The sequence below is a fragment of the Kitasatospora sp. NPDC052868 genome, assembly GCF_044547105.1.
In the GTDB taxonomy this organism is placed as follows: Bacteria; Actinomycetota; Actinomycetes; order Streptomycetales; family Streptomycetaceae; genus Kitasatospora.
The window spans coordinates 1-55,404 of the sequence record NZ_JBITZW010000015.1; the positions used below are offsets into that span (position 1 = coordinate 1).

The 55,404-nt window shown below is 72.1% G+C and carries 55 protein-coding genes and 1 tRNA gene (1 of these 56 only partly in view); 19 read left to right on the forward strand and 37 right to left on the reverse strand.

Going from position 1 to position 55,404, the window contains the following annotated elements:
• The first annotated feature begins 482 nt into the window (after positions 1–482).
• Entirely contained in the window at positions 483–1,766 is a 1,284-nt protein-coding gene (locus tag ACIGZJ_RS24195; protein WP_396459179.1) for a hypothetical protein, read from the forward strand.
• A 60-nt stretch (positions 1,767–1,826) separates the two neighbouring features.
• Here ACIGZJ_RS24195 and ACIGZJ_RS24200 read toward each other — a convergent pair whose 3' ends face one another.
• The 6 genes from ACIGZJ_RS24200 to ACIGZJ_RS24225 all read right to left on the reverse strand — a co-directional run bounded on the left by ACIGZJ_RS24200 (position 1,827) and on the right by ACIGZJ_RS24225 (position 7,911).
• The gene (locus ACIGZJ_RS24200) at positions 1,827–2,735 is read right to left on the reverse strand and encodes an alpha/beta hydrolase (protein ID WP_396459180.1); all 909 of its coding nucleotides are present in this window, start codon (positions 2,733–2,735) and stop codon (positions 1,827–1,829) included.
• Positions 2,732–3,865, reverse strand: a complete 1,134-nt coding sequence (locus tag ACIGZJ_RS24205; RefSeq protein WP_396459292.1) for a branched-chain amino acid ABC transporter permease — start codon at positions 3,863–3,865, stop codon at positions 2,732–2,734. Before ACIGZJ_RS24205 ends, ACIGZJ_RS24200 begins: the two co-directional genes overlap by 4 nt.
• Positions 3,866–3,990: 125 nt before the next feature.
• A complete protein-coding gene (locus ACIGZJ_RS24210; RefSeq protein WP_396459181.1) occupies positions 3,991–4,857 on the reverse strand; it encodes a branched-chain amino acid ABC transporter permease in 867 nt (288 codons plus the stop codon).
• The gene (locus ACIGZJ_RS24215) at positions 4,857–5,600 is read right to left on the reverse strand and encodes an ABC transporter ATP-binding protein (protein WP_396459182.1); all 744 of its coding nucleotides are present in this window, start codon (positions 5,598–5,600) and stop codon (positions 4,857–4,859) included. Before ACIGZJ_RS24215 ends, ACIGZJ_RS24210 begins: the two co-directional genes overlap by 1 nt.
• A gap of 101 nt (positions 5,601–5,701) precedes the next feature.
• Entirely contained in the window at positions 5,702–6,499 is a 798-nt protein-coding gene (locus tag ACIGZJ_RS24220; protein WP_396459183.1) for an ABC transporter ATP-binding protein, read from the reverse strand.
• A 71-nt stretch (positions 6,500–6,570) separates the two neighbouring features.
• Positions 6,571–7,911 carry a substrate-binding domain-containing protein gene (locus ACIGZJ_RS24225; protein ID WP_396459184.1) on the reverse strand — a complete coding sequence of 447 codons (1,341 nt, stop codon included), beginning with the start codon at positions 7,909–7,911 and terminating at the stop codon, positions 6,571–6,573.
• A 398-nt stretch (positions 7,912–8,309) separates the two neighbouring features.
• On the opposite strand from ACIGZJ_RS24225, the gene ACIGZJ_RS24230 reads away from it, so the two are divergent.
• The 4 genes from ACIGZJ_RS24230 (at position 8,310) to ACIGZJ_RS24245 (ending at position 14,411) form a co-directional block, all read left to right on the forward strand.
• The gene (locus tag ACIGZJ_RS24230) at positions 8,310–9,071 is read left to right on the forward strand and encodes a CoA transferase subunit A (RefSeq protein ID WP_396459185.1); all 762 of its coding nucleotides are present in this window, start codon (positions 8,310–8,312) and stop codon (positions 9,069–9,071) included.
• 4 nt (positions 9,072–9,075) lie between these two features.
• The gene (locus ACIGZJ_RS24235) at positions 9,076–9,786 is read left to right on the forward strand and encodes a 3-oxoacid CoA-transferase subunit B (protein ID WP_396459186.1); all 711 of its coding nucleotides are present in this window, start codon (positions 9,076–9,078) and stop codon (positions 9,784–9,786) included.
• A gap of 526 nt (positions 9,787–10,312) precedes the next feature.
• Complete coding sequence (locus ACIGZJ_RS24240; protein WP_396459187.1) at positions 10,313–12,451, forward strand: glycosyltransferase family 2 protein; 2,139 nt, start codon at positions 10,313–10,315, stop codon at positions 12,449–12,451.
• A gap of 28 nt (positions 12,452–12,479) precedes the next feature.
• A complete protein-coding gene (locus tag ACIGZJ_RS24245; RefSeq protein ID WP_396459188.1) occupies positions 12,480–14,411 on the forward strand; it encodes a galactose oxidase-like domain-containing protein in 1,932 nt (643 codons plus the stop codon).
• A gap of 63 nt (positions 14,412–14,474) precedes the next feature.
• Here the strand turns inward: ACIGZJ_RS24245 and ACIGZJ_RS24250 are convergent, their stop codons facing one another.
• The 4 genes from ACIGZJ_RS24250 to ACIGZJ_RS24265 all read right to left on the reverse strand — a co-directional run bounded on the left by ACIGZJ_RS24250 (position 14,475) and on the right by ACIGZJ_RS24265 (position 18,797).
• Positions 14,475–15,428, reverse strand: coding sequence for a glycoside hydrolase family 6 protein (locus ACIGZJ_RS24250; RefSeq protein ID WP_396459189.1), 954 nt, complete (start codon positions 15,426–15,428; stop codon positions 14,475–14,477).
• A 352-nt stretch (positions 15,429–15,780) separates the two neighbouring features.
• A complete protein-coding gene (locus ACIGZJ_RS24255) occupies positions 15,781–16,458 on the reverse strand; it encodes a uracil-DNA glycosylase (RefSeq protein ID WP_396459293.1) in 678 nt (225 codons plus the stop codon).
• A 170-nt stretch (positions 16,459–16,628) separates the two neighbouring features.
• On the reverse strand, positions 16,629–17,891 hold the full coding sequence (locus ACIGZJ_RS24260) for a low temperature requirement protein A (protein ID WP_396459190.1): 1,263 nt from the start codon (positions 17,889–17,891) through the stop codon (positions 16,629–16,631).
• A gap of 126 nt (positions 17,892–18,017) precedes the next feature.
• Positions 18,018–18,797, reverse strand: coding sequence for an HAD-IIA family hydrolase (locus tag ACIGZJ_RS24265; RefSeq protein ID WP_387946425.1), 780 nt, complete (start codon positions 18,795–18,797; stop codon positions 18,018–18,020).
• Between the two features lie 304 nt (positions 18,798–19,101).
• Between ACIGZJ_RS24265 and ACIGZJ_RS24270 the strand changes: the two genes are divergently transcribed.
• On the forward strand, positions 19,102–20,220 hold the full coding sequence (locus ACIGZJ_RS24270; protein ID WP_396459191.1) for a Gfo/Idh/MocA family oxidoreductase: 1,119 nt from the start codon (positions 19,102–19,104) through the stop codon (positions 20,218–20,220).
• A gap of 109 nt (positions 20,221–20,329) precedes the next feature.
• Here ACIGZJ_RS24270 and ACIGZJ_RS24275 read toward each other — a convergent pair whose 3' ends face one another.
• A complete protein-coding gene (locus ACIGZJ_RS24275; protein ID WP_396459192.1) occupies positions 20,330–20,770 on the reverse strand; it encodes a nuclear transport factor 2 family protein in 441 nt (146 codons plus the stop codon).
• A 121-nt stretch (positions 20,771–20,891) separates the two neighbouring features.
• On the opposite strand from ACIGZJ_RS24275, the gene ACIGZJ_RS24280 reads away from it, so the two are divergent.
• Positions 20,892–21,464, forward strand: coding sequence for a TetR/AcrR family transcriptional regulator (locus ACIGZJ_RS24280; RefSeq protein WP_396459193.1), 573 nt, complete (start codon positions 20,892–20,894; stop codon positions 21,462–21,464).
• 57 nt (positions 21,465–21,521) lie between these two features.
• Here the strand turns inward: ACIGZJ_RS24280 and ACIGZJ_RS24285 are convergent, their stop codons facing one another.
• On the reverse strand, positions 21,522–21,944 hold the full coding sequence (locus tag ACIGZJ_RS24285; protein ID WP_392938904.1) for a type II toxin-antitoxin system VapC family toxin: 423 nt from the start codon (positions 21,942–21,944) through the stop codon (positions 21,522–21,524).
• Positions 21,937–22,221 carry a type II toxin-antitoxin system Phd/YefM family antitoxin gene (locus tag ACIGZJ_RS24290; RefSeq protein ID WP_396459194.1) on the reverse strand — a complete coding sequence of 95 codons (285 nt, stop codon included), beginning with the start codon at positions 22,219–22,221 and terminating at the stop codon, positions 21,937–21,939. The genes ACIGZJ_RS24285 and ACIGZJ_RS24290 overlap by 8 nt, the downstream gene beginning before the upstream one ends.
• A gap of 275 nt (positions 22,222–22,496) precedes the next feature.
• Here ACIGZJ_RS24290 and ACIGZJ_RS24295 point away from each other — a divergent pair, with 275 nt between their 5' ends.
• On the forward strand, positions 22,497–22,790 hold the full coding sequence (locus ACIGZJ_RS24295; protein ID WP_392938897.1) for a DUF6412 domain-containing protein: 294 nt from the start codon (positions 22,497–22,499) through the stop codon (positions 22,788–22,790).
• Between the two features lie 77 nt (positions 22,791–22,867).
• Positions 22,868–23,593: a YidC/Oxa1 family membrane protein insertase gene (locus ACIGZJ_RS24300; protein ID WP_396459195.1), complete on the forward strand. Its 726-nt coding sequence runs from the start codon at positions 22,868–22,870 to the stop codon at positions 23,591–23,593.
• 113 nt (positions 23,594–23,706) lie between these two features.
• Here ACIGZJ_RS24300 and ACIGZJ_RS24305 read toward each other — a convergent pair whose 3' ends face one another.
• From ACIGZJ_RS24305 to ACIGZJ_RS24320, 4 genes are read right to left on the reverse strand one after another with little or no spacing between them, the layout of a single operon-like run.
• Complete coding sequence (locus ACIGZJ_RS24305) at positions 23,707–23,832, reverse strand: hypothetical protein (RefSeq protein ID WP_396459196.1); 126 nt, start codon at positions 23,830–23,832, stop codon at positions 23,707–23,709.
• Entirely contained in the window at positions 23,817–24,086 is a 270-nt protein-coding gene (locus ACIGZJ_RS24310; RefSeq protein ID WP_396459197.1) for a hypothetical protein, read from the reverse strand. Before ACIGZJ_RS24310 ends, ACIGZJ_RS24305 begins: the two co-directional genes overlap by 16 nt.
• Entirely contained in the window at positions 24,083–24,331 is a 249-nt protein-coding gene (locus ACIGZJ_RS24315) for a hypothetical protein (protein ID WP_396459198.1), read from the reverse strand. The genes ACIGZJ_RS24310 and ACIGZJ_RS24315 overlap by 4 nt, the downstream gene beginning before the upstream one ends.
• Positions 24,328–24,690, reverse strand: a complete 363-nt coding sequence (locus ACIGZJ_RS24320) for an ATP-binding protein (RefSeq protein ID WP_396459199.1) — start codon at positions 24,688–24,690, stop codon at positions 24,328–24,330. Before ACIGZJ_RS24320 ends, ACIGZJ_RS24315 begins: the two co-directional genes overlap by 4 nt.
• A gap of 307 nt (positions 24,691–24,997) precedes the next feature.
• Here ACIGZJ_RS24320 and ACIGZJ_RS24325 point away from each other — a divergent pair, with 307 nt between their 5' ends.
• Together ACIGZJ_RS24325 and ACIGZJ_RS24330 are read left to right on the forward strand one after the other, a co-directional pair.
• Complete coding sequence (locus ACIGZJ_RS24325; RefSeq protein WP_396459200.1) at positions 24,998–25,810, forward strand: helix-turn-helix domain-containing protein; 813 nt, start codon at positions 24,998–25,000, stop codon at positions 25,808–25,810.
• Between the two features lie 8 nt (positions 25,811–25,818).
• Positions 25,819–26,004: a DUF397 domain-containing protein gene (locus tag ACIGZJ_RS24330; RefSeq protein WP_396459201.1), complete on the forward strand. Its 186-nt coding sequence runs from the start codon at positions 25,819–25,821 to the stop codon at positions 26,002–26,004.
• A gap of 63 nt (positions 26,005–26,067) precedes the next feature.
• Here ACIGZJ_RS24330 and ACIGZJ_RS24335 read toward each other — a convergent pair whose 3' ends face one another.
• The 8 genes from ACIGZJ_RS24335 to ACIGZJ_RS24370 form a co-directional block, all read right to left on the reverse strand.
• A complete protein-coding gene (locus ACIGZJ_RS24335) occupies positions 26,068–26,844 on the reverse strand; it encodes an ABC transporter permease (protein WP_392938883.1) in 777 nt (258 codons plus the stop codon).
• On the reverse strand, positions 26,841–27,791 hold the full coding sequence (locus tag ACIGZJ_RS24340; protein WP_396459202.1) for an ATP-binding cassette domain-containing protein: 951 nt from the start codon (positions 27,789–27,791) through the stop codon (positions 26,841–26,843). The genes ACIGZJ_RS24335 and ACIGZJ_RS24340 overlap by 4 nt, the downstream gene beginning before the upstream one ends.
• 38 nt (positions 27,792–27,829) lie before the next feature.
• Positions 27,830–28,666, reverse strand: a complete 837-nt coding sequence (locus tag ACIGZJ_RS24345; protein WP_396459203.1) for a DUF4097 family beta strand repeat-containing protein — start codon at positions 28,664–28,666, stop codon at positions 27,830–27,832.
• 101 nt (positions 28,667–28,767) lie between these two features.
• A complete protein-coding gene (locus ACIGZJ_RS24350; RefSeq protein WP_396459204.1) occupies positions 28,768–29,301 on the reverse strand; it encodes a hypothetical protein in 534 nt (177 codons plus the stop codon).
• A gap of 251 nt (positions 29,302–29,552) precedes the next feature.
• Entirely contained in the window at positions 29,553–30,599 is a 1,047-nt protein-coding gene (locus ACIGZJ_RS24355; RefSeq protein WP_396459294.1) for an adenosine deaminase, read from the reverse strand.
• 89 nt (positions 30,600–30,688) lie between these two features.
• Positions 30,689–31,984: a DUF445 domain-containing protein gene (locus ACIGZJ_RS24360; protein ID WP_396459205.1), complete on the reverse strand. Its 1,296-nt coding sequence runs from the start codon at positions 31,982–31,984 to the stop codon at positions 30,689–30,691.
• Between the two features lie 170 nt (positions 31,985–32,154).
• Entirely contained in the window at positions 32,155–33,450 is a 1,296-nt protein-coding gene (locus ACIGZJ_RS24365; RefSeq protein ID WP_396459295.1) for a nucleotide sugar dehydrogenase, read from the reverse strand.
• A 14-nt stretch (positions 33,451–33,464) separates the two neighbouring features.
• On the reverse strand, positions 33,465–34,685 hold the full coding sequence (locus tag ACIGZJ_RS24370) for a glycosyltransferase family 2 protein (protein WP_396459206.1): 1,221 nt from the start codon (positions 34,683–34,685) through the stop codon (positions 33,465–33,467).
• Positions 34,686–34,938: 253 nt separating this feature from the next.
• Here ACIGZJ_RS24370 and ACIGZJ_RS24375 point away from each other — a divergent pair, with 253 nt between their 5' ends.
• Positions 34,939–36,396, forward strand: a complete 1,458-nt coding sequence (locus tag ACIGZJ_RS24375) for an FAD-dependent monooxygenase (protein WP_396459207.1) — start codon at positions 34,939–34,941, stop codon at positions 36,394–36,396.
• Between the two features lie 96 nt (positions 36,397–36,492).
• On the opposite strand, the gene ACIGZJ_RS24380 is transcribed toward ACIGZJ_RS24375, so the two are convergent.
• From ACIGZJ_RS24380 to ACIGZJ_RS24390, 3 genes are read right to left on the reverse strand one after another with little or no spacing between them, the layout of a single operon-like run.
• Positions 36,493–37,452, reverse strand: coding sequence for an ATP-binding cassette domain-containing protein (locus ACIGZJ_RS24380; protein WP_396459208.1), 960 nt, complete (start codon positions 37,450–37,452; stop codon positions 36,493–36,495).
• A gap of 9 nt (positions 37,453–37,461) precedes the next feature.
• The gene (locus ACIGZJ_RS24385; protein ID WP_396459209.1) at positions 37,462–38,289 is read right to left on the reverse strand and encodes an ABC transporter permease; all 828 of its coding nucleotides are present in this window, start codon (positions 38,287–38,289) and stop codon (positions 37,462–37,464) included.
• Positions 38,282–39,142: an ABC transporter permease gene (locus ACIGZJ_RS24390; protein WP_396459210.1), complete on the reverse strand. Its 861-nt coding sequence runs from the start codon at positions 39,140–39,142 to the stop codon at positions 38,282–38,284. Before ACIGZJ_RS24390 ends, ACIGZJ_RS24385 begins: the two co-directional genes overlap by 8 nt.
• A 300-nt stretch (positions 39,143–39,442) precedes the next feature.
• Between ACIGZJ_RS24390 and ACIGZJ_RS24395 the strand changes: the two genes are divergently transcribed.
• Complete coding sequence (locus tag ACIGZJ_RS24395) at positions 39,443–41,815, forward strand: transglycosylase domain-containing protein (protein WP_396459211.1); 2,373 nt, start codon at positions 39,443–39,445, stop codon at positions 41,813–41,815.
• A gap of 53 nt (positions 41,816–41,868) precedes the next feature.
• On the opposite strand, the gene ACIGZJ_RS24400 is transcribed toward ACIGZJ_RS24395, so the two are convergent.
• From ACIGZJ_RS24400 to ACIGZJ_RS24410, 3 genes are all read right to left on the reverse strand, one after another.
• Positions 41,869–43,044, reverse strand: a complete 1,176-nt coding sequence (locus tag ACIGZJ_RS24400; protein WP_396459212.1) for a winged helix DNA-binding domain-containing protein — start codon at positions 43,042–43,044, stop codon at positions 41,869–41,871.
• Between the two features lie 113 nt (positions 43,045–43,157).
• Entirely contained in the window at positions 43,158–43,460 is a 303-nt protein-coding gene (locus tag ACIGZJ_RS24405) for a GroES family chaperonin (RefSeq protein WP_380264418.1), read from the reverse strand.
• 279 nt (positions 43,461–43,739) lie between these two features.
• A complete protein-coding gene (locus ACIGZJ_RS24410; RefSeq protein WP_392938864.1) occupies positions 43,740–44,081 on the reverse strand; it encodes a DUF3618 domain-containing protein in 342 nt (113 codons plus the stop codon).
• Between the two features lie 144 nt (positions 44,082–44,225).
• Between ACIGZJ_RS24410 and bcp the strand changes: the two genes are divergently transcribed.
• Positions 44,226–44,702, forward strand: a complete 477-nt coding sequence (gene bcp, locus ACIGZJ_RS24415) for a thioredoxin-dependent thiol peroxidase (protein ID WP_396459213.1) — start codon at positions 44,226–44,228, stop codon at positions 44,700–44,702.
• 109 nt (positions 44,703–44,811) lie between these two features.
• On the opposite strand, the gene ACIGZJ_RS24420 is transcribed toward bcp, so the two are convergent.
• Positions 44,812–47,187: a chitinase C-terminal domain-containing protein gene (locus ACIGZJ_RS24420; protein ID WP_396459296.1), complete on the reverse strand. Its 2,376-nt coding sequence runs from the start codon at positions 47,185–47,187 to the stop codon at positions 44,812–44,814.
• A gap of 268 nt (positions 47,188–47,455) precedes the next feature.
• On the reverse strand, positions 47,456–48,052 hold the full coding sequence (locus tag ACIGZJ_RS24425) for a CGNR zinc finger domain-containing protein (protein ID WP_396459214.1): 597 nt from the start codon (positions 48,050–48,052) through the stop codon (positions 47,456–47,458).
• A 95-nt stretch (positions 48,053–48,147) separates the two neighbouring features.
• Here ACIGZJ_RS24425 and ACIGZJ_RS24430 point away from each other — a divergent pair, with 95 nt between their 5' ends.
• From ACIGZJ_RS24430 to ACIGZJ_RS24440, 3 genes are all read left to right on the forward strand, one after another.
• The gene (locus ACIGZJ_RS24430; protein WP_396459215.1) at positions 48,148–48,627 is read left to right on the forward strand and encodes an HPP family protein; all 480 of its coding nucleotides are present in this window, start codon (positions 48,148–48,150) and stop codon (positions 48,625–48,627) included.
• Positions 48,628–48,704: 77 nt separating this feature from the next.
• Complete coding sequence (locus ACIGZJ_RS24435) at positions 48,705–49,259, forward strand: HNH endonuclease signature motif containing protein (RefSeq protein ID WP_396459216.1); 555 nt, start codon at positions 48,705–48,707, stop codon at positions 49,257–49,259.
• 7 nt (positions 49,260–49,266) lie between these two features.
• Positions 49,267–49,353: transfer RNA gene (locus ACIGZJ_RS24440), tRNA-Leu, on the forward strand.
• A 66-nt stretch (positions 49,354–49,419) separates the two neighbouring features.
• Here the strand turns inward: ACIGZJ_RS24440 and rdgB are convergent.
• The 4 genes from rdgB to ACIGZJ_RS24460 all read right to left on the reverse strand — a co-directional run bounded on the left by rdgB (position 49,420) and on the right by ACIGZJ_RS24460 (position 51,808).
• A complete protein-coding gene (rdgB, locus tag ACIGZJ_RS24445) occupies positions 49,420–50,025 on the reverse strand; it encodes an RdgB/HAM1 family non-canonical purine NTP pyrophosphatase (protein WP_396459217.1) in 606 nt (201 codons plus the stop codon).
• Between the two features lie 20 nt (positions 50,026–50,045).
• A complete protein-coding gene (locus ACIGZJ_RS24450) occupies positions 50,046–50,435 on the reverse strand; it encodes a hypothetical protein (protein WP_392938856.1) in 390 nt (129 codons plus the stop codon).
• A gap of 170 nt (positions 50,436–50,605) precedes the next feature.
• Entirely contained in the window at positions 50,606–51,331 is a 726-nt protein-coding gene (rph, locus tag ACIGZJ_RS24455) for a ribonuclease PH (protein ID WP_387946347.1), read from the reverse strand.
• Between the two features lie 120 nt (positions 51,332–51,451).
• Positions 51,452–51,808 (reverse strand): glucose PTS transporter subunit EIIB, encoded by a 357-nt coding sequence (locus tag ACIGZJ_RS24460; protein WP_396459297.1) that lies wholly within the window; start codon positions 51,806–51,808, stop codon positions 51,452–51,454.
• Between the two features lie 279 nt (positions 51,809–52,087).
• Between ACIGZJ_RS24460 and ACIGZJ_RS24465 the strand changes: the two genes are divergently transcribed.
• Both ACIGZJ_RS24465 and ACIGZJ_RS24470 read left to right on the forward strand, forming a co-directional pair.
• Positions 52,088–53,377 (forward strand): PTS transporter subunit EIIC, encoded by a 1,290-nt coding sequence (locus tag ACIGZJ_RS24465; protein WP_396459218.1) that lies wholly within the window; start codon positions 52,088–52,090, stop codon positions 53,375–53,377.
• Between the two features lie 956 nt (positions 53,378–54,333).
• On the forward strand, positions 54,334–55,404 hold the 5' portion of the coding sequence (locus ACIGZJ_RS24470) for a PTS transporter subunit EIIC (RefSeq protein WP_392938851.1). The gene runs 207 nt beyond the window's last position; only the first 1,071 of its 1,278 coding nucleotides appear in the window; the start codon lies at positions 54,334–54,336; its stop codon lies off the right edge, out of view.

The window sequence follows — 55,404 nt, forward strand, 5'->3', positions numbered from 1 at the left end:
GCCACCCGCTACGAGAAGACCGCCACCGTCTTCCGGGCCGGACTCCACATCGCCGGCATCTTCATCTGGTCCGCCCGCTGATCCAAAAGAAAGACTCTAGGTGCCGCCCGGCCCTCACGGGTCGCCGCACACCCCACGCCGCCTCGGGCCCCACCGGCTCGGGGCGTCCCTGTTGCCGGGTCCGGCACGGCCCACGGCCCGGCACGGCCCACGGGCAACCGCGGCCACCCGGGCGGGGCGCGAAGTGCCGGCGGCGCAATGCCAGGCAGGAGCCCAGATCGTCACAGGACGGCAACAGATGGCCGCCCATCGCAGCCCAGGCCGGGCGCAGTGGCGTGATGACCATCAGTGGACCTTCGGCACCTTGGCGCCCCTGTGTCCGCGTGGAAGGCTAACGCCGGAGTATTCATCAATTTGCCCGATTTGACCGGTACGGCCCAATGGCCCCAAGGAGTACCCGGCCAGCGGCACCAGGGGAGACCATGACCAGCATCTCGCGCAGGACCATGCTCAGCGCCACCGCCGCCACCGCGGCTCTCGGTGCGGTCGCGGCCTGTTCCGGCGGCGGATCGAGTTCAGGGTCGAGTTCGTCCCCGACACCCGGCGGCAGCACCAGCGCCGGCGGTGCCGGGCAGACGGGGACGCCCGACCCGACGAAGAGCGGGGTCAAGGGGACGCCCATCGGGGACGGCTCCACCTCCGACACCGGACCGCAGCCGAACCAGCCGAAGGCGGAGAAGCTCAAGCCCGGCGAGCGGCCGCCGCAGTTCGTGGTGTTCTCCTGGGACGGCGCCGGCGGCACGGACGACGGCCAGTTCCCCCGCTTCCTGAAGCTGGCCCAGGAGCACAAGGCCTCGATGACCTTCTTCCTCTCGGGGATATACACCCTCCCCAAGGGCAAGTCCGACCTGTACCACCCGCCGAAGCACTCGGTCGGCGCCTCCGACATCCCGTACCTCTCGGACGGCGCGGTCAAGAGCACGCTCAAGCTCATCAGCCAGGCCTGGCTGTCCGGCCACGAGATAGGCACCCACTTCAACGGCCACTTCTGCTCGACCCGCTCGGACGGCAACGGCGTCAACAAGTGGTCCCCCGAGGACTGGGAGAGCGAGATAGAGCAGGCCGTCTCCTTCGTGACCCAGTGGCGGACCAACACCGGGTTCACCGACGTCGACCCGCTGCCCTTCGACTACAAGAAGGAGCTGATCGGCGGCCGCACCCCGTGCCTCGAAGGCCAGAAGGCCCTCCTGCCGACGGCGGCCAAGCTGGGGTGGCGGTACGACGCGAGCTCCCCCGGCGGTCAGCAGATATGGCCGCAGAAGGTGCAGGACGGCAAGATCTGGGACTTCCCGCTGCAGAGCATCCCGTTCCCCGGGCACACCTTCCAGGTGCTCTCGATGGACTACAACATCCTGGCCAACCAGTCGGCCGGCAGCACCAAGGGCGACCCGGCCAAGTACAACGACTGGCGCACCCAGGCCCGGGACGCCTACCTGGCCGGGTTCAACCGCGCCTACGAGACCAACCGCGCGCCGTTCTTCATCGGCAACCACTTCGAGCAGTGGAACGGCGGGATATACATGGACGCCGTCGAGGAGACGCTCAAGGCCGTCGCGGACAAGCCGGACGTCCGCCTGGTGTCCTTCCGGCAGCTGGTGGACTGGTTGGAGGCGCAGGACCAGTCCGCACTGCGCAAGCTGCGCTCGCTGAACGTCGGCCAGGCGCCGACCGGCGGGTGGGAGGGGTTCCTGGGGGCGGCCGGCTGACCGGCCACCCCGGCCAAGCGGGGCGGGGCGGGCCCTGTCGGCTGTCCGGGGCGGGCCCTGTCAGCCGGTGACGGGTCCTTCGCCGAGCAGGCCCCGCACCACCGCCCCGGCCCCGGCCCGGCTCCAGAGGATCGAGTAGTGGTTGGTGTCCGGCACGAGCGATGCCGTCACCACGCGGGCCGGGTCCAGGCCTGCGGCGGCGATCCGCTTGCCGTCGTAGAGGCCCTGCGGTTCGTCGAGCAGACCGCGTTCCGCCCACAGCAGCTCACCGGGGCACGGCAGCCGGTGCACGGCGGCACCCGCCTCCTGGTCCAGCAGGACCTGGGCCCCGTCGGTCCGGACGGCCTCCAGCACACAGGACGAGCGCAGCTCGGGCTCGGTGCCGACGAGGTCGCGCTGGGTGTAGGCGTCGATCTCGTCCGACCAGTCGGCACCGAAGGCCGGGTGCTGCTGCCAGAAGGCTCGATAGGCCTCCCGGTCCGGGAAGGTCATCGAGAGCCGCGCGAGCGCCGGTCCGAGCACGGCGGCCAGGGCGTCCTCCTCGCGGACGCCCTCCGGCCGGGGGAAGCCGACCCCGCCGTCGACCAGCACCACCCGGCTGACGAGCTCCGGGTGGCGAACCGCCGCGAGCGCCGTGATCCAGGCCCCCATGGAGTGGCCGGCGACGACGGTCGGGCCCAGGTCGAGCGCGGTGATCAGCTCGGCGACATCGTCCGCGTGCCGGGCCAGTCCGTACGGTCCCTCCACGTCGCGGCTGGCTCCGCGTCCGCGCAGATCGGGGGCGAGCAGGGTGGCGCGCCCGGCCAGCCTGCGAGCGACCTCGAACCAGGCGAGGCCGTTGGCGGTGATGCCGTGCACCGCCACGACGGTCGGGGCCCCGGGCACGGTGGCGGGCCAGCGGAGAACGGCCAGGTCCCCACCGGGAACGGGGACGGTCAGCAGCTCGGGGTGCGGCGACGGATTGCTCACGCGGGGCTACCTCCTGTGGGACGGGCGGGGTGGGAGCCGGCCCGGCCGCCGAGCCGGGCCGAACGGTTGGAGCGGGCGGCGCGAATCCGGGCGGGCAGCCTGGCCAGGCCCCCGGGCAGGAGGTAGACCACGGCGACGAAGAGGCCGCCCAGCAGGAAGAGCGGCTGCGAGAGCGGGACCCGCAGCACGGCGGGCAGGTCGGCGATGGCCGCGGAGTTGGCGAGGTCGCCGAGCCGGTGGCCGGCCCAGGTGTAGAGGACGCCGCCGAGCAGCGGCCCCCATCGGGTGCCCGAGCCGCCGAGCACGACCATGACCAGCAGCGAGAGCGTGGCATCGGAGGTGGCGGCCTGCGGTGTGGCACCACCGGTCAGCAGCAGGTAGACCACCCCGCCCACGGCGGCGAGCGCCCCGGCGAGGACGAAGGCGACCAGCTTGTAGCCGTAGGGCCGCAGTCCGAGCACCTCGACCCGGCGCTCGTTCTCCTTGATCCCCTCCCAGACCCGCCCGGTCGGCGAGCCGACGGCCCAGTGGACGGCGGCCACGGTGAGCACCAGGTAGGCGACGGCGATCCAGTAGAGGTTGGCGGTGTTCTCGATGCCGAGGAAGGCGGCGGGCAGCCGGTCGGCGGGCGCGGACCGGCCCTCCTCGCCACCGGTGATGCCGCCGGGGTTGCGCTGGACGAGGATCGAACCCGCCTGCGCGAAGGCCAGCGTGACCATGGAGAACCCGATACCGGTGACCCGGAGGCTGACCGAGCCCAGCAGCAGGGCCAGCACGACGGCACAGGCGACACCGAAGAGGGCCGCCGCGACGAAGGGGAGCCGGAGCTCCAGCATGGCGAGGTTGGTGGCGTAGAGACCGGTCGCGAAGTAGAGCGCGTGGCCGAAGGAGAGCAGTCCGGTCCGGCCGAGCAGGAGGTCGTAGCCGGTGGCAAGGGCCCCGTAGAGCAGGCACAGGGCGATGAGTTGGAGGCTTCCGGGGCTGCCGAGCGGGCCGTCGAGCAGTCCCGGGACGGGAAGCGCACTATAGGGGGCGACAAGGAGCACGATCAGCAGGGCGATCGGCCACCAGCGTAGCGCTCGGTGGATCGGTGTCGAGCGCTCAGTGAATGATTCACCTGTTCGAGGGATGGTGCGGGCCTTGTCCGCTCGTCCAGAATGGTCCTCGGCAGGGCTGGCGACAGTCCCCCCTGCCGAAGTGGCAGCGGTGTGGTCGGCCGCGGTGCCACCGGTGCCCGCGGTCGAGGTGTTGGTGCTCACGCGAGCCTCCCGGTGAGTCCGCGGGGTCGTACGAGAAGCAGTACGGCCAGGAGCACGACGACCGAGAGGTCGCCGAGCCCCGCAGCGGTGTAGTAGTTGGCGAACTGCTGGACGAGGCCCACACCCACCGAGGCCACCGCGGCTCCGGTGACGGAGCCCATGCCACCCATCACGACGACGACGAACGCGAAGATGAGCAGCCCGGTCCCCTGGCCGGGGTTGACCGAACCGAAGTAGAGGCCGCCGAGGGCTCCGCCGAGCGCGGCGGCCGCCCCACCGATGGCGAAGACGAGCGTGAACGCCTTGCGCACATCGATGCCGAGCGCGGTGACCATGGCCCGGTCCTCGACGCCGGCCCGGACGATCAGCCCGTAGCGGGTACGGGCGAGGAACAACCGAAGAGCGAGCAGGAGCAGCGCGGCCGCCCCCACGAGGACGAAGCGGTTGACCGGGACGGTCGCACCGAGCACGTGCCAGGTGCCGGAGAGCAGCGCCGGCTGGGGGTAGGGCCGGGCGTCCGCGCCCCAGATGCCCATCAGGAGGGCGGGCACGGCCAGCCCGACGCCGACGGTGGCAAGGATCTGGTCGCGTGGGCGGCTGTAGAGCGGCCGGATCAGGAAGAGCTCCAGCAGGACGGCGGCGGCCGTCCCGACCAGCGTGCCGAACGGCAGGGCGAGCCAGAAGGCGAGGCCGGCTTCCGTACCGGCCCACCAGGTGGCATAGGCGCCGATGGAGAGCAGGGCGCCGTGCGCGAAGTTGAGCACGTCCATCAGACCGAAGATCAGCGAGAGACCGGAGGCGACGAGGAAGTACAGGGCACCCAGCCCAAGTCCGGTACAGGCAAGGAGGACAACGGTGTCCATCAGGGGTTCACCTCCGCGGTGACAGCAGGAGCGGCCGGGGGCCGGCCGACCGTCGAGGGGCCTGCGGCCGGTCGGTGGCTGCCGACACCCAGCAGGCGGCGGGCGGCCTCCTCATCGGCCAGCAGTTCGGCGGTGCCGCCCTGGTGGGCGGTACGGCCGTCGGCCAGAACGGCACAGCTGCCGGCCAGGCGGCGGACGAGGGCGAGGTTCTGCTCGACCAGGAGAACGGGCACGGCCTCGGCCGCTCGCGCCAGCACGTCGGCCACCTCGGCGACGATCTTCGGCGCCAGGCCCTTGGTGGGTTCGTCGGCGATGATCAGCCGGTTTCGGTTCAGCAGGGTCCGGCCGATCGCCACCATCTGCTGCTGGCCGCCGGAGAGCGTTCCGGCCAACTGGCCCGCGCGCTGCTTGAGTTCGGGGAACAGTTCGTGAACGAGGTGGTAGGCGGGTTCGCCGGCGCGATCCCGCTCGGCGAGGCGGAGGTTCTCGGCCACGGTCAGGCCGGCGAAGATCCCCCGGTCCTCCGGGGCGTATCCGATGCCCTGGCGGGCCACCAGATGCGTTGGCAGGGAGGAGAGTTCCACACCGGAGAAGAGGATGCCGCCGGTACGCGGGACCAGGCCCATGATGGCCTTGACGGTGGTGGTCTTGCCTGCGCCGTTGCGGCCGAGCAGGGCGGTGACCCCGGTCGGCGCCACGTCGAGGTCGACCCCGTGAAGGATGTGCAGCCCGTCGACGACCACCCGGAGATCACGGACGGAGAGGAGGGGCCCGCCAGGTGGGGCGGGAGGCGCGGAGGACGGGACCGGTGCTGCGGCAGAGGGAGGGAGAAGAGGGGAGTCGCTCACAACGCCTCGCCCAGGTAGGCCTGCTGGACGGTGGCATCGGCCATGACGGCCTCCGGCGTGTCCAGCGCGAGCAGGGTGCCGTGGTGCATCACGGCAAGGCGGTCGGCCAGGCCGAGCAGGACGTCCATATGGTGCTCCACCATCAGTACGGTGCGGCCGAGGTCGCGGTGCACGGAGCGGATCAGTGCGGTGAGGGCCGGCACCTCCTCCGCACTGACACCGGCCATCGGTTCGTCCAGCAGGATGAGCCGCGGGTCGGATACCAGGAGGACGGCGAGTTCGAGCTTGCGCTTCTCACCATGGGAGAGGGAGCTCGCCAAGGCGTCCGCCCGGTGGCCGAGTTCGGTGCGTTCCAGGGTGTCGGCCACCTGGCCCGCGTAACGGTCGGCGCGGCGCCAGAACCGGTACGAGGCACGCGGCCCGGCGGCGGCCTGGGCCGCCAGGCGCACATGGTCGGCCACGGTCATGCCCGGCCAGAGGGAGGAGGTCTGAAAGGTGCGGCCGAGCCCGCGGCGCGCTCTGGCGTGCACCGCTTCGGCGGTGATGTCGGTGCCGTCGAGTTCCAGACTGCCGCGGCTCGCCGGGTAGATCCCCGAGATCAGGTTGAAGAGGGAGGTCTTGCCTGCACCGTTGGGGCCGATGAAGGCGATGAACTCGCCCTCGTCCACCGAGAGCGAGACGTCCTCGACGATCGGCACTCCGCGGACGGACCATCCGAGGTCGCGCAGTCGCAGTACCGGAGCACCCCCGGTGGGCGCTGCGGCGGAGGCGGCAGAGGATGCCCCGGTGGACACCGCAACGGACGGGTCGGCGGGTGGGGCGGCGCCTTTCGCGGCGGACGAGGAGACGGGACCGGCCACCCGGATCAGCCCGCCATCGGGGTGACCGGGGGCGCCACGTCGTCCGCGGCCAGCGTCCGCTCGACCGAGGGCTTGGCCGCCGCGCCGGTGCCCGTCAGCCGGACCTGGAACATCGGCTGGAGCAGGGCGTGGTCCTCGGCCCGAACCGTGGTCTTCCCCTTCACACCGTCGAAGCTCCAGCCCTCCAGCGCCTTGACCAGCGCCGAAGTGTCGTCGGCGGAGCCGTGGTTGGCCTCGATGGCGTGCACGATCATCTGGGCGGCGGTGAACCCGTCCGGGGTGAAGATGTCCGCCTTGCCGCCGGCGGCGGTGACGGCCTCCTCCATGGCCTTCTCCACCGGGGTGCCGGCGGCTCCGCCGAAGTAGTGGTTCAGGAAGGAGATCTTCTCGCCGGCCGCACCGAACAGCGGGTAGGACGCGGCGAGGTCGAGCCCGGTGACGACCTTGGTCTCGGCGAAGACGTCCTGCTGGTTCAGGGCCGTCCACAGGGCCGAGGAGCTGTCGCCGGCCCAGGCGACGAACAACAGGTCGGGCTTGGCCGACTTGGCCTGCGTCGCGAACGGGGTCAGGTCGGTGGCGCTCGGCGGGGCTAGCACCGCGTCGACCGTGGCGCCCTGGGTGCCGAGCACGGCCTTGACCGCGGCGACGTTGGCCTGCCCGAAGGCGTTGTCCTGGGCCAGCACGGTGACCTTCCGCCCCTTGGCGTCGCCGACGAACGAGGCCGCGGCCCTGATGTCCTGGTAGGACTGGCGGCCGGAGCGGAAGGTGTACTTGTTGAGTCCGGTGACCTTGTCGGCGGCGGCCGGACCGCTGATGAAGAGCACCTTGTTCTGGGCGGCGATCGGACCGACCTGAAGGGCCACACCCGAGGCGGTGGAGCCGGCCAGGATCTTGTGGCCCTTGCCGATCAGGTCCTTGGCGGCCGACACCGCCTTGGCCGGGTCACCGGCGTCGTCCTGCTCCTCGAACTCGATCGCGTGCCCGTCGACCGCCCCGGTGCCCTTGGTCGCATAGCTGAGACCGGCCTTGAACCCGTCCAGGTACTGCTTGCCGTACGCGGCGAGCGGCCCGGTCTTGGAATACACCACGCCGACCTTGACCGGGCTCTTGGAGCCGCTGCCACCATCGGCTGAGGAGGTGCCGGCGGTGCCGGCCTTGGCGCAGCCGGCGGCGAGCAGGACGCAGGCCGCGAGGGCGGCGAACCGGCGCCCCGGGCCGCGGCGTGCCCCGGACGGTCCCGCGGCCGCCAGGCTCCCGGCCGCCGGACTCCCGGGCGTCGAGAGCAGTGCCGACGCCGGTACCGCGGTCTCGGAGGCGGTCGTGGGGTGGGCTGTCGAGCTGCGCATGGCGACCGACTCCTGAGGGTGCTGTGGGGGTGGATGCCGGAACCGTAGGTGGGGGGCGCGGGCTGCGACATGTGCCCGGACGATGCATCAGCCCGGACCGCTGTGGGCCCGACCGCCATATTCACGGGTCGGCGCCGCGGTCTCGGCCGCTGGATGTGGGTGGTCGCCATGCGTCCGCGCCCGTGCGTGTCGGTGTGCGCCATGGCAGGAGCTCCCCGTCCTCGGTGACGGTGGTGGGGTGCGTCGGGCGGCCACCCCCGCTCCACACACCCGCCCCTCCCCTCGCTCCCGCCGGGCCACTCCCGCCCGGCCACTCCCGCCCGGCCACTTCCCCCGCGCCACTCCCCGGCTCAATCCCCCCTGCCCACTCCCACCACTCCCCCTCATGAGGTGACCCTTTGGACAAGGTCCTGGACTCCCCTGCCGACGCGGTCGGGGACATCCCCGACGGTGCGGTGCTGGCCGTCGGGGGCTTCGGCCTCTGCGGCATCCCCAGCACCCTGATCGGCGCGCTGGCGGCGACGGACGCCACCGGCCTGCGCGTGGTCTCCAACAACTGCGGGGTGGACGACTGGGGGCTGGGCCTGCTGCTGCGGGCCGGCCGGATCGCGCGGATGACCTCCTCCTACGTCGGCGAGAACAAGGAGTTCGCCCGGCAGTACCTCTCCGGCGAGCTGGAGGTGGAGCTGACCCCGCAGGGCACGCTGGCCGAGCGGCTGCGGGCCAGCGGGGCCGGCATCCCCGCGTTCTTCACCCCGGCCGGGGTCGGAACGCAGGTCGAGGAGGGCGGGCTGCCCTGGCGGTACGCGCCGGACGGTTCGGTGGCCCTGGCCTCGCCGCCCAAGGAGGTCCGGGAGTTCGGCGGCCGCCGGTACCTGCTGGAGGAGGCCATCACCGCCGACTTCGCGCTGGTCCGGGCGGAGGTGGCGGACCGGCACGGCAACTGCGTGTTCCACGCCGCGGCGCGCAACTTCAACCCGCTCTGCGCGACGGCCGGCCGGGTCACCGTCGTGGAGGCGGACCGGATCGTCGAGCCGGGCGAGCTCGGCCCCGACGCCGTCCACCTCCCCGGCGTGTACGTCGACCGCGTGGTCGCCGCCGATCCCGAGGACCGTCGCATCGAGCGCCGGACCGTCCGCCCCGCGAGCCAGGAGATCTGAGCCGATGCCCCCCGCAACCACCCCGGCCACTTCGCCCTCCCCAACCACCCCGGCCCCGATCACCTCAGCCACCACGGCGCCGCTCGACCCGCGGAACGCGCTCGCCGCCCGGGCCGCCCGTGAACTGCGCGACGGCCAGTACGTCAACCTGGGCATCGGGCTGCCCACGCTGATCCCCGGCCACCTCCCCCCGGGGGTCCAGGTGGTGCTGCACTCGGAGAACGGCATCCTCGGCGTCGGGCCGTACCCGGCGGAGGGCACCGAGCACCCCGATCTGATCAACGCCGGGAAGGAGACCGTGACCGTTGCCGCCGGGGCCTCCTACTTCGACTCGGCGTTCTCCTTCGGCATGGTCCGGTCGGGCCGGATCGACGTCTCGGTGCTCGGCGCGATGCAGGTCTCGGCCGCCGGGGACCTCGCCAACTGGATGATCCCGGGGAAGATGGTCAAGGGCATGGGCGGTGCCATGGATCTCGTCCACGGCGCCCGGCGGCTGATCGTCGTCATGGAGCACACCGCGAAGGACGGGACCCCGAAGATCGTCGAGGAGCTCTCACTTCCCGCGACCGGCCGCGGGGTGGTCAACCGGATCGTCACCGACCTGGCGGTCATCGACGTCACACCGGACGGGCTCCGCCTGGTGGAAACCGCCCCGGGCGTGGGGTTGGAGGACGTTCGGGCGGCAACCGGGCCGGCCCTGCTGCCCGCGGGCTGAGTCGGCCGGCCGGAGCCAGGCGGCTCAGCAGACGGACGGAGGTCGGATCGCCCACGCGGCGGTCCGACCTTCGCCCGTTTATTCGAACAGGCGTGGATGGCGGTCGCACACGCCATCCACCGGCATCAACGGGGGCTCGTTTGGCCGGGATCCGTCATTTCTTCAAGCCGGGGCAATGATCATTTTTCAGATCGGTTGCGCTCGCACAGGGGCTCCGGGAGAGTTGAGGAGATCGGGAATCCCGAACGCCTGGAGGGGAGTTCGGGGCGTGGCCGGGGCCTCGCATCCAATCTGTCGATACGATCCCCGCAAAACAATCGATCGTACACGTTTTAATGCTTGACGACTTGGACCGCCTGGGAGCCGCCCGGAAATCACGGGGCTCACCGGGCGGTGTTCTGCTTCACACGCATGACTCCGGGGGGAACGGCCAGGCCCAGCACCGCAGCAGTGGACTGCCACACCTCCCGATCGGAACACGCACGGACGGGTCGGCCCGCGCGGTCGACCACGGGGGGAGCCACACGTGAGCAAGCTGTTCTCTCGACCGACGGCCTCCGCAGCCTCGGTCCGGCAGGCATCCTTCGATGCCGAACCCATCGACGACGAACCCGACTCCGGCCAACCGGTCGACACAGCGGTCGACTCCCGGTCCGCCCCGGACCCCCCGTACGACTACGCCCACTTCAGCCGCCTCGCCGGACCGCCGACCACCCCGGACCCCGAGCCCGAGCCCACCCGCACCGGCACCCGCACCGGCACCGGCACCCCCGCAGACTACGAACCCCGGACCGAAGCCGCCCCGCAGCCCTACCGCGTCCGGTACCGCAGCCTGCTGCGCCGCGAACCGCACCGGGTCAGGGCGGCGCTGCTCCTGCTGGCCGCCCCGGCGGTCGAGACGGTCCTGCTCGTCTGGCTGCTGCTCCCCGAACACTGGCCGGTCCGACCGGGCGAGACCCATGAGTGGCTGCTGGTCTCCGACAGGGTGATGATCGGGATCATCGCCGTGGTCGAGGCGTTCCGGCTGGTCAACGTCGTCTCCAACGCCCACGCCACGCTGGTCGCCCGGGATCCCGTCCCGGTCGTGCCCGAGGCGGGCACCAGGGTCGCGTTCCTCACCAGCTGCGTGCCGGGCAAGGAGCCGCCCGAGATGGTGCGCGCCACCCTCGCCGCCGCGCTCGCCGTCCGGCACGACGGCCCGTACGACGTCTGGCTGCTCGACGAGGGAAACGATCCCGCGATGCGCGCGCTCTGCACCGAGCTGGGCGTGCGGCACTTCAGCCGGCTCGGGGTTCGGCCGTGGAACCAGCCCAAGGGTCGGTTTCGCGCCAAGACCAAGCACGGCAACTACAACAGCTGGCTCCAGGCCTACGGCACGGTCTACGACTTCTGGGTCTCGGTCGACACCGACCACGTCCCGCTGCCCGAGTTCTGTGAGCGGATGCTCGGCTACTTCCGCGACCCGGACGTGGCGTTCGTGGTCGGCCCGCAGGTGTACGGCAACTACCGAAGCTCGGGTTCGGCGGTCACCAAGTTCTCGGAGAGCCAGCAGTTCCTCTTCCACGCGCTGATCCAGCGGGCGGGCAACCGCTACGGCGCACCGATGTTCGTCGGCACCAACAACGCCGTGCGGCTCAGCGCGCTGCGGTCGATCGGCGGACTGTCCGACTCGATCACCGAGGACATGGCGACCGGGCTGGAGTTCCACCGCCGCCGCAATCCGGACACCGGCGAGCACTGGAAGTCCGTCTACACCCCGGACGTGCTGGCGGTCGGCGAGGGCCCGTCGTCCTGGACGGACTTCTTCTCGCAGCAGCTGCGCTGGAGCCGGGGCACGTACGAGACCATCCTCACCCAGTACTGGCGGGCGGCCTGGCGGCTGACGCCCGGCCGGCTGCTCAACTACACCCTGATGATCTGCTTCTACCCGATGGCGGCGCTGACCTGGCTGCTCGGCGGGGTGTCCAGCGTGCTCTACCTGGGTTTCGGGGCCTCGGGCGTCCATGTCTCGTCCGAGATCTGGATGATGCTGTACAGCGACGCGGCGGCCCTCCAGGTGCTGCTCTACACCTGGAACCGCAAGCACAACGTGAGCCCGCACGAGCCGGCCGGCTCGTCGGGGGTGGCGGGCATGGTGATGTCGGCGCTCTGCGGACCGATCTATGCAGCATCGTTTCTGCAAGCAGCCCTTAGGCTGCGCAGCCGCTTCGTGGTGACCCCCAAGGGGGAGTCGGCCAGCCGCGACCGGTTGGGCACCTTCCGTATCCACCTGTTCTGGGTGCTGGTCTTCGGCGGCGCGCTGGCCGCCTCCTTCTTCACCGGCCACGACCACGTCGCCATGCGCACCTGGGCCGGCGTGGCACTGCTCTTCAGCCTGCTGCCGATGCTCGTGCTGGCCGCCGACGCGGTCCGCCACCGAGGCCGCCACCCGGCCCCCACCCCCGCCACGACGCCCGCCACGACACCCGCCACGACACCCGTGCGTGCCCAAGCCGCACCAGCGCAGCCGTCGCCCGCCCGAGTCCCGTCCGCCCGGGTCCCGCCTCCACGCGTCCCGCCCGCCCGGGCCGCACCGACGCGGGCCGCACCCGCCCAGCCCGGATCGACCCAATCCGGACCGTCCCAACCCGCACCCGCCCCGGCCGCACCGACCACCGCACGCTGAACCCGCACCGCGAGGGGGACGGACCACCGTGAAGATCCGCAACGCCGGCCGCGCCAGGCGCTTCGCGCTCGGCAGCACCGTCGCACTGACCGTGGCCGGGATGAACGCACCGGCCGTCCTCGGCTTCGCCGGCGAGCAGTACCACCAGTACGCGATCAACCGCCCCGACTACAAGGCGGAGTACGGGCACTGGCAGACCGTCACCCTCCCCGCCGAGTTCCGGATCAACGCCGTCCACGCCACCCTGCTGCGCACCGGGAAGATCCTGATCATCGCCGGCTCCGGCAACGACCAGAAGAGCTTCGACGCGGGCACCTTCAAGAGCCTGCTCTGGGATCCGGCCGAGAACACCTACAAGCAGGTCCCGACCCCGGCCGACATGTTCTGCGGCGGCCACGGCTCCCTGCCCGACGGCCGGGTCCTGGTGGCCGGCGGCACGCTGCGCTACGAGGCGCTCGACGGCGCCGTGAAGAAGGCGGCCGGCACCATGCGGGTGCGCAACGAGAACCCGGAGGCGGCCAGGACCTTCCCCAAGGGCACGGTGTTCACCGCCCCGAACGGCCGGGCGTACGCGTCCACCGCCGAGGTGACCGTCCCCGCCGCGGTGAAGACGGGCGGCGGCGACCGGACCGTCGTCACCGCCGGTGAGCAGCACGTCTTCGTGGAGGCCGTGGCCCCCGGCGCCGACTCCGTGTACGGCTCGCCCGCCCAGTACACGATCAAGGGCCTGACCGGCGCCGACGCCCGCAACCTCTACGGCATGAGCGAGCACCTGACCCTGGAGAAGCAGGACTTCCAGGGCATCCGTTCCGCCTTCGAGTTCAACCCGGACACCGAACTGTACGAGCAGGTCACCGACATGGCGTACGCCCGCTGGTACCCGACGCTCACCGGGCTCGGCGACGGCCGGGTGGTCACCGTCTCCGGCCTGGACGACACCGGGCAGATCCTCAGCGGCAACGACAACGAGATCTACGACCCCGCGAGCAGGACCTGGTCCAAGGCGCCCGACCGCTACTTCCCGACCTACCCGTCGATCTTCCTGACCGCCTCCGGCCGGCTCTTCTACTCCGGCTCCAACGCGGGCTACGGCCCGGCGGACAAGGGCCGCGAACCGGGGCTCTGGGATCTGAGGGACAACAGCTTCCAGCCGGTCCCCGGCCTGCGCGACCCCTCGCTCACCGAGACCTCGTCCTCGGTGCTGCTGCCGCCCGCGCAGGCGCAGAAGGTGATGGTCCTCGGCGGCGGGGGCGTCGGGGAGTCCCCGCTGTCCACCGCCCGCACGGACATCGCCGACCTCTCCGCCGCGAAGCCCGCCTTCACCCCGGGACCGGACCTGCCGGCCGGCGGCACCCGCTACCTCAACAGCGTGATCATGCCGGACGACAGCGTGTTCACCACCGGCGGTTCCGGCGACTACCGGGGCAAGCACCGCAGCGACCTGCTGAAGGCGCAGTTCTACCACCCGGACACCAACCGGTTCAGCACCGCCGCCGAGCCCGCCGTCGGGCGGGACTACCACTCCGAGGCCCTGCTGCTACCGGACGGCCGGGTGGTCGTCCTCGGCTCCAACCCGCTCTTCGCGGACAAGGCCGACTCCGAGCCGGCCGCGTTCGAGCAGCGCGTCGAGATCTACACCCCGCCGTACCTCTTCCACGGCGAGCGCCCGCAGGTGACCGGGGCCCCGGACGGTGCGAAGCTCGGCGGCAGCATCGCGGTGAGCACGCCGAAGCCCGAGAGCATCGCCACCGCCAAGCTGATCCGGCCGAGTTCGGTCACCCATGCGACGGACGTCGAGCAGCGCTCGGTGGCTCTGGACGTCACCGGGCGCTCGGACGGCGGTGTCTCGCTCACCCTGCCCGCCAACCCCGACCTGCTGCCGCCCGGCTGGTACATGCTGTTCGTGACGGACGGCGCCGGCACGCCGTCGGTGGCCCGCTGGATCAAGGTGACGGCGTGAGGCCGAGAGGGCGGCGCGAGGCGGGGAGGGGAGGAGCGGAGCGAGGACCAGCGCCGAACGCGGTCAGGCCCGCACCAGCCCCAGCGCGTACGGCAGCCAGAACTCGCCCGCCCGCGGCTCACCACGGCCGCACTCGCCGTCCGACTCCCCCGGGTTCTTGATCCAGAGGTAGGCGTCGACGCCGGGGCGGCCGGTGTTGGCGGTGGGCGGCGCCCCGAGCTTGCGCCCGGGCGGGTTGCACCAGGCGTCACCGCTCAGCGGGCCGTTGCCGTTGCGGCTGGTGTCGATGACGAAGGGCTTGCCGCCCAGGGCCGCGGACAGTTCGGCGCCGTACGCCGCGTTGCGCTCGGTGCTGTAGAAGTTGGCGACGTTGACGGCGAACCCGTCCGCCACGGCGATCCCGGACTTGCGCAGCGCGTCGGCCATCTCCGAAGGGTCCTGCGCCCAGCCGGGGTTGCCCGCGTCCAGGTACACCCGCACCTGGGGGCTCTTCTTGAACTCCTGGACGGCGAAGGCCAGCAGCCCGTACCGCTCGGCGGCGGCCGTGCCCTTGACCCCGCAGGTGTCCAGCGTGTGCGCGATGGCGTCCGGTTCCAGGACCACCCAGGCCTTGCGGTCGCCCAGTGCCTGCACCAGGCCGGTGATCCAGGCGCGGTAGGCGGCGGCATCGGCCGCACCGCCCGCCGAGTACAGGCCGCAGTCACGGTGCGGGATGCTGTAGGCGACGAAGACCGGCGTCCGGCCCACGGCGGCGGCCCGGCGGCTCACCTGCTCGACGATGCCCTTGGCCGCCATGTCCCCGAGCCACTGCGACGAGGGCTGGGCGGCTATCCCGAGCAGGGCGTCGGCCTCCGCGGACCGGCCCTGGCCGCGCAGGGTGACCAACTGCTGGGCGGCGGAGGTCTGGTCGGAGACGTAGAAGGTCTGGCCGGGGAGCTGGGCCAGGCCCGGGCCCGCCGTAGCGCCACCGCCCGTGGCACCGCCGGCCGGCACACCCGGTGCCGTGGAGGCGGGCACTCCCGGCGAATTGCCGCCCCGGTCCGGCCCGCCGCCGTCGGCCGGTCCGCCGCCGCACCCCGTGATGCCTGCCGTCAGCCCCAGCAGAGCCGCTCCCGCAGCCAGCCGGAAACCCATTCCTCGCCTCACCCGGCGCACGTGCCGCCCCTCCCAGACCCGGTCCGGTGACCTGATCGGGCACCAGCTTCGCACACCGGGTACAGGCCACCCGTGACGGGCACCGGCCGCCAAACGACGCACCCGAGCTGCACACGAGCAGCACGGGGGCGTCGACCACGGGCGCCGGGCAGCGGCGGGGGCAAAGGCGATGTGCCGCCCCCGCCGCCCGCCCGCGCCGGAGCGCCGCGCGCCGTCAGCCCTGCTTGAGGTCCGGCACCCGCCAGTCCATCGGCTCGCCGCCGAAGCCGTCCAGGGCCTCGTTGATCTGCGAGAACGGGCGGCTGCCGAAGAACAGCTTGGCCGACAGCGGCGACGGGTGCGCCCCCTGCACCACCACGTGCCGGGAGGTGTCGATCAGCGGCAGCTTCTTCTTGGCGTAGTTGCCCCACAGCACGAAGACCACCGGCTCCTCGCGCTCGCTCACCGCCTTGATCACGGCGTCGGTGAACTTCTCCCAGCCCTTGGCCTTGTGCGAGTTGGCCTCGTGCGCGCGCACCGTGAGCACCGCGTTGAGCAGCAGCACGCCCTGCTCGGCCCAGTGCATCAGGTAGCCGTTGTCAGGGGCGGGGATGCCGAGGTCGGCGTCCAGCTCCTTGAAGATGTTGCGCAGCGACGGCGGGGTCTTGGTGCCCGGCAGCACGGAGAAGCTCATGCCGTGGGCCTGGCCGTCGTCGTGGTACGGGTCCTGGCCGAGGACGAGCACCCGGACCTTTTCGTACGGGGTGGCCTCCAGGGCGGAGAACTCCTGCCCGCTCGGCGGGAACACCTGGTGCTGGGCACGCTCGCCCGCCACGAAGGCCGCCAGCTCGGCGAAGTAGGGCTTCTCCGTCTCGGCGCCCAGCACCGCACGCCAGGACTCGGGCAGCTCCAGCCCGGCGTCCGCCCCCGCTCCGGCCTCGCCCACGCCTGCCTCGCCCACGCCCGCCTCGACCGTGTCCGTCACGACATCAACCTCCCACCGGGCGGCGGCTCACCACGCACCGCCCCGACCTCCGGCGCACCGCGGCCCATGCCCCGTACGCCCTCTTTTCACCCCGAACGCTACACAGCCCCACTGACAGCAGCCGTCTCGGCGGCACCGGCCGTCCGGGACGCCCGCTCCACCTGCACGTGCTCGACCACGTTCAGCACCACCAGGAGGACCGCCAGCGTCACCAGCGCGACGATCGCCGGCAGGTGCACCATCACCGGCACCAGCGCCAGCACCACCGCAGCGGCGACGACCCTGGTGGTCGACACCGCGCGGAACATCATCCACCGGGTGTAGCCGAAGGTCAGCAGGTACAGCCCGCAGCCCCCGTACAGCAGCCCGACCGGGCCCGCGCCGAGCGCCTCCCGGGGGTCGTCCACCGTCTCCCCGAAGCCCACCGCGACCGCGATCACCCCGGCCACCAGCGCCAGGTGCCCGTACTGGAACACCCGGCGGATCACGTCCCGGCGGGAGTCCGCGACGGTGACGGCATGGCGCATGGCGTCCGCCGCGTAGACGAAGTACTGCCACCAGAGCCCGCCGGAGATGGTGAACGCCGCCGCCACGGCGACGAGTTCGACCGCGTCCAGCCGGGCCGAGGCGGCGGTGGCGCCGATCCCGACGATCGACTCGCCGAGCGCCACCAGCAGGAACAGCGCGAACCGCTCCGGCATGTGCGCCGGGTGGTAGGCGACCTTGGCCAGCCGGTTGCGGAACAGCACCGGCGCCGACAGGTCGCAGAGCGCGGCCAGCGCCCAGAGCACCGTCCTCAGCCCCTCCGGCAGCAGCCCGCCCGCGAACAGCAACGGCCCGCTGACCAGCACGCCCATCCCGTACGGGCCGCGCCAGACCCCGGGGATGCGGATCAGCAGCACCAGCAGCACGATCCGGGCCGCCCAGTACGCGGCGCCGAGCAGCACCCCCCGGCCGCCGAACGCGCCGGGTACGGCCAGCGCCATGAACAGGCCGGCCAGGCCGACGGCGAGGATGCCGATGCGGTCCCGCGCGGTGTCCACGTCCCGGATGTTGGCCTGCACGGTGGTGCCGACCCAGCACCAGTAGACCGGCACGAACACCACCAGGGCCTGGGCCACGCCCGCCCAGTCGTAGTGGTGGTGCAGCAGGCCGGAGACCTGCGTGATCGCGAAGACGAAGACCAGGTCGAAGTAGAGCTCGGCCCAGGTGACCCGCTTCTCCTCCTGCACGGCCTGCCCCGCGCCCGCTGCCGCCGGGCCGCCGTCGCCCGGTCCGTCGCCCGGCCCCTTCCCCAGGCCGCCGTCGCCCGGCCCCTTCCTCAGGCCGTCCCCCGGGCTCTCCACCGTCGGAGTACTCATCTCATCCGCCCCCTCTGCGATGAGTGCGGCCCGCCCCGATGGGCGCGGCCGACCGTCGTGCGCGCAGCACACGGGCCCCGCCCCGGCCGTCGGCCAGGGGCGGAGCCCGGAACAGCTGTGCGAAGGCTAGACCAGGTCGACCAGGTCCGCGATCGAGTTGACCACCCGGGTCGGCCGGTACGGGAACCGCTCCACGTCGGCGGCCGCGGTGAGGCCGGTGAGGACCAGGATGGTCTCCATACCGGCCTCCATGCCCGCCACGATGTCGGTGTCCATCCGGTCGCCGATCATCACGGCGGTCTCCGAGTGGGCGCCGGCGGTGTTCAGCGCCTCACGCATCATCAGCGGGTTGGGCTTGCCGACGAAGTACGGCTCGACGCCCGTCGCCTTGGTGATCAGCGCCGCGACCGAACCGGTGGCCGGCAGCACGCCCTCGGTGGAGGGGCCGGTCTCGTCGGGGTTGGTGCAGATGAACCTGGCGCCCTGGTTGATCAGGCGGATCGCCTTGGTGAGCGCCTCGAAGCTGTAGGTGCGGGTCTCACCGAGGACCACGTAGTCCGGGTTGTTGTCCGTCAGCACGTACCCGGCCTGGTACAGCGCGGTCGTCAGACCGGCCTCGCCGATCACGTACGCGGTGCCGCCGGGGCGCTGGCCCTTGAGGAACTTCGCGGTGGCGAGGGCGGAGGTCCAGATGCACTCCTCCGGCACCTCCAGGCCCATGCCGGCCAGCCGGGCGCTGAGGTCGCGGGGGGTGTAGATCGAGTTGTTGGTCAGCACCAGGAACGGCTTGCCGGACTCCCGCAGCCGGCGCAGGAACTCCTCCGCGCCGGGGATCGGCGTGCCCTCGTGGATGAGGACGCCGTCCATGTCGGTCAGCCAGGACTCGATGGGCTTGCGGTCTGCCACGTGCGTGTCTCCCGAAGTATTGCGATGTCTTGCGATGGTCGTACGAAACTGCGGCGCACCGCCGTCACCGCTGCGCCTCCCACCGGCCGGCCCCTCCTCGGGACACCGGACCGCCGGGGGTACCACTGGCTGCCCCAACGGGCACAGCCTAATCCGCACACCTGGCCGACGGCAGTACGTCCCGCCCACCGGAACCACCGCCCCCGGGCACCGGGAACGCGGGCCTGACGGACCACCGCAGCGGTCCCGTCCCGGAACGCATCGAAACCAGGGCCAATCGGGCACCGCGTGATTGAGTAGGCGCATGAGCCCCTCGACGCGCCCCCCGCTCCGCCCGTCCAGCGCCTCCAGCCCGTCAGACCCGTCCGGTCCCTTCCGTGTCGGGCTGATCGGCTACGGGCTGGCCGGCTCCGCCTTCCACGCCCCGCTGATCGCCACCACCCCGGGGCTCCGGCTGGACGCGGTGGTGACCGCCAACCCCGACCGCCGCGCCCAGCTCCGGCGGGAGCACCCCGGCGCCCGCGCCGTCGACACCCCCGAGCAGCTGCTCGCCGGGGCGGACACCCTCGACCTGGTCGTCGTCGCCTCCCCCAACCGCACCCACGTCCCGCTCGCCCGGGCCGCGCTGGCCGCCGGGCTGGCCACCGTCGTCGACAAGCCGCTGGCCGCCACCGCCGCCGCGGCGCTCGACCTGTGCCGGTTCGCCGAGTCGCAGGGCACGCTGCTCTCCGTCTTCCAGAACCGCCGCTGGGACGGCGACTTCCTGACCGTCCAGCGGCTGGTCCGCGAGGGCGCGCTCGGCCGGGTGCACCGCTTCGAGTCCCGCTTCGAGCGGTTCCGACCCAAGCCCAAGGCGGGCTGGCGCGAGCTGGCCGACCCGGCCGAGGTCGGCGGGACCCTCTACGACCTGGGCAGCCACCTGGTGGACCAGGCGCTCACCCTGTTCGGACCGGTCGACACGGTGTACGCCGAGATCGACGTCCGCCGGGACGGCGCGGTGGTCGACGACGACGCCTTCCTCGCCCTCACCCACGCGTCCGGCGTCCGATCCCACCTGTGGACCAGCGCCATCACCCCGCTCGTCGGCCCCCGGTTGCGGGTGCTCGGCGACGCCGCCGGGTACGTCAAGTCCGGCATGGACCCGCAGGAGGGCGACCTCCGGGCCGGCCACCGCCCCGGCGGCGCCCACCCGTGGGGCGCCGACCAGCCCGCGCACTACGGCACGCTCGGCACCGACGAGTCCGCCACCCCCGTCCCCACCGACCCGGGCGACTACCCCGCCTACTACGCGGGCATCGCCGCCGCCCTGGCCGCTCCGGGCACCCCGCCCCCGGTCGACCCGCGGGAGGCCGCCGCCACCCTCGCCGTCCTGGAGGCCGCCCACGCCTCGGCGGCCACGGGGACGGCCGTCCGGCTCGACTGACGGCTGTTTGCAAAGTTCCGCCGGCTCCGGCGGGACTTTGCCAACACCGCTGCAAGCGGCCGCGGGCCGGGGCCCCGGTGGGAGTCCCGGCCCGCGGCCCGCGCCGGTGCTACCTGCCGTCCAGCGCCGCCACCAGCTGCGGCAGGCCGCCGCCGGCCACGGCGAGGGCCAGGTGGTCGTGGTAGTCCCGGCTGCTGACGATCAGGCCGTCGCGGACCCGCAGCACCTGGATGTTGGCGGCCTCGAAGTCCTGCCCGGTCACCCGGTGGTGCACCTGGTAGGTCCACTCGGCGACGATCACCTCCGGGTCGCCGGTCTCCCGGATCACCACGTCCGTCGCGGTCAGCTCCATGGGCATATGAGCGGCGACCTCCGCGAACCGCGCCGCGAGCACGGCCCGCCCCTCGAACCGGCGCGGCCCGACCGGCTCGAACACGGTCTCCACCACGGCGTCCTCGGCGTAGAGCTCGGCCAACTCGCAGAAGCGCCCCGCGGTGATGCCGTCGAGCAGTTTTCGGAAGACCTCGCGCGGTGACAGCGTCTCGGACATGATCAACCCCCAGCCGGACCGGCCGCTAGAATCGGACTAGCGACTCAGGTTATCGACGATACGGACTGACGACTCCGGTTGTCCAGTGCGGCTCTGCCATTGGCAGGGAAGGGTGGGAGGGATGAGCGGCGCCCAGGAACGCCCCCTGCGGGCGGACGCGGCCCGTAACCGGGCCAGGCTGCTGGACGTCGCCACGGAGGTGTTCACCACCCGCGGCGTCGGCGTGCCGACCGAGGAGATCGCCCGGGCCGCCGGGGTCGGGGTCGGCACGCTCTTCCGGCACTTCCCGACCAAGGAGGCGCTGCTGGAGGCGGTGATGGTGCGCAGACTGGAGGCGATCGCCGCCCAGACCGCGCGGCTGACCGCCGAGTCCGAGCCCGCCGAGGCCTTCTTCGACTGCTTCCGCCTGGTGATCGACCAGTCCGCGGGCAAGAACGAGTTCGCCCAGGCGCTCGCCGCGGCGGGAGTGGACGCGCACGCGGCCCTTCAGGAGTCCAGCGCGGTGATCCGGACACAACTGGCCGAGCTGCTGACCGGGGCCCAACAGGCCGGGGCGGTCCGCGCGGAGCTGGGCCTGCCGGAGCTGATCGCCCTGCTGGTCGGCACCACCACGGCGATGGAGCAGCTCGGAGCCGACCCGGCCGCCCGGCAGCGGATCTTCGAAGTGGTCTTCGACGGGCTGCGCCCGCGCTGAACCGCGCTGTGCCGGTGCCGCGCCGGCGAAGGCACCCGCCGCCCACGGGCCCGGCCGTCAGATCCCGATGACCTCGACGGCCGCGCCCAGCCCGCGGAAGTCCGCCACGTTGCGCGTGTACAGCGGCAACCCGTGGGCGGAGGCGACGGCCGCGATCATCAGGTCGATCCGGCGCGGGCGCGGCTGGCGCCCGGCGGCGATGGTCAGGGTGACCAGCGTGCCGTACCGGGAGGCGGCGGCCGCGTCGAACGGCAGCGGATCGAAGTCCGCCATCGCCGCCCCGAGCACCTCCAGCCGCGCCGCCCGGCTGACCGGGTCCCGCGCCATCGAGACGCCCTGCTGCAGCTCGGCGAAGGTGATCGCGGTCAGCTCGGGCACGGCCGGCAGGTCGGCCGGGCTGAGCAGCGCCAGGTCGATGTAGACACAGGTGTCCAGCACCCCGGCCGGCCGCCGCCGGGGCGCCCGCCGGCGCTCAGCCACGCCGCCGCTCGAACGGGTCGTCGCCCTCGTCCCCCACCAGCTCCTCGGGCCCGAAGTACTCCTCGGCCTCCTTGCGCATCTGCTGGTAGTCGACCCGCGGCAGCTTCACGTGCCGGGCCACCAGCTCCTCCGCACTCAACCGCCGCCGACCCGCGACCGGCCGCAGCTCCGCGACCTCGACCCCGTTCCTGGTGATGTGGAAGGTCTCCCCCGCCTCGACCGCATCCATCACCGAGGCGGAGTTGTTCCGGAACTCCCGCTGGGTAATCGTCTTCATCCCTCCAAGGTAGCCCCGCGTAGCCCCGGTGGCTACGGCACGGGCATCGGCAATCGCCCTACGCCCGGAAGGACCGTGCGTTAACGTCCGACCATCGACCCGGCACAGGAGGGGGCTCTGGAGGGTGCACGCCGTGAACACCCCCTGACCCGGGAACCCGCGGGGACGTACCATCGTCCTCAGTGTCTGACGCGAGAAGCGTCGAAGCGTCGAAGCGTCGAAGCGTCGAAGTGCCCGGATGCCCGGTGACCGGAGAAGTGAGGAGGGCGGGACGCGTGAGTGTGATCGCGATGCTGCTCGGACTGCTCCGGGTGCTGAGTGGGGAGCTGCTGACCGAGGGTGGGACGCTCACCTCGGTCGCGGCCACGGCAGCCGTGGTGCTGCTGGCCGGGGCGGTGGCGGGGACGCTGGCCGGGGCGCGGCTGTTGGGCGCGCGGGCGCCGGCGTCGGTACGGGCCGGGGTGCTGCGGCGCCGGGCCCTGCACACGGCCTTCCTTCCGCAGCGTGATCCGGACGCCCGGGGCAAACGACGCCCCAGGGCACCCGGTGCGGCCCCGGCGGCCGCGTAACCCCCCGAGCTCCACCGTTCGCGGCCGTCCTCCGTCTCGTACTCGTTTTCCTGAGACCCCGGAGGGCTCGCTTCACCATGTCCGTCTTCTCGCTGCTCGACCCGGCCGTCGGCCTGGCCCACGATGTCGTCTCCGCCCTCGCGCAGGTCCTGCCGACCGCGCTCGCGATCGTCCTGTTCACCGTCTGCGTCCGACTCGCCCTGCACCCGCTGGCCCGGGCGGCGGCGCGCGGTGAGAAGGCCCGCGCCCGGCTGGCGCCGCACATCGCGGAGCTGAACCGCAAGCACAAGGGCAAGCCGGAGAAGCTCCAGGCGGCGCTCGCCGAGCTGTACAAGAAGGAGAAGGCCTCGCCGTTCGCGGGCTGCCTCCCGATGCTGGTGCAGATTCCGTTCTTCTCGGTGATGTACCGCCTGTTCACCACCCCGAACGACCTGCTCGGCCACACCGTGTTCGGGGTCCCGCTCGGTCTGCACGTCGGCGGCGCGCACGGCGCCGGACAGCTGGTGGTGTTCGGCCTCCTGTACGCGGCCCTGGCCGCCGTCGGCTACGTCGGATTCCGCCGGGCCCGCAAGGCGGCCGCGGCCCAGGCCGCCACCCAGGCCGCGCTGCCGGCCGGTAAGCAGGCCACCCCGCAGCCGGGTCTGGGCCTGCTGCCGTACCTGTCCTTCGGCACGGTGCTGTTCGCCGCGCTGGTGCCGCTGGCCGCCGGGATCTACCTGGTGACCACCACCACCTGGTCGGCGGCCGAGCGTGCCTGGCTCCACCGCGGCACCGCGCCGGTGCCGCAGGTGGCGCTGATCTGACCCCCGGCACCGCGTGGTCGGCGCGGCCGCACGGCGGCCGCCCCAAGACTGCACAGGAAGTCGGCCTGCCCGACTTCCTGTGCAGCGCCCCCGAGGCACCGGGCCTGGTTCGGTCAGTCGCGTATGCCGACGGAGTCGGCACCGGGGGTGGCGGTGCGGTGGTGGAGGGCCTCCGTCCGGTCCTGGCAGAGGGCGCCGAGGAGGGCGGCCAGGATGTTGAGGATCAGTAGTCCGAGCACGGCGGCCTCGGCGCGGTGAGGAGCGGCCTTCCACAGCGCCAGCCGAGCTGCCAGGCCAGCCCGTGCATGAGGTCCTCGCCCTGCTCGCGGGTGAGGCGGAAGACGAGCTGCTCGTCCGGGTCCGCGCCGACGGGCTCGTCCACGGCCAGGCGGACCTGCACGGCGCAGTCCGGGGAGGGCTCGACAGCCAGGTAGGGGACAGTGGTGGTGCCCGCGTGGACGGCGGCCGTCACCAGGTGGATCACGTTGCTCACGAGGAACCCATCGCCTGCTTGTAGTGCCGCAGGAGGGCGAGGAGGTTGATGACGGTGCTGGTCGGACCGTTGCCGAAGGAGACCAGCACCCGGCCGTCGACGACGCTGTGGGTGGTGACGGAGGGCAGCAGGATGCCGAACTCCTTGCCGAGGGATCGCAGTTCGGTGATCATCTCGGCCACCTGGCGCTCGGCGAGCAGGCGGATCCCGGGGTCGGCCGGCTCGACCGGCTGAAGGGCGCTCACGCGGCGCAGTCCAGCTCGAACCAGATGTCCTTGCCGCGCTTGCGGGGCTCGGCGCCCCAACGGTGCGTGAAGCCCTCCACCAACTGGAGGCCCCGCCCGGACTCGGCGAGGTCGGCGGGGATCCGCTGCTCGGGGAGCTCGGAGCTCTCGTCGGAGACGGAGACCCGCAGCGTGCCGCCGAGGATGACGACCAGGACCACCGGGGAGGCCGTCCGGCCGTGCCGCCAGGCGTTGACGATCAGCTCGGCGAGGGCGAGTTCGGCGCCGAAGATGGCGTCGGAGTCCCACCCGCCACGCGTCATGGCGTCGTGCAGAGCCTGCCGGGCGAGGGCGAGGGAAGGGGTGTTGAGGTTACACACGGGGAATCTCCCTGCGGTGTAGAGGGGGCACACCGGTGAGGGTGTCGCCGTGAGCAAGCCCGTCGCGGAGCTGGGAGGACCGCATGCGGGTGCTCTTCGGTGCCCGGGCAGCCGGTACCAACTGCCGAGGTATTGGACGTTACTGACTACCCGTCCGGTGATCGGTGCATCACAGACTGTAGAGCAGAGGGTGGCACATTTACCAGCCAGTCGATAGAATATGTGTCGTCCAGCTGGCTGGACTGCCCCAGCTGTCGAGGTGGATGCTTAGGGGATGCCACCTACCCCAACCGTCCGCCGCAGGCGGGTGGGCATCGAGCTGCGAAAAATGCGAGATGCCGCCGGCCGAACGGCAGGAGAGGCCGCTGCCGTCCTCGGCGTGGACCGAAGCAAGATCACACTGATCGAGCAGGGCACCTACCCGATTACGGCCGAGCGTGTGATTGCACTCGCCAGCGAGTACGAAGAGGGCAGCTCCGAGTACATCGACACGCTGGCCAGCATGGCTGCGGACAGAACCAAGGGGTGGTGGGAGGAGCACCGGGGGCTGGTCCCTGCCGGGATACTCGATATCTCAGAGGTGGAGCACTACTCTCACGGCCTCATGACCTACCAGATCTGCCACGTGCCAGGTCTGATGCAGACCGAGGACACGGCGCGAGAGATATTCCGTGAGGTCTATCCGCCTCTTCGGCCGCTGAACATCGAGGCTAGGGTCGAGAATCGGCTGCGCCGATCGCAACTTCTCACTCAAAGCAAGCCAATCGAGTATGAGGCGATCGTGCATGAAGCCGCTCTGCGAATGGAGTTCGGAGGGCCTACCACGGCCCGCATGCAGCTCAAGCACCTACTTACGCTGTCCGATCTGCCCAACGTAACGGTACGCGTGCTGGAGTTCCGGGCCGGAGGCTTCAAAGGCGCAGGCCAAGCGGTCATGTATGCGCGCGGTCCCGTACCCCGCCTGGATACCGTTCAACTTGATACCGTAGGATCGCCCGCATTTCTTACCGAGGTGAACCAGCTAGACAACTACCGGAACATCATCGGGGCGATGCGAGACCGCGCCCTCGGACCCGCTGAGTCGCGCGACCTCATCTCAAGCATCGTGAACAACGTGTGAGGGGACTCATGGAAGAGCTCGCTTGGCGGAAGCCCGGTGCGTGTGGCGATGGAAACAACTGCGCAGAGGTGGCTGTCACCCATGACGCCGTCTATGTCCGAAGCAGCCTCCGCCCCTCCGCCATCGCCCAACTGACCACCGACGAATGGCGCGACCTCCTCTCCGGCATCCGCAACGGTGAGTTCGACGTCTGACCGGCAACGCGCGAAGGGCCCTCCGCCTCATCGGCGGAGGGCCCTTCCATCTTCTCCAGTCGCTCACTTCGCCGGGCGGTGGAAGACCCTCTTCGCCCAGACGTAGCCGACCAGCGTCAGCGCCACGCACCAGCCCAGTGCGCTCACCGCGCTGCTGCCGATCGGCGTCCCCATCAGCAGCCCCCTCAGCGTCTCGATGATCGGCGTGAAGGGCTGGTACTCGGCGAACCACCTCAGTGCCGTCGGCATCGAGTCCGGCGGGACGATCGCGCTCCCGATGAACGGCATGAACTGCAGCGGCATCGGGATGTTGCTCGCGCTCTCCACCGTCTTCGCCACCAGTCCGATGCCCGCCGACAACCACGTCAGCGCCAGCGTCACGAACACCAGCAGCCCCGCAGCCGCGAGCCACTCCACCGGGCTCGCATTCGGACGGAAGCCCATCGCGAACGCCGCCGCGACCACCAGCACCAGCCCGATCATCGTCTGTATCAGGCTGCCGACCACATGCCCCGTCAGGAACGCCGACCTCGATATGGCCATCGTCCGGAAGCGGTTGACGATCCCCTCCGTCACATCCATGCACACCCCGATCGCCGTCACCAGCGCCCCCGATGTGGCCGCCATCAGCACGATCCCCGGCGTGACGTAGTCGATGTACTCCCCGCCCCCGATCCCCACCCCCAACGCGTCGCCGTAGGCGTAGTTGAACAGCAGCAGCATCATGACCGGCATCATCACGACCGCGAAGGTCAGCGACGGATACCGCAGCGCGTGCTTGAGGTTCCTGCGCAGCATCGTCAGCGAGTCGCCGACGGCATGGCTCGTCGCGATGCTCATTGCCTGCCGCCCTCCTGGGTCAGGGTGAGGAACACGTCGTCCAGGTCGGCCGTCTCCACCGTGAGCGACTCCGCCCGGACGCCCGCGTTGTCGAAGACGTCCAGGACGGCCTTCACCGTCACGATCGAGTTGTCCCCCGGGATGTCCAGGGTCAGCGCCTCCCGGTCGGGCGCCGCGTAGTCGAACAGCGCGGCCGCCTCGTCGAGCCTCCCCTGATCGGCGAAGCGGACCCGGATCCGGCCGCCCGGGACGAGCCGCTTCAGCTCCTCCGCCGTGCCCTCGGCGACGATCCGGCCGCCGTCCAGGACGGCTATCCGGTCCGCGAGTTCGTCCGCCTCGTCCAGGTACTGCGTGGTCAGGAAGACCGTCACGCCCTGGTCCGCCACCAGCCCGCGGATGATCTCCCACATCGTCCGCCGGCTGCGCGGGTCCAGCCCGGTGGTCGGCTCGTCCAGGAAGATGACCCGCGGCTCCCCCATCAGCGTCATCGCCAGGTCGAGCTTGCGCCGCATCCCTCCCGAGAAGGTCACGACCGGCTTTCTGGCCGCCTCCGTCAGGTCGAACCGCCGCAGCAGTTCCTCCGCCCGCCTCCGCCCCTCCCGACGGCGGAGGTGGTTGAGGTCCGACATCAGGAGCAGGTTCTCCTCGGCGGTGAGCAGGTTGTCCACCGCCGAGAACTGGCCGGTGACGCCGATCGCGGCGCGTACGCCGTCGACCTCCCGGACCAGGTCGTGTCCGGCCACCCGCATCACCCCGGCGTCCGCCGGGATCAGGGTGGACAGGATCTGCACGGCGGTCGTCTTTCCCGCGCCGTTCGGGCCGAGCAGGGCGAAGACCGTGCCCTCCGGGATGTCCAGGTCGACGCCGTCGAGCACCGTCTTGTCCCCGTAGGACTTCCGCAGCCCGGAGACGGAGATCGCCGAGGCGGCGGTGAGTGTGGTGGTCATGAGTGGTCCCCCTTCACGCGGTGCAGGGTGGCGGCGGCTCAGGCACGCCGGATGGTGATGTCGCCGACGGAGGTGCGAGCCCGCACCGACACGGACTCCTCCTCGGCGCCGGGCGCCTCGCTCGGGCCGATCGAGTTGCGCACACTGCCGACCTTGGTGTGCACGTCGAGCCAGGCGGCGGTGGACTCCCGGATGCCGACCTCGATGTCGCCGGCGGAGGTCAGGAGGGTGACCCTGCCCCGCGCCACCTCACGGATCCGGATGGCGCCGTTGGCCGTCTGCGCCTCGATCCCGGCGTGGGCGACACCGATGGTGATCCGGCCGTTGGAGGCGGTGGCCGTCAGCGCCCCGTGGATCTCTCCGATCGACGTCTCGCCGTTGGTGTTCTTGACGGTCGCCTCGCCGCCGACCCGGGCGACCTCGACGTGGCCCGACCCGGTCACCTCGGCGTCACCCGTCACCGAATCCAGCTGGATGTCCCCGTGGTCGGTCTTGAGGCGGGCGGACGCCGCCTCGGCGACCCTGATGTCCCCGAGGGAGGTCTTCAGCCGGACCTCGCCGAGCGGCCCCTTGCAGGTGAAGCCCGCCAGCTGCGAGGTGCCCAGGACCTCCGAGCCGGCCGGGAGCTCGACGCTGATGTCGACGGACCCCGGGCGGCCGAACAGCGTGCGCCGCTTGGGGCCCTTGACCAGCAGTCGGCCGCCCTCGTACGTCACGGTGGTCTGCTGGGCGACCCGGACGTCGGCCTCCTCGGTAGCGACGGTCGGGATCACCTCCACCACGGTGTCGAGGCGCTTGCCCGCGGTGATCCGGGCCGTCCCCATCTCGAACTCAAGGGTCGCGGTGATCGGCTCGGGGGTGTCGAAAGTAGGCATGGCTGTCCCGTCCTCCTGGCTCGGTGTGCGTTTGCTCTGCTTTCCCGCTGGTCAGCGGGGTGAAGATGACGTGCTCGGGTGGCTCCTCAGCCGGAGCGGCCCTAACGGACCCAGCCCGTGTAGCCCTGGCCCGTCCCGCGCCGGGCCCGGCCTCCGGGCCGCGTAGGCTCGCCCGGCTCCAGGGCGGTGGCGACGGCCCGGACCAGCCAGGCGTTGACCGAGAGGCCCTCCTGCCCGGCGGCGTCCTCGACCCTGGTCTTCAGATGGGCGGGGAGCCGGAAGTTGATCCGCGCGGTGCCGCTGTCGTCGGCCTCGCCCGACAGCGGTGGCGCCACCGCTGGCGCCATGGATGATGCCATCGGCTCCCCCTCCTCCTCGAACGGCTCCGAGAGGGGCGGCGGCGTCACCACGAACTCGGGATCCAGCCCGCGCAGCCGCACATCGACCGAGCCGGGCGCCAGCTCCCGGGTGACCTCGCCCATGGCGGCGGACAGGGCGTTGAGCAGGGTAAGCCGGACGGCCGACTCCAGCGGGCTGGTGAGCCGCTCGGCCAGGGCGCGGGCTTCGTCCCCGCCCGCGCCCGCGGCCACCGCGAGCTCGTGCCGGAGGTTGTCGACGTACGGCGTGAGGTCCATGCCGCAAGGATGGCACACTCATGGCGCCATGTGAAGCCATTATGGCGCCACCACTCGAAAGAGTGGCGCCACGGCCCACCGCGGCACGCCAAGGCACACCCCTGCGCACCACCCCGGCACCCCAGCACCCGGCACCCGGCACCCGGCACCCCGGAGACGCACGACCGCCCCGCCGGAGAGCCCGGCGGGGCGGTCGATACTGCAGCAGGCTGGGCCATCAGCCCAGCGGTGGACCGGGCCCCGGAGGAGCGTCAGCCCCGGTCCCACCCGGCCAGGTAGGCGTCGATCTCGCCGACGATCCGGGCCTTGCCGCCCGCGTCCAGGAAGGACGCCTCGACGGCGTTGCGGGCGAGTGCGGCGACGCCCGCCTCGTCCAGGTCCAGCAGCCGGGCCGCCACCGCGTACTCGGTGTTCAGGTCGGTGCCGAACATCGGCGGGTCGTCGCTGTTGACGGTGACCAGCAGGCCGGCGTCCACCATCTGCCGGATCGGGTGCTCCTCGATCCGCTCCACCGCCCGGGTGGCGATGTTGGAGGTCGGGCAGACCTCCAGCGGGATGCGGTGCTCGCCGAGGTGGTCCATCAGCGCCGGGTCCTTGACCGCCTGGGTGCCGTGGCCGATGCGCTCGGCGCCGAGCAGCCGCAGCGCGTCCCAGACCGTCTCCGGGCCGGTGGTCTCGCCCGCGTGCGGGACGCTGTGCAGGCCGGCGGCCCGGGCCCGGTCGAAGTACGGCTTGAACTGCGGGCGCGGCACGCCGATCTCCGGCCCGCCGAGGCCGAAGCTGACCAGGCCCTCGGGGGCGAGGTCGACGGCCAGCCGCGCGGTCTCCTCGGCGGAGGCCAGGCCGGCCTCGCCGGGGATGTCGAAGCACCAGCGCAGGACGACGCCGAGCTCCTTCTCCGCGCGGATCCGGGCGTCCTCGATCGCCTCCATGAAGGCGACGTCCGGGATGCCCCGGCGGACCGAGGAGTACGGGGTGATGGTCAGCTCGGCGTAGCGGATGTTCTGGCGCGCCATGTCCTCGGCGACGCCGTAGGTCAGCGAGCGGACGTCCTCGGCGTCGCGGATCAGGTCGACGACGCTGAGGTAGACCTCGATGAAGTGGGCGAAGTCGGTGAAGGTGAAGTACTCGGCGAGGGCCGCCGGGTCGACCGGCACCTTGGACTGGCCGCGGTGGCGGGCGGCCAGTTCGGCGACCACCCGGGGCGAGGCCGATCCGACGTGGTGGACGTGCAGCTCTGCTTTGGGCATGCCGGCGATGAACGCCTCGATGCCACGGTTCCCTGCGGGGTTTCCGATCCGACTTCCGTCCGGCTGGACCACGGTGGTGCCCTTCTTCCTCTACGCGCGTATCGGTGGTGCTCGCAAGAATAGGCACACCCGGGGGCTCACCCCCCGAGCGCGACCGCCACGGTGTGGATCAGCAGTCCGGCCAGGGCGCCGACCACGGTGCCGTTGATCCGGATGAACTGCAGGTCGCGGCCCACGTTGGCCTCGATCTTGCGGGAGGCGTCGTCGGCGTCCCAGCCCGCCACGGTGTCGGAGATCAGCGAGGTGATCTCGGCCCGGTAGGTGTCCACCAGGTACTGGGCGGCGTCCTGGAGCCAGCCGTCCACCTTGGCCTGGAGCTTCGCGTCCGTCGCCAGGCGCTCACCGAACCTGCGCACGCCATCGCGGATGCGCCGGCGCAGCTCGCCGTCCTCGTCCTCGGCCGCGTGCAGCACCAGGGTGCGGACGGCGGCCCAGGTGGAGGCGATCAGGTCCTGCACCTCGGAGCGGGCCAGCAGCTCGGCCTTGGCCCGCTCGACCCGGGCGATGGTCTCCGGATCGGTCTGCAGCTCGGTGGCGAAGTCGGCGAGGAAGTTGTCGACCGCGCCGCGCGCGGCGTGGTCCGGATCGTCCCGGATGTCGGTGACGAACCGCATCAGCTCCTTGTAGACCCGCTCGCCGACCTGGTGGTCGAGGAACTTCGGCGTCCAGCCCGGGGTCTTCTGGGTGACCCGCTGGACGACCTCCTCGTGGTTCTCGGCCAGCCAGTCGTGCGCCCGGACCGCGACCAGGTCGACCATGCCGTGGTGCCCGCCGTCGGCGACCACCTTGCCGAGCATCCGGCCCATCGGCTCGGCCACCGAGGTGGCGGCGGCCCGCCGGGTGACCGCCTCGCCGACGACCGCCTGCACGTCCTCGTCGCGCAGCACGGCCAGCACGCCGCGCAGCGCCGCCGAGGCCTCCTTGGTGACCCGCTCGGCGCTGCCTGGGGCGGCGAGCCACTCCCCCAGCCGCCGGGCGATGCCCAGGGCGGCGAGCCGGCCGCGCACCACGTGCCCGGCGAGGAAGTTGTCGCCGACGAAGTCGCCGAGCGACTTGCCGAAGGCGTCCTTCTTGGTGGGGATGATCGCGGTGTGCGGGATCGGCAGGCCGAACGGGCGGCGGAACAACGCGGTCACGGCGAACCAGTCGGCGAGCGCGCCGACCATGCCGGCCTCGGCGGCGGCCGCCAGGTAGCCCGCCCAGGACCCGGCGCCGGCCGCCTTCGCCCAGGTGGCCAGGACGAAGACCAGGGTCGCGAAGGCCAGCAGGCCGGTCGCGATGGTCTTCATCCGGCGGACGCCGTGTCGCTTCTCCTCGTCGGCCGCGGTGAACCGGACCCCGGGGCCGGTCCCGCTGAAGGATTCGTCACTCACCCCGCCAGTCTGCCCGCTGCCCGGCGCGAGCGGACGGCCTCACCCTGTTTGACGCCCCCGCGCGCCGTGACGGCGGCTCACACGCCCCCTCCCGCTCCGCCCGGCGGGCCCGGCCGGCCCCGCCGGACAGAACCGAACAGAGCCGGCCCCCGCCGACCCGCACCCGCCCGTCAGGTGCCGCCCAGGACGATCCGGCGCACCCCCGGCTCCGCCCAGCGGGCCGGATCGGTGCAGCGGCGCCCGTCCAGCAGCACCCGCACACCCGGCAGGTCGGCGGGCGCCAGATCGCGGTACTCCGGGTGGTCGGCCTGGAGCACCGCCGCCACCAGCGGCTCGCCGCCGTACGCGGGCAGCCCGAGGGCCGCCAGCTCGTCCGCGCGGTAGAGCGGATCGGCGACATGGGGACGCGCACCGGCCGCCCGCAACGCCTCGACCAGCGGGAACACCCCGGAGTAGGCCGTCTCCTTCACCCCGCCCCGGTACGAGGCGCCGAGCACCAGGACGCCCTGCCCCGCCAGGCCGCCGTCCAGCGCCCCCTCCAGCACCCCGACCGCGTAGGCCGGCATCTCCAGGTTCGCCTCGCGCGCCGCCCGCACCACCGTCGCCGAGGGGTCGTTCCACAGGTAGAGCCGCGGGTAGACCGGGATGCAGTGGCCGCCGACGGCGATCCCCGGCCGGTGCAGATGGCTGAACGGCTGCGAGTTGCAGGCGTCCGCGACGGCCGCGAAGTCCACCCCGACCCGGTCCGCGTAGCGGGCGAACTGGTTGGCCAGGGCGATGTTGACGTCCCGGTAGGTGGTCTCGGCGAGCTTGGCGAACTCGGCGGCCTCCGCCGACTCCAGCTCCCAGACGCCGTTGGGCCGCTCCAGGTCGGGGCGCGGGTCGAAGTCCAGCACCTCGCGGTAGAACTCGGCGCCGCGCCGGGTGGCCGCCTGGTCGATGCCGCCGACCAGCTTGGGGTAGCGCCGCAGGTCGGCGAAGACCCGGCCGGTGCGGACCCGCTCCGGGCTGAAGACCAGGGCGAAGTCCCGGCCGGGGACGAGCCCGGAGCCGGCCGCCAGCCGCGGCGCCCAGCGGCCCCTGGTCACCCCGACCGGCAGGGTGGTCTCGTAGCTGACCAGGGCGCCCCGGCGCAGCCCGGCGGCCACCGCGTCGGTGGCCGCGTCCAGCAGCGCGAAGTCGGGGGCGCCCTCGGCGGTGGTGATCAGCGGGACGACCAGGACGACGGCCTGCGCGCCCGCCACCGCGGCGGTGGTGTCGGTGGTGGCGCGCAGCCGCCGCTCGGCCACCACCCGCTTCAGCGCCTCGTCCAGGCCCGCCTCCCGGGGGAACGGCGGCCGGCCCAGGTTGACGCAGGCCACCACCTCGGGCGAGATGTCCGCGCCGGTCACCCGGTGCCCCTTGGCGGCGAACTGGACGGCCAGCGGCAGCCCGAGCTTGCCGAGGCCGACCACGCAGATGTCCAACGGGCTCACCGGGCTCACCGCCGGCCTCCGTTCACGCTCGCGGCCAGCCGCCGCCAGGCCGGGTAGCGCCGCAGCCTGCGGCGCAGGACGGCGGGCACCGCGCCGCGCCAGACCTGCTGGACCAGGGTGGGGGGCGGCGGGTCCGGCGGCGCCTCGGCGAGCAGGAACAGCTCGTCGGGCAGGGCGAGTGCGGCGTCCCGGAAGGCCGGGTAGCCCGCGTAGTGGCGGCGCCCGTCGACCACGACCGGCGGGTCGCCGTGCCCGGCCTCGTACCGGATCAGCTCCCGAAGGGCCTCGATCCTTCCGGTGGCGGCGAGTTCGAGCCGCAGCCGGTCGGCCACCGGAAGCCGGTCGTACACCTCGCGGGCGCCGAACTGCCGTACCAGGTCGGCGACCCCGTCGCAGATCCGGTCCTGGAGCTCCTCGGGTTGGCGCAGCAGGTCGGCCTGGAGCAGCTGCGGCACCTCCCAGCCGAAGTGCCGGGCCCTGATGGCGTCCAACTGAGGCCCCGGAGTGGCGTGTTCGGCGGCGACCCACTGGACGGCGGCGACCCCGCGCAGCCGGTCCAGGGAGCCGGCCCGCTGGGTGACGTTGCCGAGGTCCTCGCGCAGCACCAGGAAGTAGTAGTCGTAGTCGGCGAGGACGGAGATCCGGCCGGCCCGCAGACAGGCCGCCAGGGTGAACGGCTGGTCCGAGTAGACCTTCAAGTCCTCGTTGCGGGCGAGATTGTGGCGCCTGATCGGCTCCAGCCGGAACAGTTTGGTGTCGGCGAGCGCCCAGGCCAGCGCGGAGTCCTCGAAGCCGACCGAGGCGGCCGTGGCGGCGAAGATGCCCTGCGGGACCAACCGCCCGTTCACGCCGACCTGTTTGGGGATGAGCACGTCCGACCCCCAGGTGTCGGCGGCCGTCACCATCCGCTCCAGCGCCTCGGCGCCGAGCCAGTCGTCGGCGCCGAGGAAGAGCACGTACCGGCCGCGGGCGAGGGCCAGGCCCCGGTTGGTCGGCGCGGCCGGGCCGCCGGAGTTCGGCTGGTGCAGCACCGTGAACAGACCCGGGTGGCGGGCCGCGTAGTCGTCCAGGAGGGCCCCGCCGCCGTCCGTCGAGCCGTCGTCGACCGCGACCACCTCCATGCGCGCCGGCCCGATGGTCTGCCCGACGAGCGAGTCCAGGCAGGCGGTCAGATACGGCATGGTGTTGTAGACCGCGATCACCACGGTCACGTCGGGTACGGTCATCGGGCGCTGCCCCTTCAACTACATTCCGTCGAGCGATGCAACGTCAACTCGGCCATGTGCCAAGGGGTCACGTCCGCCACCCGCACGGGTGAGGAAGGTGAACTGCCGTACGGCCGCACGGGCGGGCGGTCGAATCCACGCCGGGGCCACCACCACGGGGGACGGCGGGTGTCGCACCACGGGGAGCCGACGAGGGCACCCGGGGCCGGCGGGTGTCGCGGGGCGCGCTCTCGTATCGACGAAGGGAAAGACAATGGAGCAGGTCATCGTGGTGGGTGCCGGGCCGGTGGGCCTCTGGCTCGCGGCCGAGCTACGGCTGGGCGGCGTCCCGGTCACGGTACTGGAGGCCCGCACCGAACGGGACCCGCACTCCAAGGCGCTCACCGTCCACCCGCGCACCCTCGAGGTGCTGGCCTTCCGCGGCATCGTGGACCGCTTCGTCGCCTCCGGCCGGCCGCTGCCCGACGGCCACTTCGCCCTGCTGGACGACCGGGTGGACTTCCGGTCGCTCGACACGCCGTTCCCGTTCACCCTGGCGCTGGCCCAGGCCCGCACCGAGGAACTGCTGGAGGAGCACGCCGTGGCCTCGGGTGCCCGGGTGCTGCGCGGTCACCGCGTCACCGGGCTCGCCCAGGACGCCGACGGGGTGACCGTGCAGGTGGCGGGCCCGGACGGCGAGGAGCGGCTGCGGGCCGCCTACGTGGTCGGCTGTGACGGCACCAGAAGCACCGTCCGCACCGCCGCCGGGATCGACTTCCCCGGTACCGGCACCACCACGTGGGGCTGGCTCGGCGACGTCGTCCTGGACGAGCCGCCCGCGCGGCCGCTCAACGTCTCCGGCCAGAACGGCGGGGTGATGGTCCTCCCGCTCCCCGGCGGCGTCCACCGCCTGCTCGGCGGCGACCCCGACTACGTCCGCGCCGAGCGGCCCGAGGACCTCACCATCGAGGCCCTGCGCGCCAAGGTCACCCGGATCGCCGGCACCGACTTCGGGATGCGCGACCCGCACTGGCTCTCGGTGTTCGGCAACGCCACCCACCAGGCCGCCCAGTACCGTTCGGGCCGCGTCCTGCTGGCCGGCGACGCCGCGCACATGCACTTCCCGGCCGGGGGCGCCGGGCTGAACGTCGGCATCCAGGACGCCACCAACCTCGGCTGGAAGCTCGCGGCCGAGGTGGCCGGCACCGCGCCCGAGGGCCTGCTCGACAGCTACCACGCCGAGCGCCACCCCGTCGGCGCCGACCTCCTGCTGATCACCCGCGCGCAGACGGCGCTGGTCACCGCGTACACCCCGGAGGGGCAGGCGCTGCGCACCCTGCTCAGCGAACTCATCGCCGAGGTGCCGGAGTTCTCGGCCAACCTGGCCGGCCGGCTCTCCGCCCTCGCGGTCGCCTACCCGTCGACCGACCCCGAGGCCCATCCGCTGACCGGCAGCCGCGCCCCGGACCTGGCGTTCACCGGGGGCGGCAGCACCCTCTTCGGGCTGCTCCGCGACGGCCGGCACGTCCTGCTCGACCTGCGCGAGGAGCCGGGCGAGCCGCTCGGGATCCCCTGCCACGCCGCCGCCCTGGCCGATCCGCGGCCGGAGTGGTCGGCCGTCCGGGCGGTTCTCGTCCGCCCGGACGGCCACCTCGCCTGGGTGGGTGAGGAGAAGGCGGACGACGAGCTCGCGGCCGCCGCGCGGCAGGCCGTGGCCGCCACCGTCCGCTGAGGCGCGGCCGTGCGGCCGCCCCGGGCCGGCTCAGGCCGAGCCGTCCCGGGGCGGCCCCCGCCAACCCCTCGACTCCAGGGCTCCCAACGCCTCACCTCAGCCGATCGCCACCTCGGCGTACATCCGCGCGATGACGTCCTCGATGGCGGGCTCACGGACCGACAGGTCGACCAGCGGGTACCGGTCGGCGACCGCCGCGACGATGGGCGCGGCGCTCGCCTGCGCGGGGAAGGCCAGCCACTGGCGGGGCCCGTCGACCTTCACCACCCTGGCCCCGGCGACCTCGATCGCCGGGCGGGCCTCGGCGAGGTCCACCACCAGGGTCCGCTCACTCTCGCCGGCCGCGTGCAGCCCCTCCAGGCCGCCGTCGTAGACCACCCGGCCGTGGTCGATGACCATCACCCGGTCGCTCAGCTGCTCGATGTCCGTCAGGTCGTGCGTGGTGAGCAGCACCGTGGTGCCCTGCTCGCGGTTCACCTCGCGCAGGAACTCCCGGACCCGCCCCTTGCTGACCACGTCCAGGCCGATCGTCGGCTCGTCCAGGTACAGCACCTGCGGGTCGTGCAGCAGCGCCGCCGCCAAGTCCCCGCGCATCCGCTGGCCGAGCGAGAGCTGGCGGACCGGGGTGTCCAGCAGGGCGCCCAGGTCGAGCAGTTCGACGCAGCGGTCGAGGTTGGCCCGGTAGCGCGGGTCGGGGATCCGGTAGATCCGGCGGGCCAGTTCGAAGGAGTCGCGCAGCGGGAGGTCCCACCAGAGCGTGGTCCGCTGCCCGAACACGACGCCGATCCGCCGGGCGAGGTCGACCCGTTCGCGGGCCGGGTCGACGCCCGCCACCTGCAGCCGCCCGCTGGTCGGGACGAGGATGCCGGTGAGCATCTTGATGGTGGTCGACTTCCCCGCGCCGTTGGGGCCGATGTAGCCGACGCACTCCCCCGCCTCGACGGTGAAGCTCAGCCCGTCCACGGCCCGTACCTCGCGCTTCTCGCGCCGCAGCCGACCGGTCCTGGCCCGGACGGTGAAGGTCCGGCGGACGTCCTCGAGTTCGATCAGTGCCATGGGGACTCCTTAGTTTCCGGTGCCGCGGTAGGCGCGCAGGCCCGCCCGCCAGGCCAGGCCGGCCGCGGCGCAACTGACCACGGCGGCCACCGGCGAGGCGTACTGGAAGGCGACGGGCAGCCCGAGCGGGTCGGGGCGGTCGAGGATGTGCAGGGCGGGCAGCCAGTTGACGAAGGCCAGCGGCACCCCGAACACCGCCCCCGCCACCAGTTCCTTGGCGAAGACGGTCGGCGGGTAGTGCAGCAGGGTCGCGCCGCCGTAGGTGAAGGCGTTCTGGATCTCCCTGGCCTCGCCCCACCAGAACTGGAGGGTCGCGAAGCCCACGAAGACCGCCCCGAAGATGGCCGTCCCGCAGACCAGCAGCACCGGCACGAGGAGTACCCGGTCCCAGGTCCAGGCCACGTCCAGGGCGGGCAGCGACCAGACCAGCACCGCCAGCGACTGCAGCGGCCGGCCGAGCCGGCGCAGCGAGAAGCGCTCGGCGCAGACCTGGGCGAGCGCCGGGGCCGGGCGGATCAGCATGGTGTCCAGCGTCCCGGCGTTGATCCGCTGGCCGAGGCCCTCGACGCTGCCGACCAGCAGGTTGGCCATGCCGAGCGCGAAGCCGGAGGTGCCGTAGAGGAAGCCGAGTTCGGGCAGGGTCCAGCCGCCGAGCGTGTCGGTGTGCTGGAACATCAGCAGCACGACGACGAAGTCCAGGAAGGTCACGCAGAGGCTCGCGGCCAGCATCAGTACGAAGGACGCCCGGTAGGACATCATCGAGCGGGTCCACATCCCGGCCGTGAGCCACCAGGCGCGCAGCGCCCACCGGGTGCGGCCGAGGGTCGTCTCAGCCACCCTGGACCACCACCCTGCGGGTGGCGAGCAGCTGTACCGCGCGGCCCGCGGCCAGCAGCACCAGCGCCCAGGCCAGTTGGAAGCCGAGTTCGCCGAGCAGCTCCGCGCCGGAGCTCCGCTCCAGGAAGACGTCCGTCGGCACCTGCACCAGCGCGGCCCACGGCAGCGCGGGGGCGATCCAGCCGAGCCAGCCGGGGAACAGGGCGAGCGGCAGCAGCATTCCGGAGAAGAACATCGACACCACCAGCATCACCGAGCGCACCCCCTCGGAGTCGTGCAGCCAGAAGCCGGTGAGCGAGACCAGGAACCGCAGCCCGAAGCTGACGACCACCGCCAGCAGGACGGAGAGCACGAACACCGCCCAGGTCAGCGGCTGTTCGGGCAGCCGGGTCGAGAAGACCAGCGCGCCCGCGAGCATCGGCAGTACACCGCGTCCGAGCAGGTGGAAGGCGGCGCGGCCGAGGTCGGTGGCCAGCCACCAGCCCTGGAAGTCGACCGGACGGTAGAGGTCGACGGCGATGTCGCCGCTGCGGAAGCGGTCCTGGACGTCGTCCTGGAAGCCGCCGCCCCAGACCGCGACGGTGACCAGCAGGGCCTGGCTGACCCAGATGTAGGTGACGGCCTCGCTCTGGTCGTAGCCGCCGAGGCCGGGGCGGGCCTGCCAGAGGGCCAGGAAGGTGTAGGCGAGGATGAAGCCGAAGACGGTGTTGGTGAAGGCGCCGGCGAGGGTGGCGGCGCGGTAGGTGGAGTAGCGGCGGAAGGCCCCGCTCGCGACGGCGAGATAGAGGCGGGCGGTGCCGCCGGTATCCGGAGGGGGCCTGAGCTGCGTCGCAGCCGGCACAGCATTCGGCATATTGTCTCCTTGTCGACAAATATGGGCAGGTGGAAGCGCCCGAGCGGACACCGACGCCCAGGCGCCGGCGCCGACCCGCCCGGGCATCGGCACACACCGCCCAGGCCTCGGCGCACGCCGGAACGGCCCCGACCGGCCGGACCCGGGGGTACCGGGCCACGCGGGCGGAGCTGGACACGACGGACGCACGAAACCGGGTGCGCTATATGGTTTGCACCTTTCACCGTACCGTCGCCGATCACGCCACGCACCCGTATTTTCCAGCGCCTGATCACGGATCAAATAGCACATAATCGCGGCATGACCATGAGGGCAGACCACAGCACCCGCCGCCAGGCCAAACGGGCCGCCCGCCGCCAGGCCCGCCGCGCCCTGCCGCTGTGGCGCCGGCTGCTGCCGACCTGGCGGGTCACCCTCGGCGCCCTCACCGCCGTCCTGCTCCTCGCCGTCGGCTCCTTCGCCGTGCTCTACCTGATCGTCCCGGTGCCCGACGCCAACGCCCACGCCGTCGCCCAGAACAACATCTACCTCTACTCCGACGGCACCACCGAGATCGCCCGCACCGGCGCCGTCAACCGCACCGACGTCACCATCGCCCAGATCCCCCTCGACACCCAGCACGCCGTCGTCGCCGCCGAGGACCGCACCTTCTACCGCAACGGCGGCGTCGACCTGAAGGGCATGGTCCGGGCCGGCTGGAACACCCTCACCGGCAAGGGCATGCAGGGCGGCTCCACCATCACCCAGCAGTACGTCAAGAACTACTACCTCACCCAGAGCAAGACCATCGAACGCAAGGGCCGCGAACTCCTCATCGCCCTCAAGGTCGACCAGCAGCTCGACAAGAACCAGATCCTCGCCGGGTACCTCAACAGCAGCTACTTCGGCCGCAACGCCTACGGCATCCAGAGCGCCGCCCACGCCTACTACGGCGTCGACACCTCCCAGCTCAGCCTCGCCCAGGGCGCCTACCTCGCCGCCCTGCTCCAGGCCCCCAGCGCCTACGACGTCAAGACCGCGACCCCCGCCAACCGCGAGAAGGCCGTCGCCCGCTGGAACTACACCCTCGACGGCATGGTCCAACTCGGCTTCCTGCAGCCGGCCGACCGCGCCGCCCAGACCTTCCCCGACCCGATCGACCCGCAGCCCGCCACCGGCCTCGGCGGCCAGGCCGGCTACCTCGTCGGCGTCGCCGACGACTACCTCGTCTCCTCCGGCACCATCGACACCGCCACCCTCAAGGCCGGCGGCTGGCGGATCACCACCACGTTCGACAAGGACCGCCAGGAGGCCTTCGCCCACGCCGTCCAGCAGGAACTCACCGACGAACTCGACCCCCGGGCCCGGCCCACCACCGACACCGACGTCCGCGTCGCCGGCGCCTCCGTCGAACCCGCCACCGGCCGCGTCGTCGCCGTCTACGGCGGCCCCGACTACGCCAGGCAGCCCTACAACGACGCACTGCGCCAGGACAACCAGATCGGCTCCACCTTCAAGCCCATCGACCTCGCCGCCGGCCTCAACTCCGGGCGCAGCAGCGGCGACGGCCGCCCCATCACCACCGAGACCCGCTACGACGGCACCAGCGAGCGACCCGTCACCGACGGCCCCACCCCGTACGCGCCGCCCAACGAGGACGACATCGACTACGGCGACATCACCCTGCGCTACGCCATGGTGAAGTCCGTCAACTCCGTCTACGCGCAGGAGGGCGTCGACGCCGGGCTCGCCCACGTCCGGGAGACCGCCATCCGGCTCGGCATCCCCGACAACGTCCCCGGCATGGACCCGGCCAACAGCTCGATGACCCTCGGCACCGCCACCCCCAGCGCCCTCAACCTGGCCGGCGCCTACGCCGCCTTCGCCAACCACGGTGAGGCGTACACCCCCTGGTCCGTCCTCACGCTCGAACGCGCCACCTCGGGCGGCTCCGTCGACGTCCCCAAGATGCCCGCCCACGTCGCCACCGCCGCCCTCGACCGGGGCACCGCCGACGCCGTCACCGACGTCCTGCGCGATGTCGTCAGCCCGCGCGGCACCGGCGCCGCCGCCCTCGGCCTCGACCGCCCGGCCGCCGGCAAGACCGGCACCACCGACTCCAACCTGTCCGCCTGGTTCGCCGGCTTCACCCCCGAACTCGCCACCACCGTCGGCATGTTCCGCGAGCACCCGAAGACCCACGCCAAGGAGCCGCTGACCGGCACCGCCGGACTCACCCGCATCAACGGCGGCGCGTTCCCCACCGAGATCTGGACGGCCTACATGGCCGACGCCCTCGACGGCACCGAAGTACGGCAGTTCGACCTCCAGCCGAGCCGGGGCAGCACCCAGAGCGCCACCCCGACCGCGAGCGCCAGTGCCAGCCCGAGCCCCTCCCCCACACCGACGCCCAGCTCGACCGCCACCGCCGCCGCGCCCAGCGCCACCGCCCCCGTCAGCAGGCCCGTCAGCACGCCTCCCCCCGGCACCGAACCGCCGGCCGCCCCCACCGAGCACACCCCGGACCCCGAACCGGCGACCGCCCCCGGCTTCACCCCGGAACCCGCCGAGCCCCCGAAGCCCACCCCCACCCGGGAGACCACCCCCGCGCCCCGGCCGACCCCGACCAAACCCACCGACCGGCCGAGCCCGACCGCCCCCGCGACCAGCCCGGCGGCCCCGCCCACGCCCTGACCCCCCGCCCCGACCCGCCGCGCGAAACCCGGGCCGCAGGGCGCAGGCGCGCGTCAGACCACCAGCTCGCGCTCCAACGGCGTCCGGAACCGCGGCGTCACCCGCACCCCGCCCAGCCACCCCGACAACCGCGCCGCCTCCACCCCGATCGCCGCCCGCGCCTCGGCCCCGACGTCCGACAGCAGCCGCCACACCACCTCGCCATCGGGGCGCTGCGCCCAACCGCCCACCACCCGGCCGCACCACCAGAGCGTCGGCCCCGCGTTGCCCGCCCGGTCGAACAGCGCCGGGACGTCCTCCGGTCGCAGGTACCAGTCCCGCCCGCGCCAGCCCATCATGCTCGGATCCAGCCCAGGCAGCAGCGCCGCCCAGGGCTCCGGCTCCGGCACCGCCCCGGCGTCCCCCGGCAGCACCAGCCCGGCCGCACCGCCCGCCAGCGCCACCTCCTCCGCGCCGACGTCGGCCAGCGCCTTACGGGTGTCCCCGAGCGTCCAGCCCGTCCACCACTTCACGTCCTCCACGGTGGCCGGCCCGAACGCGGCCAGCCAGCGCCGCACCACCTCGGCCTTCGCCTCCCGCACCGGCACCTCCGGCCACTGCGCCACCGGCGCCCACGGATAGCTGCTGCTCAACCACGAACCGCGCGGACGGCACCGGCGCACGTGCCCGTCCGAGGCCAGCAGCCGCAGCATCCGGCTGCCGACGCTCTGCTTCGCCTCGTACGGCTTGCCCGCCGCCATCAGCATCGTCTCGCGCAACGCCGGGACGTCCTCGCCGAGTTCACTCGTCGTCGCCTCACCGCGCCGTTCCAGCGCGGCCAGCACGGCCTGCTCCGTCTCGGCGAGCCGCTGCTCGCTCCAGCCCTCGGCGAACTCCGCCAGGTGCTTCAGCAGCGTCGCCCGCTCCTTCGCCGCGATCGCCCGCGCCGTCGAGGAGCTCACATACGGCGCGAAGCCCTCCGTCACCGCGAACATCGTCCGCCGCATCGACAGCAGCTTCACCAGCGTGACGTCCTCGTACAGCGCCCGCTCCACCTCCGCCGCCGAGGGCTCGGCCAGCCGGGCACAGGCCGACAGGTAGACCGTGGCGGCATCGGTGGCGTGCAGGCCGACCACCGCGTCCGCCACCTCCTCCACGGTGGCCGCCCGCCCGGCGGGCGCCAGGAGATGGCGCCGCCCCAGCCTGGCACGGCGCTGCTCATCGCTGATCGAGGGCACTCGGCTGCTCATGGCGGGACCTTAGCGCCCGCCACCGACAGCGGCGGGCCGCCACGCACCCGGCGTGACGGCCCGCCGTCCGGACCACTCGAATCGTTCGGCCCGCCCCTCGGACCGCCCTCTGCTCAGAGGTAGAGCCCCGTCGAGCCCTCCGCATCACCGAAGCGCATCGCGGCCACCGCGTGCAGGTCGCGCTCGCGCAGCAGCACATAGGTCGCGCCGCGCACCTCGACCTCCAGCTTGTCCTCCGGGTCGTAGAGCACCCGGTCGCCCGGCTCGACGGACCGCACGCTCTGGCCGACCGCCACGGCCTCCGCCCAGGTGCACCGCTTGCTGAGCTCGGCGGTCGCGGGGATGAGAATGCCACCGGTCGAGCGGCGCTCGCCCTCGGCGCCCTCGGTCTTCACCAGGACCCGGTCGTGCAGCATCTTGATCGGGAGCTTCTCGCCCAGCCGGTCGTGCCGCGGCGTTTCGGCCTGCTCGGGCTGCTGGGACCGCTCGGACTGCCTGGTCGGTTCGTGGTTCGTACTCACGCCCCGACGGTACCGCTCCCGGGCGCCCGGCGTGACGCTGGCCCGACATCCGAAGGACCCCGCATCCGGCGCCCGATCCAGCGCCCGGACCGGGGCCCGGACCGGGGGCCGGAGCCGGGCCGGACATGCCGGAGGCCGGGCACACCCGCGCCCGGCCCCGTGCAACCCGGCGGATCAGTCCTTGCGGCGCTTGCGGGACGCGGCGACCAGCAGCACCAGGCCCACGCCCACCAGCGCGGCCGGCACGATCCGCTCCTTGCGCGGCCGGCCCTTCTCGTCCACGAACTGCGCCTTGGCCTTCTCCACGGCCCCACTGGCCGCCACGTACGCCCGGCCGGCCTTCTCCTCCACCGCGGCCACGGCCTTCGCCTTGACCTGGGCGGTGATGGTGCTCGGGTGGACCCGCACGGCCAGCTCGTCCAGGGTCGCCGCCAGCTGGGTACGGGTACGCGCGATGTCCGCCTCGATCTGGGCGGTCGTCCGCGCCGCCTGGTCCTTCGTACTCGCCTCGCCCACTCGGGCCACCCCAATTCACTGATGTTGTCCTGTGCGACCAACCCAGTTTGTCAGCTGGCACGCGGGCACGCGCGGCCCCACCCACCATCGGGGGTAAGTTTGCCGTGGTACGACCAGCCGTCCACCCACCAGGAGAGTCCCACCGTGAGCGAGCGCCTCCAGACCGGTGACACCGCGCCTGCCTTCAGCCTGTCCGACGCCGACGGCAACCAGGTGTCCCTGGCCGAGCACCTCGGCCGCAAGGTGATCGTCTACTTCTACCCGGCCGCGCTCACCCCCGGGTGCACCAAGCAGGCCTGCGACTTCACCGACAACCTGGAGGCCTTCTCCGGCGCCGGGTACGACGTCATCGGCATCTCCCCGGACAAGCCGGAGAAGCTCGGCACGTTCCGGGAGACCGAGGACCTCAAGGTCACCCTGCTCTCCGACCCGGACCACGCCGTCCTGGAGGCGTACGGCGCGTACGGCGAGAAGCAGAACTACGGCCGCACCTACGTCGGCGTGATCCGCTCCACCGTGATCGTCGACGAGCAGGGCAAGGTCGAGCGCGCGCTGTACAACGTCAAGGCCACCGGGCACGTCGCCAAGCTGCTGCGCGACCTCAAGGTCGACGCGGCCTGAGCCCCGGCGGCGGCGCCCCACCGGGCGGCCGCACAACGGAGCGGTGGCGGTGCACCCCCCGACCGGGTACACCGCCACCGCCGTTTCTCACCTCAGCGAGCCGCTGTCATCAGCAGGCCCCGAGGTCGCTCCAGACCCCCCAGGCGCCGCTGGCGCTGGGGTCGTCACCCTTGGTCCACCACTTGTTCTGGTAGTAGTGGCCCTTCCACGACACCTTGGTGGTGGCCGCGTAGGTGGTGCCCGCGTCCCAGCTCGGCGCGCCCGTGCAGGCACCCGAGGTCGGCGAGGAGGTCGCCGTCGGGGACGAGGTGGCCGTGGCGGTCGGCGAGGCGGTCGCCGTGGCGGTGGGCGAAGCCGTGGCGGTCGCGGTCGGCGAGGCCGTGGCGGTGGGCGACTGCGTCGGGCTCGGCGACGAGGTGCCGCCGGTCGCGCCGCGGGTCAGGTCGCCCTTCAGGCCGTACAGCGTGCCGGCGACGTTGACCGTCCAGTTCGACGGGGTCGAGACCGGCAGGTAGTAGGTGAAGTCCATGTCGATCGACGCACCCGGCGCCAGCGACTGCCAGCCCGGCAGCTTCACCGAGACGCGGTTGTAGGTGCCCTTGAGGCCGCCCGCGTTGCTGCCGGTGTGGTCCTGGCGGATCACCTGGAGGCCGAAGCCGGACTGGTCCTTGGCGTTGCCCGGGGCCGAGTTGCTGTAGTCGAACTGGAACTCGGTGCCGCCCGGCAGGGTCAGCGTCGAGTTGTTGACGATGTGGATCTTCGGGTTGATCGGGTAGTTCGAGTCACCCAGCGCGAAGTTGGTGAACGACACGTCGATCGGCAGGGTCTGCTGCGGCAGCGCGATCGTCGAACGGGTCGCGCCGTACGCCGGGGCGGCCTTGAACTTGTCGTACATCAGCGAGGTCAGCGTCGAGCCGGGAACGTACTGGCCCTTGCCGCCGTTGGCGGCCGCGTCCCACTTGTAGTCGCCCGCGAGCTCCCAGATCATCGCGCCGCCGGCGCCCTGGTTGACGATGTAGTCCGCCTTCGCGCCGACCGACTGCTCGTCCTCGGTCGAGAGGAAGACCTTCTTGGTGTCGTTCCACAGCCACGGGGCCACCAGGCTGGAGCTGTAGTTGCGGGCGTAGGTGCCCTGCAGCGCGGTGTCGCTCAGGCCGTACTTGGAGAGGTAGTCGGGCACGACGCCCTTCTCCAGGTTCTTGGCGTGCCACATCGGGTTCGACCCGGCCGGGGACTCCTTGCCCGCGGTGTCCTTGTCGTTCCAGATGTTGTCGATGCCGACGGCGCCGTCACCGCACGCGGTCAGGCCGGAGCCGGCCGGGCAGCTGGTCGCGGCGGCGGTGCCCCAGAGGCCGTTGGTGCCACCGGTGACGTTCTTGAAGCCGCGGGTGTAGTACGGCAGGCCGACGTTGATCCGGCCGGCCGGCATCGCGCCGCGGAAGTAGTGGTACGACCAGTCGGTGTTCAGGTAGCCGATGCCGCCGTACTGGCTGGTGCCGTACACGTTGGCCGACGCCAGCTCGGCGTCCTTGCCGTCGTCGAACAGCGAGGCGTTCGGGCCGACGTACTTGTTCCAGGCGCCGTGCAGGTCGTACGACATGATGTTGACGTAGTCGAGGTACTGCGCCGGCTGGTAGGTCTCCATGCCGCGCAGCAGGTACCCGGAGGAGGGGGCCGCGACCGAGAGCAGGTAGTGCTTGCCGTCGGCGGCGCCGGCCCGGTCCAGCTTCTCGCGCAGCGTCTTCATCAGCGCCGCGTAGCCCTTGGCCAGCGAGCCGCGCCGGGCGTTTGCGAGGGTCCAGTCCTGCGGGTTGCCCGCGTCCTTCATCGAGGTCGCGTACTCGTAGTCGATGTCGACGCCGTTGAAGCCGTACTTCTTGATGAAGTCGACCGCCGAGGCGGAGAAGGTGTCGATGCCCGCCTGGTTGACGCTTCCGTCGGGGTTGGTGGTCACCGAGTAGAAGCCGCCGGAGTTGACCCGGTCGCCGGCGGAGTCGAAGTAGCCGCCGGTCTCGGTCCAACCGCCCACCGAGATCATGGTCTTGACGTTCGGGTACTGCTTCTTGTACTTCGTCAGCAGGTTGAAGTGGCCCTTGTAGGGCAGCGTCGGGTCGAGCTCGGCGCCGGGCACGCCCGGGAAGGAGATCCCGGTGGCCTCGTTCTTGTCGTTGTCGTCGCCGACCGACAGCTTGTTGTCGCTGCCGATGTGCCCGAACGCGTAGTTGAGGTGGGTGACCTTGTCCCAGGGGATGTCGCTCACCAGGTAGGGCTGCGTGCCGTCCTTGCCGGTGCGCCAGCCGGTGAAGTAGCCGATGATGCGGCGCTGGTGGTCCGCGCCCATCTTCTCGCGGCCCTCGGTGTCGTAGACGCTGCAGTAGGGGACGTCGACGCCGGGCGTCTGGTACATGCCGTCGGGGCGACAGGCCGCGTTGTCGACGGTGGCGGAGGCGGAGGCCTGGGAGGGCGCCGCACCCAGCGTCGCCATCAACAGGCCCGCCAGGCCGGCCGCGGCCAGCGAGGCCACGCCCGCCCGGGCCGCCGGGCTCTTCGCCCGGTTCGTGTGGCGGGCAGCGGTGGGACGCTGCTCGGCCGTGCTTCGGATCAACACTCGGTCCTCCGGGAGAGAGTGTCGGCGCGTACCTGTGGGGAGCACGCACGTGGGGGATTGGAGGTTGGCGCTGAAGCTATGTGGTCTGAACCACATAGGTCAATAGGTCTGTACCAATTGGTAATCAAATCCCCAACTCCGCCGGTCAAACCTCCGACTGGCGACGACTGTGCCGGGCCACCCGCACCCGCGTCCCGCACGCGGTCGAACACCACGCCCGACGTGCGTGGTGCTGCAGGAAGAACAGGATGCAGCCGGGCGCCGGGCACGCCCTCAGCAGCTCCCGCTCACCCCCCGTCAACAGCTCCACCGCCGCCCGCGCCACCCGCGCCAACAACACCGGCCCGCGCTCCCCCGACAGACTCCGCCGCACCGGATCCCCCGCACCCCCCGCCGGCAGCTCCACCCACCCAGGCGCCGCCCGCACCGCCGCGTTCACCACCGCCACATCGGTCGGCTCCGCCGCCCCGCCGGCCACCACCGCCGTCAGCACCGCGCGCAGCGCCCGCCGCAGCTCCAGGAACGCCGCCAGCTCCGCCGCCCCCAGCCGCCCCGACGGCACACTCGCGAGGTCCAGCCCGACGGAGTGCCGCTCCACCCACTCCCCCAGGTCGGACGGCTCCACCAGCACGTCCACCAGATGGCCGCGCAGACCGCCCCGGATGAAGGTGCTGTTCACCAGGTCCAGGGCGAGGTGCTCGCCACCGACCGGCATCTCGTCCACTGCGCCGCGCTCCACCATGCCCTAACGGTAACGCGGCTTGCTTTCAGTTAGCCACAACGACAGAATCAACAAGCTAACGTTTCATGCCGCAGGTAACCGTTAGGAGAGTCGCCATGCCCAGCCGCGCCCCCGCCCGACCGGCCCCCACCGCCGTCCTCGCCTCCACCGCCACCGCCGTGACCGCCCTGCTGCTCCTGGTGGCCCTCGGCACCCTCACCCGGCAACCCCTCCTCATCCCGCCCCTGGCCGCCTCCATGGCCCTCATCGCCGGCGCCCCCGCACTCCCCCTCGCCCAGCCCCGCAGCGTCATCGGCGGCCAGCTCCTCTCCGCCCTCACCGGCTACGCCGTCCTCGCCCTCGCACCCCCCGGCCCGTGGTCCGCCGCCCTCGCCGGCGGCCTCGCCCTCGGCGCCATGACCCTCGCCCGCACCCCGCACTCCCCCGCGGCCGCCACCGCCGTCATCGTCGCCCTCACCGCCCCCGACCCGACCCGCTTCCTCCCCCTCCTCGCCCTGGCCGCCACCACCCTCGTCCTCGCCGGCCTGCTCGGATCCCGCCTGACGGCCCGCCAGTACCCCACCTACTGGTGGTGAGCCCGCAACCGATCCGCGCAACGATCGTTCGCACACCGGGGGACGGGCGCACACCAGGCCCACCAAGGGGGACGACCATGCCGGTCAGGTACACCCGCGAACTGCTCACGACCACCGCGGCAACCGCGGCCTCACTCGACGAGATGCCGACCGCTCTCGGCCGGGAGCCGAATCTCGACCGCCGGAAGTACCTGCGCCGCAAGCCGACCGAGTGCGCCATCGACACCTCGCACTTCACCGGCCAGGCCCACAACCGGTGCCCGTGGTCCACCAGGCGGCTTCCACCCGAGCGGGTGCTCGTCCAACGCCCCTCGGATGCCAAGCGGCTGCCCGGCGCGCAGATCCGCCAGGCCCTGGCCGAGCTCGGGAGGCCGGAGCCGTGCGAGGACTGCGGTACCGGACCACGATGGCGGGTCCGCCCGATCACGTTGGAGGTCGACCACATCAACAGGGACTGGTCGGACAACCGTCCGGGCAACCTCCGCCCGCCCTGCCCGAACTGCCACGCCGTCACCGACACGTACTGCAGGCCCAACAGGAGCAAGCGCGCGCAATCTTCGCCGACCCGCAACGAGGAGCGCACCACACCCCGAAATGACGGTGTCCCCTCGGCGAGGGAAGCTCTAGACTAGGGGCCATGCGGCCTTGGCGGAGCTGGAAGACGCGCTGGACTTAGGATCCAGTGGGGGCAACCCCGCGAGGGTTCGAATCCCTCAGGCCGCACCAGCCTTGGAAACGAAGGCCCGTCCGGAGATGATCTCCGGACGGGCCTTCGTCGTTCCCGACTCCCCGTCAGCCCAGCAGGTCCCTCACCACCGGGGCCAGGGCGCGGAAGGCCTGGCCGCGGTGGCTGATGGCGTTCTTCTCGTCGGCCGTGAGCTCGGCGCAGGTCCGGGTCTCGCCGAGGGGCTGGAGGATCGGGTCGTAGCCGAAGCCGCCCGCGCCGGCCGGGGCGGTGCGCAGGGTGCCGAGGAGGCGGCCCTCGACGACGCGCTCGGTGCCGTCGGGCAGGGCCAGGGCGGCGGCGCAGAAGAAGTGGGCGCCGCGGTGCTCGGGCGCGATGTCGCCGAGCTGGGCGAGCAGGAGCTCCAGGTTGGCGCGGTCGTCGCCGTGCTTGCCGGCCCAGCGGGCGGAGAAGATGCCGGGGGCGCCGTTCAGCACGTCCACGCACAGGCCCGAGTCGTCGGCGACGGCGGGCAGCCCGGTGGCCCGCGCGAGGGCGTGGGCCTTGAGGAGGGCGTTCTCGGCGAAGGTGACACCGGTCTCGGGGACGTCCGGGATCTCCGGGTAGGCGTCGGCGCCGACCAGCTCGACGTCCAGGCCGGCGCTGCCGAGGATGGCGCGGAGTTCGGCGACCTTGTGCTGGTTACGGGTGGCGAGGATGAGTCGGGTGGTCATGAATCCACCCTAACCGGACGTCAGCCGGTGCAGACCTGGGTGAGGTTGCCGGCGGCGTCGCCGAGCGGCTTGAGGTCGGGGACCTGCTTGTTGTTGACGGCCTGCTGGACCTTGTCGACCTGGGTCTGGAGGTCGGTGATGGCCTTGGCGACGTCGGTGTTCTTGGAGTTCTTGCCGAGCTGGTCGAGGTCGTTCTTCAGCTTCTGCAGGGACTGCCCGGCGGCCGTCGCGTCGTTGCTCGCGTTGTTGAAGGCGGAGGTGACGTCGCTGATGTCGCTGGTGATCTTGATCGCGGTGTTGCCGCAGTCCAGCGCCTTCTGGGCGGCCGAGCAGCTGACCGCGCTGAGCGGGAGGATGGCGATCAGGCCGGCCACGGCGAGGGTGGCGGGGCGAGCGATGCTCTGGGGCATCCGGTCCTCCTGGAGTGCGCGGGTTCCGAGGGGGAAGGACGCGCGCCGAGGAGTGCACGGTTCCCGCAACGAGGTGCTGCGGGAACCGTAAGGGCTGCGGGCCCGGCCTGTACAGCGCCGGTGTCGACAACAGGCCGCGCCCCGGGACCCGTTCGGGAGCCCGTGGGGGCTCAGCCCTCCAGGGCCTTGCGCTGGATCTCGTCCAACTCGGCGCAGCCGAGGGTGCCGAGGTCCAGGAGCTGGTCGAGCAGGGCGCGGTCGAAGGGTGCGCCCTCGGCGGTGCCCTGGACCTCGACAAAGCGGCCGTCGGAGGTGCAGACGATGTTCATGTCGGTCTCGGCGCGGACGTCCTCCTCGTACTGGAGGTCGAGCATGGGGACGCCGCCGATGATGCCGACGCTGACGGCGCTGACGCCGCCGGTGATGGGCTGACCCTTGGCGCGGAGGATCTTCTTGTCGCGGGCCCAGGAGACGGCGTCGACGAGGGCGACGTAGGCGCCGGTGATGGCGGCGGTGCGGGTGCCGCCGTCGGCCTGGAGGACGTCGCAGTCGAGGACGATGGTGTTCTCGGCGAGGGCGCGGTGGTCGATGACGGCGCGCAGCGAGCGGCCGATCAGGCGGCTGATCTCGTGGGTGCGTCCGCCGATGCGGCCCTTGACGGCCTCACGGTCGCCGCGGGTGTTGGTGGCGCGGGGGAGCATGGAGTACTCGGCGGTGACCCAGCCTTCGCCGCTGCCCTTGCGCCAGCGGGGGACGCCTTCGGTGACGCTGGCGGTGCACAGCACCTTGGTGTCGCCGTAGGAGATGAGGACGGAGCCTTCGGCGTGCTTGCTCCAGCCCCGTTCGATGGTGACGGGGCGGAGCTGGTCGGGGGTGCGGCCGTCGATGCGTGACATAGGCACCGAGCGTAGTCGTTGTGCGGGGGTGGCCGGTCGAGCGCCTCGGTGCGGGGCGGTGAACGTTTCGGCCCGCCGACCGGGGGTCGGCGGGCCGCGGTGTGAGCCGGGGGGCTCAGCTCACATCATGTCCTCGATGTCGGCGGCGATCGGGTCGGCGTCGGTGCCGATGACGACCTGGATCGCGGTGCCCATCTTGACGACGCCGTGGGCGCCGGCGGCCTTCAGGGCTGCCTCGTCGACGAGGGAGGCGTCCTTGACCTCGGTGCGCAGGCGGGTGATGCAGCCTTCGACCTCTTCGATGTTGTCGATGCCGCCGAGACCGGCGACGATCTTCTCAGCCTTGCTGGCCATCTGTTTCTCTCCCTCTGTCTCGGCACGTCGGCTGCTCTGCCGGGTGCCGTCCTGCGCTGTGCCGGGGGTGCCCCCGGGCGGGGGCGGGGGGAAGGGTCGCCGCCGGTGCTGATGCGGGTTCAGCTGCCGTGCTGCTGCTCGGCAGCGCGACCAGCATCACCCGGACGGGACCGATCTGCCACGTTAGTCCACTTTTGGCCCATTCCGGCGCGCATGCTCTGGATCTTCGTCCGAGGATGTCGATCAGCGGGGCCTGTGGTCCCGGCGCGCGGCCTGCATCCAAAGTGGTCTACACCAATATATGTGTACTCCGATGAACGCGGGAAGCGCCCCGGGTGTTCCTGAGCTCCGTCCGAGGGTCCCGCACGGACCACCGGCCGGCAACTGCTCTCGGAGGGCGATATGAGTTCGGCAGGCGCCACGGCACCGCAGTCCCAGTGGTGGCACACCTTCTACGGCGGACTCCAGAAGATGGGCCGTTCCCTCCAGCTGCCGGTGGCCGTGCTGCCGGCCGCGGGCATCCTCAACCGCCTCGGGCAGCCCGACGTGTTCGGCAAGGACGGTCTGGGCTGGGACGACGTCGCCAAGGTGTTCGCCGCGGCCGGCGGCGCGCTGCTGGACTCCTCGCTGGGCCTGCCGATGCTGTTCTGCATCGGGGTCGCGATCGGCATGGCGAAGAAGGCGGACGGCTCCACCGCACTGGCGGCGGTGGTGGGCTTCCTCGTGTTCTACGCCGTCCTGCACGCCTTCCCCGAGGACTGCAAGCTGCCGACGGTGCTGGTCGGCTCCCAGTGCGTGGACTTCACCTCGGCCAAGTCGGCCGCCGCGACCTACCAGAACCCGGGCGTCCTGGGCGGCATCCTGATCGGCCTGCTGTCGGCCTGGCTCTGGGTGCGCTTCCACCGCACCCGGCTGGTCGACTGGCTGGGCTTCTTCAACGGCCGCCGCCTGGTGCCGATGATCACCGCCGTGGTGGGCATGGTCCTGGCGGTCCTGGCGGTCTGGGCCTGGCCGCCGATCGGCCGGGCCTTCAACGACATGAGCCAGAGCCTGGCCGACCTGGGCGCGGCCGGCGCCGGAATCTTCGGTGTCGCCAACCGCACACTGCTGCTGATCGGCATGCACCAGCTGCTGAACACCTTCGTCTGGTTCCAGTTCGGCGACTACACCAAGCCGGACGGCATGGTGGTCCACGGCGACATCCCGCGCTTCCTGGCCGGCGACCCGACGGCGGGCCAGTTCACCTCCGGATTCTTTCCGATCATGATGTTCGCGCTGCCGGCCGCCGCACTGGCGATGGCGCACTCGGCCAAGCTGCACCGCCGCAAGGAGATCTACGGGCTGATGCTCTCGGTCGGCCTGACGTCCTTCGTGACCGGCGTCACCGAGCCGATCGAGTACTCCTTCGCCTATGTCGCGCCCGCGCTGTACGCGGTGCACGCACTGCTGACCGGTGCGTCGATGGCGATCACCTGGGCGCTGGGGGTGCACGACGGCTTCAGCTTCTCGGCCGGCCTGATCGACTACGCCATCAACTGGAGCCTCGCCACCAAGCCTTGGATGATCATCCCGATCGGGCTCGCCTTCGCCGTCGTGTACTACGCGCTGTTCCGGTTCATCATTGTGAAATTCGACATGAAAACGCCGGGCCGCGAGGACGACGACGAGGTCGAGGACGTGACCAAGGCATAAATCCGGCGGCACTGCGCACATTTCACCGAAGGCCCTCGGACTCTCCGTCCGGGGGCCTTCGGCATATCCGGAAAGGACCAAGGAACCAGGAGACAAAGGGCCGATGGCACTGGATCCCGAACAGGGTCCGAATATCCCGTCGGGGAAATTCCGCGACCCGTCGGGCGCCGGAGCGGTGGGCCGTCCCGCCCGCGGGGCCCGGCCCGTGGAGGGGGCGTGGGCGCCCGGGCCGGGACGGCGCCGGGTGGGGGCAGGTCAGCGCCGTCGGCGGCCTACCGTTCGGCAATCCGCCACCGCTGTTCCCCGACGGCGTCGCCATCCGTTTCGCCGGGAAGGCGGAGAAGGCCGGAACGGCGGGCACCTCTCGGGGGCCGGTCGCAATGCGCCGGGGAATACCCGAGTACTCGGACCAGCCCCGGCGAGCGCCTCCGACCTCCCGGCCGATCTCCGAACCGGGCTCCGAACCGGTCACCACGACCCGTCGGCGGCGGGCCGAACCACCCCTCGGCGACGGGCCGACCACCGCACACCCCGGCCCGGACCCGTCGAACACCCCGTCGGCGGCCGCCCGCCACCCGTCCGCCGCCGCCCCGCCGCCGGTCGGGCCGGCCTTGCCGCAGCGGCCCGCGGACACCCCGGGAGCGGTCCCGCCCGGCCGACCATTCGTCCACTGCCCGGCCCCGCCGAACCCCTCCGGGCGGCACCCTCCGAGCACCCGCGTCTTTTGTTGCGCAAATAGCCAAAATCCCAATCCCGGCCGGAAATCATGATCGTCGATCCGCAAGTAGGTTTCGATTTCATAGCGCTTCTCACCAGCACCGCTTTCGGGGGTTCCCCCCCTTCTCCACCCGTGCTACAAAACTGGTCTACACCACGTGTGGTGTAGACCAGTTCGCGGTTCGGCCCCCTGTGCACCTCCCCCGACCGACCGCCCCTGTCGTTAGGAACCCACCCCCATGAGTCAGTCTGCGCAGGCACCGGCGCCCGCCGCGGCTCCGGCCACGCCAAGTCCCACCAAGAAGTTCGGCCAGAACCTGCTCCAGGGTCTGCAGAAGATCGGCCGCAGCCTCCAGCTGCCCATCGCCGTTCTGCCGGCCGCCGGCCTGCTGCTGCGCCTCGGCCAGGACGACGTCTTCGGCAAGGACGGCCTGGGCTGGGACAAGGTCGCCGCGGTGTTCGCCACCGCCGGTGACGCCGTCTTCGCCAACCTTCCGCTGCTCTTCGCGGTGGGTATCGCGATCGGCTTCGCCAAGAAGGCCGACGGCTCCACCGCGCTCGCCGCGCTGGTCGGCTTCCTGGTCTACAAGAACGTGCTGACCGCCTTCCCGATCACCGACGCGGTGGTCGCGGACGGCAAGTACACCGCCGCCACCTACCAGAACCCCGGTGTGCTCGGCGGTATCGTGATCGGCCTGCTCAGCGCCGTGCTGTGGCAGAAGTACCACCGCACCAAGCTGGTCGACTGGCTCGGCTTCTTCAACGGCCGCCGCCTCGTCCCGATCATCATGGCCTTCGTCGGCACCGCCGTCGGTGTCGTCTTCGCCCTGGCCTGGGGCCCGATCGGCGACGCCATCAAGTCCCTGAACGACTCCCTGATCGGTGCCGGCGCGCTCGGTGCGGGTGCCTTCGGCCTGGTCAACCGCGGTCTGCTGCCGGTCGGCATGCACCAGTTCGTGAACTCCTACGCCTGGTTCCAGACCGGTGACTTCACCAAGCCCGACGGCACCGTCGTCCACGGCGACCTGACCCGCTTCTTCGCCGACGACCCGACCGCCGGCCAGTTCATGTCGGGCTTCTACCCGATCATGATGTTCGCGCTGCCCGCCGCCGCGCTGGCCATCGCCCACGCCGCCAAGCCGCACCGCCGCAAGGCCGTCCTCGGCATGATGCTGTCGCTGGCGCTCACCTCCTTCGTCACCGGTGTCACCGAGCCGATCGAGTTCGCCTTCGTCTTCATCGCCCCGGCCCTGTACGTCATCCACGCGGTGCTGACCGCCGTCTCGATGGCCGTCACCTGGGCGCTCGGC

Coding starts and splice junctions, on each gene's coding strand:
- ACIGZJ_RS24260 (WP_396459190.1), bottom strand. CDS start 17,891: ATGAGTACTCCGACGGTGGAGAGCCCGGGGGACGGCCTGAGGAAGGGG.
- ACIGZJ_RS24375 (WP_396459207.1), top strand. CDS start 34,939: ATGGAGCAGGTCATCGTGGTGGGTGCCGGGCCGGTGGGCCTCTGGCTC.
- ACIGZJ_RS24350 (WP_396459204.1), bottom strand. CDS start 29,301: ATGGACCTCACGCCGTACGTCGACAACCTCCGGCACGAGCTCGCGGTG.
- ACIGZJ_RS24405 (WP_380264418.1), bottom strand. CDS start 43,460: ATGCTGCACGACCGGGTCCTGGTGAAGACCGAGGGCGCCGAGGGCGAG.
- ACIGZJ_RS24270 (WP_396459191.1), top strand. CDS start 19,102: ATGAGCCCCTCGACGCGCCCCCCGCTCCGCCCGTCCAGCGCCTCCAGC.
- ACIGZJ_RS24370 (WP_396459206.1), bottom strand. CDS start 34,685: ATGACCGTACCCGACGTGACCGTGGTGATCGCGGTCTACAACACCATG.
- ACIGZJ_RS24430 (WP_396459215.1), top strand. CDS start 48,148: ATGCCCAGCCGCGCCCCCGCCCGACCGGCCCCCACCGCCGTCCTCGCC.
- ACIGZJ_RS24420 (WP_396459296.1), bottom strand. CDS start 47,187: ATGGCGACGCTGGGTGCGGCGCCCTCCCAGGCCTCCGCCTCCGCCACC.
- ACIGZJ_RS24435 (WP_396459216.1), top strand. CDS start 48,705: ATGCCGGTCAGGTACACCCGCGAACTGCTCACGACCACCGCGGCAACC.
- rdgB (WP_396459217.1), bottom strand. CDS start 50,025: ATGACCACCCGACTCATCCTCGCCACCCGTAACCAGCACAAGGTCGCC.
- ACIGZJ_RS24330 (WP_396459201.1), top strand. CDS start 25,819: ATGGAAGAGCTCGCTTGGCGGAAGCCCGGTGCGTGTGGCGATGGAAAC.
- ACIGZJ_RS24225 (WP_396459184.1), bottom strand. CDS start 7,911: ATGCGCAGCTCGACAGCCCACCCCACGACCGCCTCCGAGACCGCGGTA.
- ACIGZJ_RS24280 (WP_396459193.1), top strand. CDS start 20,892: ATGAGCGGCGCCCAGGAACGCCCCCTGCGGGCGGACGCGGCCCGTAAC.
- ACIGZJ_RS24235 (WP_396459186.1), top strand. CDS start 9,076: ATGCCCCCCGCAACCACCCCGGCCACTTCGCCCTCCCCAACCACCCCG.
- ACIGZJ_RS24390 (WP_396459210.1), bottom strand. CDS start 39,142: ATGCCGAATGCTGTGCCGGCTGCGACGCAGCTCAGGCCCCCTCCGGAT.
- ACIGZJ_RS24290 (WP_396459194.1), bottom strand. CDS start 22,221: ATGAAGACGATTACCCAGCGGGAGTTCCGGAACAACTCCGCCTCGGTG.
- ACIGZJ_RS24345 (WP_396459203.1), bottom strand. CDS start 28,666: ATGCCTACTTTCGACACCCCCGAGCCGATCACCGCGACCCTTGAGTTC.
- ACIGZJ_RS24425 (WP_396459214.1), bottom strand. CDS start 48,052: ATGGTGGAGCGCGGCGCAGTGGACGAGATGCCGGTCGGTGGCGAGCAC.
- ACIGZJ_RS24450 (WP_392938856.1), bottom strand. CDS start 50,435: ATGCCCCAGAGCATCGCTCGCCCCGCCACCCTCGCCGTGGCCGGCCTG.
- ACIGZJ_RS24380 (WP_396459208.1), bottom strand. CDS start 37,452: ATGGCACTGATCGAACTCGAGGACGTCCGCCGGACCTTCACCGTCCGG.
- ACIGZJ_RS24340 (WP_396459202.1), bottom strand. CDS start 27,791: ATGACCACCACACTCACCGCCGCCTCGGCGATCTCCGTCTCCGGGCTG.
- ACIGZJ_RS24195 (WP_396459179.1), top strand. CDS start 483: ATGACCAGCATCTCGCGCAGGACCATGCTCAGCGCCACCGCCGCCACC.
- ACIGZJ_RS24210 (WP_396459181.1), bottom strand. CDS start 4,857: ATGGACACCGTTGTCCTCCTTGCCTGTACCGGACTTGGGCTGGGTGCC.
- ACIGZJ_RS24335 (WP_392938883.1), bottom strand. CDS start 26,844: ATGAGCATCGCGACGAGCCATGCCGTCGGCGACTCGCTGACGATGCTG.
- ACIGZJ_RS24465 (WP_396459218.1), top strand. CDS start 52,088: ATGAGTTCGGCAGGCGCCACGGCACCGCAGTCCCAGTGGTGGCACACC.
- ACIGZJ_RS24395 (WP_396459211.1), top strand. CDS start 39,443: ATGACCATGAGGGCAGACCACAGCACCCGCCGCCAGGCCAAACGGGCC.
- ACIGZJ_RS24275 (WP_396459192.1), bottom strand. CDS start 20,770: ATGTCCGAGACGCTGTCACCGCGCGAGGTCTTCCGAAAACTGCTCGAC.
- ACIGZJ_RS24400 (WP_396459212.1), bottom strand. CDS start 43,044: ATGAGCAGCCGAGTGCCCTCGATCAGCGATGAGCAGCGCCGTGCCAGG.
- rph (WP_387946347.1), bottom strand. CDS start 51,331: ATGTCACGCATCGACGGCCGCACCCCCGACCAGCTCCGCCCCGTCACC.
- ACIGZJ_RS24300 (WP_396459195.1), top strand. CDS start 22,868: ATGTCCGTCTTCTCGCTGCTCGACCCGGCCGTCGGCCTGGCCCACGAT.